The organism is Tsukamurella sp. 1534 (assembly GCF_000312385.1).
In the GTDB taxonomy this organism is placed as follows: Bacteria; Actinomycetota; Actinomycetes; order Mycobacteriales; family Mycobacteriaceae; genus Tsukamurella.
The window spans coordinates 1,129,571-1,186,048 of record NZ_HE997626.1 but is presented as its reverse complement, the minus strand read 5'-3'; the positions used below and the strand labels follow the sequence as shown (position 1 = coordinate 1,186,048).

The 56,478-nt window shown below is 72.1% G+C and carries 53 protein-coding genes and 1 pseudogene (1 of these 54 running past the window's edge); 30 read left to right on the top strand and 24 right to left on the bottom strand.

Going from position 1 to position 56,478, the window contains the following annotated elements; translation table 11 throughout:
* Nucleotides 1–1,113, top strand: partial view of a PucR family transcriptional regulator gene (locus BN39_RS05835; RefSeq protein WP_019201432.1) — the 3' portion only. It extends 402 nt beyond the left edge of the window; 1,113 of the gene's 1,515 nt are visible here — the last part of the coding sequence; the start codon falls outside the window, past its left edge; the stop codon is at nt 1,111–1,113.
* Here the strand turns inward: BN39_RS05835 and BN39_RS05830 are convergent.
* Entirely contained in the window at nt 1,110–1,670 is a 561-nt protein-coding gene (locus BN39_RS05830; RefSeq protein ID WP_040765927.1) for a YdcF family protein, read from the bottom strand. The genes BN39_RS05835 and BN39_RS05830 overlap by 4 nt on opposite strands.
* A gap of 181 nt (nt 1,671–1,851) precedes the next feature.
* Here BN39_RS05830 and BN39_RS05825 point away from each other — a divergent pair, with 181 nt between their 5' ends.
* The gene (locus BN39_RS05825) at nt 1,852–2,244 is read left to right on the top strand and encodes a hypothetical protein (RefSeq protein WP_019201430.1); all 393 of its coding nucleotides are present in this window, start codon (nt 1,852–1,854) and stop codon (nt 2,242–2,244) included.
* A 5-nt stretch (nt 2,245–2,249) separates the two neighbouring features.
* Here the strand turns inward: BN39_RS05825 and BN39_RS05820 are convergent, their stop codons facing one another.
* The 3 genes from BN39_RS05820 to BN39_RS05810 are packed head-to-tail and all read right to left on the bottom strand — an operon-like array spanning nt 2,250 to nt 5,493.
* Complete coding sequence (locus tag BN39_RS05820; RefSeq protein WP_019201429.1) at nt 2,250–3,710, bottom strand: NAD(P)/FAD-dependent oxidoreductase; 1,461 nt, start codon at nt 3,708–3,710, stop codon at nt 2,250–2,252.
* Nucleotides 3,707–4,624 (bottom strand): patatin-like phospholipase family protein, encoded by a 918-nt coding sequence (locus tag BN39_RS05815; protein WP_019201428.1) that lies wholly within the window; start codon nt 4,622–4,624, stop codon nt 3,707–3,709. Before BN39_RS05815 ends, BN39_RS05820 begins: the two co-directional genes overlap by 4 nt.
* Nucleotides 4,621–5,493, bottom strand: a complete 873-nt coding sequence (locus BN39_RS05810; protein WP_019201427.1) for an SDR family oxidoreductase — start codon at nt 5,491–5,493, stop codon at nt 4,621–4,623. Before BN39_RS05810 ends, BN39_RS05815 begins: the two co-directional genes overlap by 4 nt.
* Before the next feature lie 94 nt (nt 5,494–5,587).
* On the opposite strand from BN39_RS05810, the gene BN39_RS05805 reads away from it, so the two are divergent.
* Nucleotides 5,588–6,217 (top strand): TetR/AcrR family transcriptional regulator, encoded by a 630-nt coding sequence (locus tag BN39_RS05805; RefSeq protein ID WP_019201426.1) that lies wholly within the window; start codon nt 5,588–5,590, stop codon nt 6,215–6,217.
* Between the two features lie 33 nt (nt 6,218–6,250).
* On the opposite strand, the gene BN39_RS05800 is transcribed toward BN39_RS05805, so the two are convergent.
* Nucleotides 6,251–7,288 (bottom strand): aldo/keto reductase, encoded by a 1,038-nt coding sequence (locus BN39_RS05800; RefSeq protein ID WP_019201425.1) that lies wholly within the window; start codon nt 7,286–7,288, stop codon nt 6,251–6,253.
* A gap of 92 nt (nt 7,289–7,380) precedes the next feature.
* Between BN39_RS05800 and BN39_RS05795 the strand changes: the two genes are divergently transcribed.
* Both BN39_RS05795 and BN39_RS05790 read left to right on the top strand, forming a co-directional pair.
* Nucleotides 7,381–8,004: a TetR/AcrR family transcriptional regulator gene (locus BN39_RS05795; protein WP_019201424.1), complete on the top strand. Its 624-nt coding sequence runs from the start codon at nt 7,381–7,383 to the stop codon at nt 8,002–8,004.
* A gap of 61 nt (nt 8,005–8,065) precedes the next feature.
* Nucleotides 8,066–8,971, top strand: coding sequence for a 2-dehydropantoate 2-reductase (locus BN39_RS05790; protein ID WP_040765926.1), 906 nt, complete (start codon nt 8,066–8,068; stop codon nt 8,969–8,971).
* Nucleotides 8,972–8,985: 14 nt separating this feature from the next.
* Here the strand turns inward: BN39_RS05790 and BN39_RS23425 are convergent, their stop codons facing one another.
* A complete protein-coding gene (locus BN39_RS23425) occupies nt 8,986–9,129 on the bottom strand; it encodes a hypothetical protein (RefSeq protein WP_159103228.1) in 144 nt (47 codons plus the stop codon).
* Nucleotides 9,130–9,294: 165 nt separating this feature from the next.
* Between BN39_RS23425 and BN39_RS05785 the strand changes: the two genes are divergently transcribed.
* Nucleotides 9,295–10,596, top strand: coding sequence for a lipase family protein (locus BN39_RS05785; protein ID WP_019201421.1), 1,302 nt, complete (start codon nt 9,295–9,297; stop codon nt 10,594–10,596).
* Between the two features lie 19 nt (nt 10,597–10,615).
* On the opposite strand, the gene BN39_RS05780 is transcribed toward BN39_RS05785, so the two are convergent.
* Nucleotides 10,616–12,070 carry a hypothetical protein gene (locus BN39_RS05780; protein ID WP_019201420.1) on the bottom strand — a complete coding sequence of 485 codons (1,455 nt, stop codon included), beginning with the start codon at nt 12,068–12,070 and terminating at the stop codon, nt 10,616–10,618.
* Between the two features lie 172 nt (nt 12,071–12,242).
* Here BN39_RS05780 and BN39_RS05775 point away from each other — a divergent pair, with 172 nt between their 5' ends.
* Genes BN39_RS05775 through BN39_RS05765 form a run of 3 tightly spaced genes read left to right on the top strand, consistent with a single transcriptional unit; the run spans nt 12,243 to nt 15,338 of the window.
* A complete protein-coding gene (locus BN39_RS05775) occupies nt 12,243–12,719 on the top strand; it encodes a hypothetical protein (RefSeq protein WP_040765924.1) in 477 nt (158 codons plus the stop codon).
* 58 nt (nt 12,720–12,777) lie between these two features.
* Nucleotides 12,778–13,503: a hypothetical protein gene (locus BN39_RS05770; RefSeq protein ID WP_019201418.1), complete on the top strand. Its 726-nt coding sequence runs from the start codon at nt 12,778–12,780 to the stop codon at nt 13,501–13,503.
* A 2-nt stretch (nt 13,504–13,505) separates the two neighbouring features.
* Nucleotides 13,506–15,338 carry a cytochrome c oxidase assembly protein gene (locus BN39_RS05765; protein WP_019201417.1) on the top strand — a complete coding sequence of 611 codons (1,833 nt, stop codon included), beginning with the start codon at nt 13,506–13,508 and terminating at the stop codon, nt 15,336–15,338.
* Nucleotides 15,339–15,360: 22 nt separating this feature from the next.
* Here the strand turns inward: BN39_RS05765 and opgC are convergent, their stop codons facing one another.
* A complete protein-coding gene (gene opgC / locus BN39_RS05760) occupies nt 15,361–16,488 on the bottom strand; it encodes an OpgC domain-containing protein (protein WP_148281426.1) in 1,128 nt (375 codons plus the stop codon).
* Between the two features lie 57 nt (nt 16,489–16,545).
* Between opgC and BN39_RS05755 the strand changes: the two genes are divergently transcribed.
* Together BN39_RS05755 and BN39_RS23140 are read left to right on the top strand one after the other, a co-directional pair.
* Nucleotides 16,546–17,868, top strand: coding sequence for a hypothetical protein (locus BN39_RS05755; RefSeq protein ID WP_148281425.1), 1,323 nt, complete (start codon nt 16,546–16,548; stop codon nt 17,866–17,868).
* Nucleotides 17,869–17,923: 55 nt separating this feature from the next.
* Nucleotides 17,924–18,958, top strand: coding sequence for a TPM domain-containing protein (locus BN39_RS23140; protein WP_081585936.1), 1,035 nt, complete (start codon nt 17,924–17,926; stop codon nt 18,956–18,958).
* Here BN39_RS23140 and BN39_RS05745 read toward each other — a convergent pair.
* The 3 genes from BN39_RS05745 to BN39_RS05735 all read right to left on the bottom strand — a co-directional run bounded on the left by BN39_RS05745 (nt 18,955) and on the right by BN39_RS05735 (nt 22,964).
* Nucleotides 18,955–21,207, bottom strand: coding sequence for a cation-translocating P-type ATPase (locus BN39_RS05745; protein ID WP_019201413.1), 2,253 nt, complete (start codon nt 21,205–21,207; stop codon nt 18,955–18,957). The genes BN39_RS23140 and BN39_RS05745 overlap by 4 nt on opposite strands.
* Before the next feature lie 236 nt (nt 21,208–21,443).
* Nucleotides 21,444–22,532: an alpha/beta hydrolase fold domain-containing protein gene (locus BN39_RS05740; protein WP_019201412.1), complete on the bottom strand. Its 1,089-nt coding sequence runs from the start codon at nt 22,530–22,532 to the stop codon at nt 21,444–21,446.
* A gap of 9 nt (nt 22,533–22,541) precedes the next feature.
* The gene (locus BN39_RS05735; protein WP_019201411.1) at nt 22,542–22,964 is read right to left on the bottom strand and encodes a DUF5313 domain-containing protein; all 423 of its coding nucleotides are present in this window, start codon (nt 22,962–22,964) and stop codon (nt 22,542–22,544) included.
* Nucleotides 22,965–23,112: 148 nt separating this feature from the next.
* Between BN39_RS05735 and BN39_RS22665 the strand changes: the two genes are divergently transcribed.
* From BN39_RS22665 to BN39_RS05715, 4 genes are read left to right on the top strand one after another with little or no spacing between them, the layout of a single operon-like run.
* Nucleotides 23,113–23,724 carry a TetR/AcrR family transcriptional regulator gene (locus BN39_RS22665; RefSeq protein ID WP_159103227.1) on the top strand — a complete coding sequence of 204 codons (612 nt, stop codon included), beginning with the start codon at nt 23,113–23,115 and terminating at the stop codon, nt 23,722–23,724.
* Complete coding sequence (locus tag BN39_RS05725) at nt 23,721–24,209, top strand: GNAT family N-acetyltransferase (RefSeq protein ID WP_019201409.1); 489 nt, start codon at nt 23,721–23,723, stop codon at nt 24,207–24,209. Before BN39_RS22665 ends, BN39_RS05725 begins: the two co-directional genes overlap by 4 nt.
* Nucleotides 24,209–24,829, top strand: a complete 621-nt coding sequence (gene bluB, locus BN39_RS05720) for a 5,6-dimethylbenzimidazole synthase (RefSeq protein ID WP_019201408.1) — start codon at nt 24,209–24,211, stop codon at nt 24,827–24,829. Before BN39_RS05725 ends, bluB begins: the two co-directional genes overlap by 1 nt.
* 48 nt (nt 24,830–24,877) lie before the next feature.
* Complete coding sequence (locus BN39_RS05715) at nt 24,878–26,143, top strand: Ig-like domain-containing protein (RefSeq protein WP_019201407.1); 1,266 nt, start codon at nt 24,878–24,880, stop codon at nt 26,141–26,143.
* 21 nt (nt 26,144–26,164) lie between these two features.
* Here BN39_RS05715 and BN39_RS05710 read toward each other — a convergent pair whose 3' ends face one another.
* On the bottom strand, nt 26,165–27,376 hold the full coding sequence (locus tag BN39_RS05710; protein WP_019201406.1) for an MFS transporter: 1,212 nt from the start codon (nt 27,374–27,376) through the stop codon (nt 26,165–26,167).
* Nucleotides 27,377–27,477: 101 nt separating this feature from the next.
* On the opposite strand from BN39_RS05710, the gene BN39_RS22660 reads away from it, so the two are divergent.
* Nucleotides 27,478–27,810, top strand: coding sequence for a helix-turn-helix transcriptional regulator (locus BN39_RS22660; RefSeq protein ID WP_081585934.1), 333 nt, complete (start codon nt 27,478–27,480; stop codon nt 27,808–27,810).
* Here the strand turns inward: BN39_RS22660 and BN39_RS05705 are convergent.
* Nucleotides 27,743–28,417: a DUF998 domain-containing protein gene (locus tag BN39_RS05705; protein WP_019201405.1), complete on the bottom strand. Its 675-nt coding sequence runs from the start codon at nt 28,415–28,417 to the stop codon at nt 27,743–27,745. The two genes, BN39_RS22660 and BN39_RS05705, sit on opposite strands and share 68 nt — an antisense overlap.
* A 10-nt stretch (nt 28,418–28,427) precedes the next feature.
* Entirely contained in the window at nt 28,428–29,312 is an 885-nt protein-coding gene (locus tag BN39_RS05700; RefSeq protein ID WP_019201404.1) for a cytochrome c oxidase assembly protein, read from the bottom strand.
* A 68-nt stretch (nt 29,313–29,380) separates the two neighbouring features.
* Here BN39_RS05700 and BN39_RS05695 point away from each other — a divergent pair, with 68 nt between their 5' ends.
* The 5 genes from BN39_RS05695 to BN39_RS05675 all read left to right on the top strand — a co-directional run bounded on the left by BN39_RS05695 (nt 29,381) and on the right by BN39_RS05675 (nt 35,133).
* Nucleotides 29,381–30,070 carry a response regulator transcription factor gene (locus BN39_RS05695; protein ID WP_192814836.1) on the top strand — a complete coding sequence of 230 codons (690 nt, stop codon included), beginning with the start codon at nt 29,381–29,383 and terminating at the stop codon, nt 30,068–30,070.
* Nucleotides 30,067–31,128: a cell wall metabolism sensor histidine kinase WalK gene (locus BN39_RS05690; RefSeq protein ID WP_019201402.1), complete on the top strand. Its 1,062-nt coding sequence runs from the start codon at nt 30,067–30,069 to the stop codon at nt 31,126–31,128. The genes BN39_RS05695 and BN39_RS05690 overlap by 4 nt, the downstream gene beginning before the upstream one ends.
* Nucleotides 31,129–31,236: 108 nt before the next feature.
* A complete protein-coding gene (locus BN39_RS05685) occupies nt 31,237–33,354 on the top strand; it encodes a bifunctional SulP family inorganic anion transporter/carbonic anhydrase (protein ID WP_019201401.1) in 2,118 nt (705 codons plus the stop codon).
* Nucleotides 33,355–33,545: 191 nt separating this feature from the next.
* Nucleotides 33,546–34,232, top strand: a complete 687-nt coding sequence (locus tag BN39_RS05680) for a response regulator transcription factor (protein ID WP_019201400.1) — start codon at nt 33,546–33,548, stop codon at nt 34,230–34,232.
* Nucleotides 34,233–34,341: 109 nt separating this feature from the next.
* Complete coding sequence (locus tag BN39_RS05675; protein ID WP_237741627.1) at nt 34,342–35,133, top strand: glutamate racemase; 792 nt, start codon at nt 34,342–34,344, stop codon at nt 35,131–35,133.
* A gap of 342 nt (nt 35,134–35,475) precedes the next feature.
* On the opposite strand, the gene BN39_RS05670 is transcribed toward BN39_RS05675, so the two are convergent.
* Nucleotides 35,476–37,056 (bottom strand): ABC transporter permease, encoded by a 1,581-nt coding sequence (locus BN39_RS05670; RefSeq protein ID WP_019201397.1) that lies wholly within the window; start codon nt 37,054–37,056, stop codon nt 35,476–35,478.
* Nucleotides 37,053–37,988, bottom strand: a complete 936-nt coding sequence (locus tag BN39_RS05665; protein WP_019201396.1) for an ABC transporter ATP-binding protein — start codon at nt 37,986–37,988, stop codon at nt 37,053–37,055. Before BN39_RS05665 ends, BN39_RS05670 begins: the two co-directional genes overlap by 4 nt.
* A gap of 65 nt (nt 37,989–38,053) precedes the next feature.
* Between BN39_RS05665 and BN39_RS05660 the strand changes: the two genes are divergently transcribed.
* Entirely contained in the window at nt 38,054–38,515 is a 462-nt protein-coding gene (locus BN39_RS05660; protein WP_019201395.1) for a GbsR/MarR family transcriptional regulator, read from the top strand.
* A 1-nt stretch (nt 38,516) separates the two neighbouring features.
* Nucleotides 38,517–38,834 (top strand): cupin domain-containing protein, encoded by a 318-nt coding sequence (locus tag BN39_RS05655; protein ID WP_019201394.1) that lies wholly within the window; start codon nt 38,517–38,519, stop codon nt 38,832–38,834.
* A gap of 9 nt (nt 38,835–38,843) precedes the next feature.
* Here BN39_RS05655 and BN39_RS05650 read toward each other — a convergent pair whose 3' ends face one another.
* Entirely contained in the window at nt 38,844–40,808 is a 1,965-nt protein-coding gene (locus tag BN39_RS05650; RefSeq protein WP_019201393.1) for a DUF222 domain-containing protein, read from the bottom strand.
* Nucleotides 40,809–40,912: 104 nt separating this feature from the next.
* Nucleotides 40,913–41,692, bottom strand: a complete 780-nt coding sequence (locus tag BN39_RS05645) for an ABC transporter permease (protein ID WP_019201392.1) — start codon at nt 41,690–41,692, stop codon at nt 40,913–40,915.
* 217 nt (nt 41,693–41,909) lie between these two features.
* Here BN39_RS05645 and gltB point away from each other — a divergent pair, with 217 nt between their 5' ends.
* Nucleotides 41,910–46,517, top strand: coding sequence for a glutamate synthase large subunit (gltB, locus tag BN39_RS05640; protein ID WP_040765917.1), 4,608 nt, complete (start codon nt 41,910–41,912; stop codon nt 46,515–46,517).
* Nucleotides 46,510–47,976 (top strand): glutamate synthase subunit beta, encoded by a 1,467-nt coding sequence (locus BN39_RS05635; RefSeq protein ID WP_019201390.1) that lies wholly within the window; start codon nt 46,510–46,512, stop codon nt 47,974–47,976. The genes gltB and BN39_RS05635 overlap by 8 nt, the downstream gene beginning before the upstream one ends.
* A 73-nt stretch (nt 47,977–48,049) precedes the next feature.
* Here the strand turns inward: BN39_RS05635 and BN39_RS05630 are convergent, their stop codons facing one another.
* Nucleotides 48,050–48,577 (bottom strand): DUF937 domain-containing protein, encoded by a 528-nt coding sequence (locus BN39_RS05630; RefSeq protein ID WP_019201389.1) that lies wholly within the window; start codon nt 48,575–48,577, stop codon nt 48,050–48,052.
* Nucleotides 48,578–48,788: 211 nt separating this feature from the next.
* Here BN39_RS05630 and BN39_RS23420 point away from each other — a divergent pair, with 211 nt between their 5' ends.
* Complete coding sequence (locus BN39_RS23420; RefSeq protein ID WP_019201388.1) at nt 48,789–48,929, top strand: hypothetical protein; 141 nt, start codon at nt 48,789–48,791, stop codon at nt 48,927–48,929.
* On the opposite strand, the gene BN39_RS05625 is transcribed toward BN39_RS23420, so the two are convergent.
* Nucleotides 48,926–49,765, bottom strand: a complete 840-nt coding sequence (locus BN39_RS05625; RefSeq protein ID WP_202803285.1) for an alpha/beta fold hydrolase — start codon at nt 49,763–49,765, stop codon at nt 48,926–48,928. The two genes, BN39_RS23420 and BN39_RS05625, sit on opposite strands and share 4 nt — an antisense overlap.
* Before the next feature lie 22 nt (nt 49,766–49,787).
* Here BN39_RS05625 and BN39_RS05620 point away from each other — a divergent pair, with 22 nt between their 5' ends.
* Entirely contained in the window at nt 49,788–50,018 is a 231-nt protein-coding gene (locus tag BN39_RS05620) for an RNA-binding S4 domain-containing protein (protein WP_040765914.1), read from the top strand.
* A 2-nt stretch (nt 50,019–50,020) separates the two neighbouring features.
* Here the strand turns inward: BN39_RS05620 and rraA are convergent, their stop codons facing one another.
* On the bottom strand, nt 50,021–50,512 hold the full coding sequence (gene rraA / locus BN39_RS05615) for a ribonuclease E activity regulator RraA (RefSeq protein ID WP_019201385.1): 492 nt from the start codon (nt 50,510–50,512) through the stop codon (nt 50,021–50,023).
* A 146-nt stretch (nt 50,513–50,658) separates the two neighbouring features.
* Here rraA and BN39_RS05610 point away from each other — a divergent pair, with 146 nt between their 5' ends.
* The gene (locus tag BN39_RS05610) at nt 50,659–52,209 is read left to right on the top strand and encodes a succinic semialdehyde dehydrogenase (protein WP_019201384.1); all 1,551 of its coding nucleotides are present in this window, start codon (nt 50,659–50,661) and stop codon (nt 52,207–52,209) included.
* Nucleotides 52,210–52,325: 116 nt separating this feature from the next.
* Nucleotides 52,326–52,862, top strand: coding sequence for a hypothetical protein (locus BN39_RS05605; protein WP_019201383.1), 537 nt, complete (start codon nt 52,326–52,328; stop codon nt 52,860–52,862).
* Here BN39_RS05605 and BN39_RS05600 read toward each other — a convergent pair.
* Together BN39_RS05600 and BN39_RS05595 are read right to left on the bottom strand one after the other, a co-directional pair.
* Complete coding sequence (locus tag BN39_RS05600; RefSeq protein WP_019201382.1) at nt 52,825–53,757, bottom strand: SGNH/GDSL hydrolase family protein; 933 nt, start codon at nt 53,755–53,757, stop codon at nt 52,825–52,827. The two genes, BN39_RS05605 and BN39_RS05600, sit on opposite strands and share 38 nt — an antisense overlap.
* 68 nt (nt 53,758–53,825) lie before the next feature.
* Nucleotides 53,826–54,521 carry a DUF6474 family protein gene (locus tag BN39_RS05595; RefSeq protein WP_019201381.1) on the bottom strand — a complete coding sequence of 232 codons (696 nt, stop codon included), beginning with the start codon at nt 54,519–54,521 and terminating at the stop codon, nt 53,826–53,828.
* A 96-nt stretch (nt 54,522–54,617) separates the two neighbouring features.
* Here BN39_RS05595 and BN39_RS05590 point away from each other — a divergent pair, with 96 nt between their 5' ends.
* On the top strand, nt 54,618–56,165 hold the full coding sequence (locus BN39_RS05590) for a TM0106 family RecB-like putative nuclease (RefSeq protein ID WP_237741626.1): 1,548 nt from the start codon (nt 54,618–54,620) through the stop codon (nt 56,163–56,165).
* Here the strand turns inward: BN39_RS05590 and BN39_RS23415 are convergent.
* Nucleotides 56,162–56,478, bottom strand: a pseudogene (locus BN39_RS23415) (hypothetical protein); the annotation flags it as partial. The gene BN39_RS05590 and the pseudogene BN39_RS23415 overlap by 4 nt on opposite strands.

Genomic DNA, 56,478 nt, shown 5'->3' with positions numbered 1-56,478 from the left:
GCGGCCGCCCGGGCCCAGCAGCGGATGACGCGCGCGGCGGTGTCCGGCGGACCGTCGGCCACCCTGCGCGAACTCGCCGCGGGATGCGGGGGCGCGGCCCTCCTGCTGGATCGTGGCGGCCGGGTGGTGCTCGCCCACCCGGCGGGGGCCGCGGAGGAGTCCGGCCGCGCCGTGGGCGACCAGGCCCGGGCGCACCCGGCGTCGTCGGCGTCCGCACCCCGCGGCGCGGACACCGTGGTCACGCAGCCCGTCCGCGTCGGCGACCGCGGATACGGGCACCTCGCCGTTGTGCTCGCGCGCGAACCCGCGCCCGTGGACCACGTGCTCATCGGACACGCGAATTCGCTTCTCGCCCTGGACTTCGAGAAGCCCCGCCGGCTGCGCGCCGTGCAGTGGCGGATGAACGCGGAGGCCCTGCGGCTCGTGCTCTCGCCGGGCGGCGCCGCGGAGGGAGTGGCGCGGCTCGTGGCCGACGCCGCCGACGCCCACGGGGTGCGGGCGCTGGTGGCGATCGGCGGGACCGGCGCCGCGGACGACGTCGTCGCCGCCCTCCGCACCGCGCTCGACGATGCGGGGCGGCCGGCCTTCGTCGTGGACGCGGCGGGCGGGGTGGTCGCGCTACTCGGGGCCGACGACGATGCGGTGATCGCCGAGGCGCTCCTCGCGCGGGTACCGCGCGGCCTGCGTTCGCGGTTGCGCGTGGGGCTCGGTTCCTCGCATCCCGCGGGCGCCGTCGCCGAAGCCACGGCCGCGGGCACCCTGGCCGCGCGCTCCGCCCGCCCGGGCGGACCGCTCGTCGAATCCGCGGCGCTCGCCGGCCGCACCCTGCTGGCCGACGACGGGGCCCGGGACGTGCTGGCCGGCCTGGACCGCGCGCTGCTCGACCCGCTGCGTGCGCACGACGCCCGACACGGCGGAGCGCTGCTGCCCGCGCTGCGCGCGTTCCTCGAGAACAACGGCCAGTGGGAGGGCGCCGCCGCGGCCGCCGGCGCGCACCGGCACACCGTGCGCGCCCGCGTCGCGAAGGCCGAGGAGGTGCTGGGCGTGGACCTGCGCTCCGCCCGGGTGCGCGCCGAACTGCTGCTCGCCCTCCTGGCGCGCGAGGACGACTAGGAACAGGAGCCCTGGAGGGCGGCCTTCGCGGTGCCGAAGGACTGGTAGAGGTAGATGAGTTCCCAGTCGGCGGGGCCGTAGTCGTAGTAGCGGGGGACGGCGCGCATCACCGTCTGACCGGCGAAGCAGTTACTGAAGATGTACTCGGCGCGCGGCAGGTGGTACCCCCAACTGATCACGATGACGGACTTCCAGCCGTTCCGGTCCGCGAGCCGCTGGGTGAACATCGCCTCCCCGCGGGTGGTGCTCGGGACCGGCACCTCGCAGGTGATCGCCACCTCGCCGACGGTCCGGTCGCACAGCGAGCGCATGAGCGGGTCGTGCTCCCCGTAGGGGTCGGACAGCACGAGGTTCCGCGCGTACCCCGCCTCGGCGATCTGCAGGCCGTACTGCTCGCGACCGTCGTGCTCGCCGCCCAGCACGATCACCGCGTCGACCTTGCGCAGCGGATCGTCGTGCGCGGCGCCGAACACCAGGTACCCCACGCCGCCCACGGCGGCGAGCACGACGATCGTGACGAGCACCGTGCACCACAGCAGTTTTTGCAATCGCCGCACACCGGCAGCCTACCGGCGCGGATCTGTGACGCCGCTGTGACACCGTGCGAGACGGGTTGGGGCGCGCGCCGCGAACCATCGGACCGATGAGCAACCACCCGGCGACGGACGGATCCGCGTAGCGGTCACGGCGGCCCTCGGAGCGGCCCGGGCCCTCTCGGGGACGGCGCTGATCGCCGTCGTGGTGGCCGTCGCGGCGGGCGGGCTGACGTTCGCGGCGACCGCGCTCCCGGCCTCCGCGGAGCCCTCGGTCAGCGCCGACGAGTCCACCAAGGACGTGCGCCTGGCGCTCAAACCGCCCAGCTCGGGATCGCGCTCACGGCGATCGACGGTCAGCTGGCCCTCGTCCAGACCCGCCTGCAGTCGCAGATGCGGCGCGCCGAGCAGCCCCCGCCGCCGCCCCGGACTCCACCCGCTTCGCCTGGTCGCCGGCCCGCCGCTGCGGGGCAGTCCGCGCCGCTCGCTGATCTCGCGCGCGATCAGCGAGGTGCCGACGCCGGCGCACGGGTTCCGCAGCCCCGGCGCCGACGACACCGATCCGTGGCTACCCGTGGATTTCGCCCGCGAGCGCTGAACCGGTCAGCGGGCCGGTACCCGCACGTGGAAGTCCGCATCCTCGGGGCGGGAGAGCATGCGCACCATGGTCTTCCGGTCGAACGGCCACAGGTCGATGGTCCCGCCCTCGGTGAAGTACCAGGAATTGCAGCCCGTATTCCACACGGTGGGCACCATCGCCTCGGCCACCTGCCGGTTGAACGCGTCGGTGGCCTCCTCGGTCACCTCCACCGTCGCGAGCTCCCCGTCGCGGAACCGGGTGAGCCACTGCGCGATGTACTTCGCGCTGAGCTCCGCCGAGAACTGCAGCGAGATCGAGCCCGTCGGGGAGTTGGGCCCGAGCACGGTGAACAGGTTGGGGAAGCCCGGGACCGCCGTCATCCGGTACGCCCGCGGACCGTCGGCCCAGGCGTCGTCGAGCTTGATCCCCTCGCGCCCCGTCACCTCCATCGGCCGCATGTAGTCGTGCGCCCGGAACCCCGTGGCCAGCACCAGGACGTCGGCCTCGTGCAGCCGGCCGTCCGCGGTGCGGACGCCGCCCGGCTCGACGCCGGTGATCCGCTCGGTCACCAGCGACGCGTTCCGTGCCCGGATCGCCCGGTAGTAGGACCCCGAGACCACCTGCCGCTTACACAGGGGTTCGTAGTCCGGGGTGAGGTCCTCCCGCAGCCGCGCGGGGGCCTGCGCGCGCAGGGACAGCCGTGCATAGGCCTGCACGGCCCTCCGCCGCCACGACGGGGTGGTCACGATGTCCGCGAGGATCCCCGAGCCCCAGAGCAATCCACGGTGCACCCGGTCCAGCAACCCCGGCGCCCGGCGGAACAGCGCCGAGACCGCGCCGACCTGCGGCAGGCCCATCGGCGCCCACAGCACCCACTGCGGCGACCGCACGAAGTGCGTGATCCCCGCGGCGCCCGGCTGGAGCGCCGAGACCACCTGCACGCCGGTCGAACCCGTGCCGATCACCGCGATCTTCCTGCCGTCGGTGACCAGGGAGTCGTCCCACCGCGCGGTGTGCACGACGGGTCCGGCGAAATCGGCGAGGCCGTCGATGTCGGGGATCGCGGGGTTCTCCAGCACGCCCGTGGCGCACACCACGAAGTCCGCGACCATCGTCTCGCCGGTGCTCAGGGTGAGCGTCCAGGTGCCGTCGGCATCGTCGAACTCGGCGGCGAGGACCTCTGTGTCGCACCGGATCCGGTCCGCGAGCCCCAGCTCGTCCACCACGTCGCGGTGGTACCGCTGGATCTGCGGGCCGGTGGCCCACACGCGTTCCCAGTCCGGCTTCGGCGCGAACGCGAACTGGTAGATCTGCGACGGGACGTCGCAGGTGAGGCCGGGGTAGTGGTTCCAGTACCAGACGCCGCCCACGTCGGAGCCCTTCTCCAGCACGACCCAATCGGTGAATCCCTGCTGCTGCAACACGTACGCGGTCGAGATGCCGGCGACGCCGGCGCCGATGACCACCACCCGGGGTTCGGTCATCGCGCCGCCTCCAGGCCGCGGCGCACGGCGGCGGGCGCGGTGCGGCGCGCGGCCTCGAAGGCCCGCGCGCGGCGTCCCCGCGCCATGAAGTTCGCACCGAGGCCGGCCAGGTCGGCACCGTCGGGCGCGATCACCGTGACCTTCTGGCCCCGGGCCCTCGCCACGGCCACCTCCTGCCAGAACACGGACGACATGGGTCGGCGCAGCGCGGTGTGCTCCAGCAGGCCCCCGAGGCCCGGGCCGCGGACGCCGGGTGCGGAGGCCATGGAGACCACCGCGACGATCTCGTCCGCGTCGGCGGGGGAGACCAGGTCGACCGAGGCGGTCGACGCGGCGCCCCCGTCGACGAACGTGCGGCCCTCCACCTCGACGGGCGGCATCCACGCCGGGATGGCCCAGGACGCGCGGAGCGCGTCTCCGACCGTGGCCTTCGGCGCACCCGGCGCGCCGAACGCGACGCGCTCCCCCGAGGCGGGTTCGTACGCCACCATCCGCGCCCTCGGGGGCACAGGCCCGCCGGGCCCGGCGACCGCGTCGGCCAGTTCCTGCAGCCAGCCCGCGTCGCCGCGGCCGCGCGGCGCGATCCCGGTGAGCGGCGCGTGCCCGCCGCGGCGGCTCCACAGCGTGGACGGCGCCGACGGGAGCGAGAACGGAAGCCGCGGCAGCGACGGCGGGGTGGCGGCCAGATGTCGTTGCAGCACGGGATGTTCCGAGCGCCCCTCCTGCATCGCCACGAGGTCCGCCACCGAGTACCCGGCCAGCATCGTGATGATCTCCGAACCGGCGGAGGTGCCCTGCAACACGGCGGCGTCCCGCACGTCCCAACCCGACTGCTCCTCCAGCGCCGCGAGGGCGGCGATCGTCCACGCGCCGCCGATGGTGCCGCCGCAGCCGATGACGAGGGCCCGGGTCATCGGGCGGCCTCCTCGGCATGCGCGCCGGCGTGGCGCTCGATCCGGTCCGTGTACGCGCGGCGGGCGCCCGCGTCGAGCGCGAGCCCGCGGCGGTCGTCGGCCAGCCTGCGGGCGAGCCGCTCGACGGGTTCGGGGACGAAGGCCTCGACCAGGCTCCACCCGGGCGCCACCCACTTCGGCACCGAGGTCCGCGCCGCGCGGGTGCGCAGCGTGTCGACGACCGCCGCCGCGACGTCCTCGGGGTCGACGGTGGGCAGCGCGCCGCCCAATTGCGCGCCCGAGGACAGCTCGGTGCGCACCGCGGCCGGGAGGATCGCGCAGACGGAGACGCCGGTCCCGTCGTACTCGCGCCGGGCGCCGAGCGAGGCGCCCAGCGCCGCGTACTTACTGGCGTTGTAGGTGACCATGCCCGGGATCGGGATCATGCCGGCCATCGACGCGATGTTGACGATGTGCCCGCGGCCGCGGGCCACCATGCCGGGGAGCGCGGCGCGCATGCCGTTGAGCATGCCGCGCACGTTGACGTCGAGGATCAGGTCGGTGGTCGCCTCCGCCTCGGAGTCGAACGCGCCCAGTGGCATGACTCCCGCGTTGTTGACCAGCACGTCCACGGGGGAGTCGATCTCGGCGAGGAAGGCGTCCCACGAGGCGCGATCCGTCACGTCGAGCAGGGCGGCGCGCGCCCCCGGGATCCCCGCCGCGGTGGTCTCCGCGACCTCGCGATCCACGTCGCCGATCCAGACGCGCGCGCCGTGCCCCGCGAACAGCCGGGCCGTCGCCGCGCCGATGCCGCGTGCACCGCCGGTGATCACGACCGTCGCGCCGTCCAGTGCGTCCAGGTGCCGGCGCGAGGTGCCGAACAGTGCCATCGAGGGGTCCTTCCGTCGATCCGTCCTCAGAATGAAACCGACAGTATCCGAATACCGAAGGTTTTTGAAGACCGGATGGCGGTATTCTTCTCCCATGGCGAGGCTGACCCGGGCGGAACAGCGCGCGCAGACGCGCGCCGACCTGCTGACCGCGGCGCGGGCGCGGTTCCTGGAAGTCGGCTACACGGCGGCATCGCTCGAGGACATCGCCGACCGCGCCGGGTACTCCAAGGGCGCGGTCTACTCCAACTTCGTGGACAAGCCCAACCTGTGCCGCGAGGTGCTCGCCGCGCTCCATGACGACAAGATCGGCCAGCTCACCGAACTGGCCACCGCCCCCGGCGACCTGCAGGACCGCATCGACCGGATCGCCGAATGGGTCGAGCGCACCGTCGGCGACGTGGGCTGGACGATGCTCGAGCTGGAGTTCGTCACCGTCTCCCGCAACGACCCGCACCTGCGCGCGATGGTCGTGGACCTGCGCAACGCGGCGCAGCGCACCGTCGTGGACATGCTGCGCGCACTCCTGCGCGGCGACGCGCCGGACGACGCGATCGCCGACGCCGAGGCCGATCTGTACGAACTGGGCGACACGGCGGATCTGCTGCTCAGCGCCGGCATCGGCCTGGGGATCCAGCGCGCCGTGGACCCCACTCTCTCGGCCGAGCCCGTCATCGCGTCGATGCGCAGCACGCTCACGATGCTCGCGGCCGGCGTCCTGTAGCCGGCCGCGTCCGCACGCGCCGCGCCCGCACGCTCAGCCGGCCAGCGGCGGATTGACGCGCGCGAAGCCCTCCTGCCGCCGGTACGGGAAGTAGGGGTACGGGGCCTCGGTCGCGCTCGCCGCGTCCAGTCGGGCGATCTGCTCCGCGTCCAGGCGCCAGCCCACCGCGCCGAGGTTCTGCCGCAACTGCTCGACGGTGCGCGCGCCCACGATCACCGAGGACACCGTCGGCCGGCGCAGCAGCCAGTTGAGCGCCACCTGCGGCACGGTGTGCCCGGTCTCGGCGGCGATCTCGTCCAGCACGTCCACCACGGAGAACAGCAGCTCGTCGTCCACCGGCGGCCCGAACTCGGCGGTCCGGTGCAGCCGGCTGGCCTCGGGCAGCGGCGCGCCCCGGCGGATCCGGCCCGTGAGCCGGCCCCACCCGAGCGGGCTCCACACCATGGCCCCCACGCCCTCGGCCGCGCCGAGCGGCATCAGCTCGCGCGCGTAGTCGCGGCCGATCAGCGAGTAGTAGACCTGGTGCACCACGTACCGGTTCCAGCCGTGGCGATCGGCGGCGGCGAGCGACTTCATGAGCTCCCACCCGGCGAAGTTGGAGACGCCCACGTACCGGATCTTCCCGTCCGCCACCAGCCGGTCCAGCGTGGACAGCACCTCCTCGACGGGCGTGCCCGCGTCGTGGGCGTGCAACTGGAACACGTCGATCCGGTCGGTCCGCAACCGCCGCAGCGCCGCCTCCACGGCGTCGATGAGGCGGCCCCTGCCGGTGCCCGCGTCGCCGGGGCCGTCGCCGGTGGGCAGGCCCGCCTTCGTCGAGATCAGGACGCGATCGCGGCGGCCGGCCAGCGCCGCGCCGAGCACCTCCTCCGAGGCGCCGTCCGAGTAGACGTCCGCGGTGTCGAACATGGTCATGCCCGCGTCGAGTGCGACGTCCACGATCTCGCGGGCCTCGGCCACGTCGGTGCTGCCCCACGCGCCGAACAGCGGGCCGCGCCCGCCGAACGTGCCCGCACCGAAGCTCAGCTCGGGCACCAGTAGGCCGGAGCGGCCCAGTCGTCGGAACTCCATCTCTCATCCTCCTAAACGGAATAGTTATCCCGTTAGCGACGGTAGCACCGATCCGGTTCTAATGAAACAGCAGTACCGTTTACGATGGGTGAATGAGCGGACCGACGGAACGGCCGGGCGGGCGCACCGCCCGGGTGCGGCGCGACGTGCTGCGCGCGACGGGAGACATCCTGGCCGAGGGGGGATTCGAGGCGCTCGACCCCGCCGAGGTCGCCCGCCGGGCGGACGTGGGGAGGACCACCGTCTACCGCCGTTGGCGCGGGCCGACGGGCCTGGTCGCGGACCTGCTGACGCAGATGGCCGACGATTCGGTGCCGCGCACCGAGACCGGCGGCCTCCTCGGCGACCTCGAGGCCCAGGCGTCGCTGGTACGGCGCACGCTCTCCGATCCGCGGCAGGGCCGGCTGTTCAAGGCCGTCATCGCCGCCGCCACCTGCGACGACGGCACCGCCGCGGCGTTGCAGCGGTTCTACGATGCCCGCACCGCGGAGTGGGCGCCGTGCGTCGAGGCGGCCGTCGAGCGGGGCGAGGCGCCCGCGGGCACCGACCCCGCCGCCGTCATCCGGGCGGTGTCGGCGCCGCTGTACTACGGCCTGCTGACCCGCACCGAGCCCCTCACAGGGCACGACGCCCGCGCCGCGGCCCACGCCGCCGATGCCGCGGTCCGCGCGGGCGTGTTCGTGCGCGCCGAGCGGCCCGGAGGCGGGGAGCGGTGATCGGGCGCGGAATCCCGCGCGACCTGCGATCGTGAGGGCGGGGACCAGGAGCGGAGGCGGCGTGAGGATCTTGATCGTGGGCGCGGGCGCGACCGGCGGTGCGTTCGGCGCGCGGCTCGTGGACGCCGGACGCGACGTCGCGTTCCTCGTCCGGCCGGCCCGCGCGGAGGCGCTCCGGCGCGACGGGCTGCGGTTGCGCGCGCCCGACGGGGACGCGACCCGCCCCGCCCGGGCGATCACCGCCGCGGAACTGCACCGCGAACCCGCCGGATTCGACCTGGTGATCGTCACCGTCAAGGCCGCCGGCCTCGACGCCGCGATCGAGGACGTCCGCCCCGCGGTGGGCCCCGGCACCGTCGTCCTGCCCGTCCTCAACGGCATGGCCCACCTCGGCCCGCTGGAGGAGGCGTTCCCCGGGCGGGTCCTCGGGGGCCTGGCCCACATCGTCGCGTCGCTCGAGGACGACGGTGCCGTGACCCAGCTGACCGACCTGTCCGTCGTCACCGTGCCCGCCGGGCACCCCGCACTCGCGGAGGCCCTCGACGTGCCCGGGATCGACCTCGTGGTGAGCCCGGACATCACCGGCGCGATGTGGGAGAAGTGGGCGTTCATCGCCGCGATGGGCGTGGTGTGTTGCCTGTTCCGGGCGCCGATCGGGGCGGTTCTGGAGGCGGGCGGCGAGGCGCACGTGCGCGCGGTGATCGCCGAGACCGAGGCGGTGGCGGCCGCCGCGGGGCATCCGGTCTCCGCGGCGTCGCACGAGCGGACCGTCGCCGTGCTCACCGCGACCGGTTCCCCGGTGACCTCGTCGCTCTACCGCGACCTCGTCGCCGGGCGGCCCACCGAGGCCGAGCCCGTTCTGGGCGACCTGGCGGCGCGGGCCCGCGGGCTCGGGGTGGCCGTCCCGCTCCTGGACCTCACGCTCACCCAGGTGCGCGCGGACGCCCTGCAGCGCGCGACCCGCTGACGAGCGCCGCCGGCCTACAGCAGGACCAGCGCCTCGCGGTGCACGGCGACGGCGCGGCCGTCGTCGAGTTTCACGGACACGGCGTCGCCGTCGGCGCTGAGCACCGTGCCGTAGGTCAGGGCCTCCTCGCGGAGTTGCACACGATCGCCAGGGGTCATCGGAGGTCCACCTCTATCTGTACTTGGACCGGGCAACATTAATTCGCTGCACGTGCCGATGTGGGGTATTCACGGGAAGTTCACCGGACCCCGGTGGGACAGATTCTTCAGATCTGTCCCAACTGCGTGTACAGTTCCCTCGACCGCCCAATCAGGAGGACTGGAATGACGGCCGTGCAGATCCGCACCGAGCTCGCCGAGCAGTGGCCCGCCCCCGCGGAGCCCCAGCCGGTGGGCCTCGACCCGTTCTTCGACGCACCGTCGGGCTTCGAGGACGCGCCCGAGGGCACCGTGCTCCGCCACCGCGACGTGACGATCGGCTTCCTCGGCCGGATCAAGCAGAAGGTGCGCGCCACCCAGCTGCTGTACCGCACCGTCAACATGCACGGCGAGCCCGAGGTCACCGCGACCACCGTGATCGCCCCGGCCCGCGGCGCGAAGCCCGGCGCCCCGCTGGTCTCCTACCAGTGCGCCATCGACTCCCTGCACCCCAAGACCTTCCCCTCCTACGTGCTGCAGCACGGCGTGCGCACCGAGGACGCCTCGTTCCCGCAGATCGAGTACCTGTTCATCGCCGCGGCCGTCGCCAAGGGCTGGACCGTGTCCGTGCCCGACCACGGCGGCCAGACGGGGCGCTGGGGCATCCCCCGCGAGCCCGGCTACATGGTGCTCGACGGCCTGCGCGCCGCGCTCGCGCACGAGCCCCTCGGCCTCGCACCCGACACCCGCCTCGGCGTCTGGGGCTACTCCGGCGGCGGCCTCGCCACCTCCTGGGCGGCGGAGATCGCACCGTCGTACGCCCCCGAGCTGAACCTCATCGCCGGAGCCGTGGGCGCGCCCGTCTCCGACCCGGGCAACGTGTTCGTGTACCTGAACAACACCCTGTTCACCGGCCTGCCCACGCTGGTGATCGCCGCCCTGGCGCGCGAGTACCCGACGCTGCGCGAGGTGCTCGCCGAGCACGTGAACGACAAGGGCCGCAAGGTGTTCTACGAGGACGCCCTCGACTGGACCCCCGAGCGCGCCATCCGCAAGATGGCGCACAAGGACTTCGGCTACTACTGCGACGGCATCACCTTCGAGGAGATCGCGAAGCTGCCGAAGCTGCTGGAGATCTTCGACGACATCCGGCCCGGGCAGGCCTCGCCCACGGTGCCGATGCTCGTGGTGCAGTCCACCAGGGACCAGATCTCGCCGGCCGGCGACGCCGCGGCCCACGTCGAGCGCTACGCCTCCGGCGGCACCCACGTCGAGTACCGCACCGACGACTGGAGCGACCACTTCTCCATGCACTTCATGTCGGCCCCGCTCCTGCTGGGCTGGCTCGCCGACCGGCTCGACGGGAAGCCCGCGGTCGCCGCCGGGCACCGGCACACGCGCTCGATCATGGCCTCGCCGCGCCAGCTCGGCCGCACGGCGCGCCTCGCCGGCACCCTCACCCGGGTGGCCCTGGGCCGCCGGATCTGACGGCGCCCGCCCGCCCGGCCTAGCGGGCCGGGGTGGTCGTCGTTGTCGTCGTCGCCGCGCGCTTCGGCGTCGTGGTGGTCGTCCGCGCCTTGGTCGTCGTGGTCGTCTCGGCCGACGTCCGCGGGGCGGTCGTGGTGGTCGTCGCCCGCTTCGACGTAGTGGTCTCGGCCTTCGAGCTCGACGGTGCCCTGCTGGTGGTCTTCGTCGTCTCCTCCGACGTCGACTCCGCGGACTTCCGCCGGGTGGTCGTCGTCGTGCTGGTCTCGTCGGACGTGGTGGCGCGGGCCCTGGTGGTCGTCTCGTCCGTGGTCGTCTTCTTCGCCGACGTCGTGGTCGTGGTGGCGGACGACGTGGACTTCTTCGCCTTCGAGGTGCGGCGGGTGGTCGTCGAGCTCTCGCGGTCGCTCGCGACCCGCACGTCCACATCGTCGCCGTACAGGGTCATCAGATCGGCACGGGAACCGCTGTAGAGCGTCGCGCCCCGGATCGCCGCGGCGGTCGGCATGACGACCTTCGCGTCGGTGTACGGGTTGCCGAGCACCTGCTGGCCGGGTGCCGCGGTCACCACGTCGGCCCGGCCGGACGTGGGGATCGTGGCGAGCGTGAGGCCCGGGTACACGGGAGGCGCGGAGTAGGTCTCCCGGGTCACCGTCGTGGACGAGTAGATCGGCAGGTACGGCGCGACGACCCGCGCCTGGTCGCGGACCGCGACCGGCCGGCCCGGCGTGACGGCCCACACGGGGAAGAACAGGTCGTCCCGGAACCGCGGATTCGGCTTCGCGTGCGGGTTGCCCGGCAGGTTGATGCCGATCGACGCGGAGATCACGGGTTGCGGCCGGGGCTTCGTCCAGCTCTTGGGGTACACCCACATGACCGGGACGTCGGCGCGGAACTCCGGCTCGAACCACGGGGTGGGCCAGGTGTCGCGCTCCTCCCACGGGCGGGGCTCGCCCGGATGCCACGGCCGCACGCCCAGCTGCCGCCCGTACAGGGTCCAGCAGGTCTGCGCCTGCACGTCGGGGCCCGCGACCCAGTCGTTCCACGCGCCCGTCTCGCAGATCTCCTGGTACGCGGCCAGCTGCAGGTCCGTGTAGTTCCACGGCCGGGTGTTCGCGGGTCGCTCGAACGGCGGGGGCGGCGGGGCCACATCCGGCGGGGCGACCGGCAGCCCCGGCACGTCGGGCGCCTTGGGGTAGTAGACGGTGGCGTCGCCGCCCGTCGCGGTGATCGTGCCCTGCTGCAGGCCGGCGTTGGCCACGGCCTGCGCGGCGACGGGGTCGCCGAGCATCGTCACGTCCCGGGCGGGGGAGGGGACACCGTCGGTCTGCCAGGCACCCGGGTTCGCCGTGTACTGGTCGCCCGTGACGGACGACCAGGAGATGGGGCTGTCCGCCTTGTCGTCCGAGCCGCAGGAGACGAGGGCGGCGGCCGTGAGCAGTGCCGCCGCAGCGGCACCCAGCTTCTTCGCGTGCATGGCTGATCCGATCCGATCGGTCGTGCTTCGCGCTGGTTTCGTAACGCCTCAGCTCTCCACTGAAGCATGCGTGTTGTTGCAAGGTCAAGTCATTTCGGGCCCCCGACGCCGCGTCTTCACGCGGATTCCACACGGTTTCTGCCCTGGTGTCCGCGCAGGTAGGATGGCCCGCGTGAGTCATCAGCACGGGGACACGGTTCGTTCGTCGCGCACCCTCCGCATCTGGGGGTGGGTCGGCGCCGCGGTCGCGCTCGCCACGTCGCTGGTGCATCTGCCGATGCTGGGCGACAACAGTTGGGTGGTGTCGATCATCGTCGCCGCCATGCTCATCGGGTGCGCCCACTGCTCCGTGTGCCTGTTCCGCAACCCGACGGTGAGCGCCTGGGTGCGGACCGCCGCGATGGGCGCGATCATGATCGCCCTGCACCCGGTGCTCATGTCGGCGATGGGGCACGGCTCCGGCGGCTCGGCGATGGCCGGGATGGACCACTCGGGCATGGACATGGGCGGCGACATGGGCGCGATGCACTCGATGAGCTCGATGCAGCCGTGGATGACGTTGATGGTCGTCTTCGCGGCCGCGGAGATCGCCGTCGCGGTCGCCGCGCTGGGCGTGATCGCCCTGCGCAAGCGGGCGGGCGCCAGGTGACGGGAATCACCGCAGGTCGTCGGTAACGACCGGGACTGAAGAAGAGATAGGTGAAGCGATGAACGCGACGACTGACTTCAAGCGACGGGGCCTGCGCCGCGCCGTCACCCTGGCCGCTGCGACCACCCTGGTGGTGGGCGCTACCGGTGGGGTGGCCCTCGCCGACCCCGAGACCACGACCAAGCCGACGGCACCGGTGAACGAGCTGCTGCTCAACTCGAGCGACTTCCCGGACGGGTACATCATCGTCCCGGCGCCGCAGCAGCGGCTCGCGAACGAGCTGGGTGCCGACCCGATGAGCCTCGCCAAGTCCGCGAAGGTGACGCCGGCCGAGTGCAAGAACGTCCTGCAGGCGGCCGCGGGCGCCGACGGCGGCGACGTGAACTCCGTGGCCGGGGTCAACGACAAGGACAAGAAGACGCTGAGCGAGTCCCTCGCCGCGCGGGACAGCGACGTCGACACGATGAAGACCGGCCTGCTCAAGCTGTGCTCGGACGTCACGATCGAGACGAACGACCCCAAGGGCGGCGTGATCAAGGTCCGCGCGAAGACCAAGGAGGTCGCGTCGGACACGCAGAAGGCCACCTTCGAGATCGCGCTGGACGGCACCCGCACCAAGGGCGGCGACTCCTTCCCGATCAACCAGAAGGTCCTGTTCGGCGCCGCGTCGCTGCGCGGCTACACCGTCGTGGTGCAGGGCACCAAGCTCGGCGGCGACCCGGACCGCGGTGAGTTCGACTCGTTCTTCTCCAAGTCGGTGAAGAAGATCCAGGACGCGAAGTAGCGGTGGCGACGGCCGCCCCCGAGCGCCCGTCGACGGCGCAACGGCCCGTCGACGGCCCTCGCGGCGGCACCGTCGCCCTCGTCGCCGGCGGCGTCGCGGCCCTCGCCGTGGTGCTGTGGCTGATCGCGAGCGAGGGCGACCTCCGCTACCTGGTCAACGGCGACAGCTACCCCGGCGCGCTCACCGCGTACGGCGCCGGCCTCGGCCGGCTCGTGGGGACCGTGGCCGCGGCCCTGACGTTCGGGACCGTGGCGTACGCCGTGTTCCGGACCCGCGAGCAGGACACGGGGGAGCTGGGGCTGCGGGGGTACCTCGCGCAGTTGCAGGCCCGACGGTACGCGGCCGTCTGGGCCGTCGTCTCCGCGCCGATGATCCTTCTCTCCGCGTCCGAGGGCGCCGGCCAGAACCTCCTCGACACCATCGAGGTGGGCGGCCTGGGCCCGCTGATCTCCGCGTCCGGGACCGCGAAGGGCTGGATGGTCTCGCTGGTGTGCGCGGTGGTCGTGGTGATCGCGCTGCGGAACGCGATGCGCTGGACCGCGCACCTGTGGATGCTGCTCCCCGCGGTGACGGGCCTGCTCGCGACCGTCGTCACCGCGAACGAGACGCAGAACGTGAACCACGACTACACGACCGCCGCCGTGACCACGCTCGCGGTCGCCGGCGCACTGTGGTTGGGCGGCCTGTGGACCGCGGTGCGCCTGCCCCGGCGCCCGGAGCGGCGGTGGATCGGGCCGGTGTTCGGGCTGACGGTGCTCGCCAACGGCGCCGTGGTCGCCGCGGTGATGGCGCCCGGCTCGGACCTCTGGGTCACCTGGTACGGGCTGTTGCTGGTCGCGACCGGCGCCCTGATCGCGTTGGCCTGCGGCGCCCACTACCTGCGGGCGCTCCCCGCGGCGGCGGCCCTGTTGACCGCCGCCTTCGGCACGGCGATCGCCGCGTCGGAACTGACCCCGCCGCCGTTCCTGCGGAACCGGCCCACCGTGGGCGAGAACTTCCTGGGGTACGACCTCCCGGATCCGCCCAGCGCGATGGGCTTCCTCACGCTGTGGCGGCCGGATCTGAACCTCGCGCCGTTCGCGATCGCCCTCGGCGTCGGCTATCTGCTGCTGGTGCGGCGCACCACGAACTGGCCCCGGTACCGCACCGCGCTGTTCCTGCTGGGCTGCGTCGCCCTGCTCACCCTGTCCAGCTCGGGCCTGCGCACCTACTCCAACGCCATGTTCAGCGTGCACATGGTGGTGCACATGCTCATGACCTCGATCGTGCCGGTGTTCCTCCTGCTCGGCGCGCCCGTGACCCTGATGCGGGACACCCTCACCGGGGCTCCGGCGCGGTGGCTCGAGACGTTCCTCGGTTCCCGCTCGTTCGTCGTGCTGATGCGGCCCGTCGTGCAGCTGGGCCTGTTCGCCGCCGTGCTGTACGGGCTGTACTTCACCCCGTTGTTCGACAGCATCGGCCGGTACCACTGGGGCCACCTGGCGATCTACCTCGCGCTGCTGTTCACGGGATTCCTGTTCTACTGGCGCGTGTTCCAGATCGACCCCGTGCCGAGCGGGCTCCCCTTCATCGGCCGGATCGGCATGCTGCTGGCGATGATGCCCATCACGATGGTGTTCGCGCTCATCATCATGACGATGGACGGGCTCGTCGGGTCGCGGCTGTACCTGTACCTCGACTTCCCGTGGATGACGGACCTGCACCGCGACCAGTTCGTGGGCGGGGTCGTCGCCTGGGCCACCGACGAGGCCGCGATCGCCCTCGTGACTCTCGGCCTGGTTCTGCACTGGGCGTGGAGCAACCGCGACGAGGAGTCCGAGCCCGACCTGCTGTGAGCCTCGCCGGGGCTCGAGACGTCTACGGGCCGGTAACGACCGATGTCGCGCGCCGCTCCGGCCGACCGTGCCCGAACCGGGCCGGAACCCGGTGCAGCTTCGACCATCCCGCCCACGTACGGAACTCCGCCCACACCCAGCAGAGGGCGAACACCGCGAGCGTGATGGCGGTCGCGCGGGCGGAGCCCCACGGTTGTGCGAGGGCGATCGGGATCGTCATCAGGAGCAGCGCTTGCAGGACGTAGGAGTCGAGTGATCGGGTGCCGACCATGACGAAGGGGTGGGAGGCGGCGCGACCCCACGCGTACCGGAGCACCAGGGTCACGACGGCGAGCACCGCGGGCAGGACCACCCAGGCGGCGACGAACCGGGCGGGCCCGAAATCGATCTTGTCGCCGAGGAACCCGTCGGCGGAACCGGTGTTCGTGATGGCCCGGCCCGCGGCGTAGACGGCCGCGGTGCCGAGGAGGAGCACGATCAGCACCCGCGGTCGCGCGAGCCGAGCATCGATGCGCCAGTCGTGCCACTTCCAGCCGATCACCAGCGCCGGGACGAACAGTCCCTGCCAGGCGCCCCAGTTGGCGGTGGCGCCGGCAGGGCTCTCGTTGGGCAGCAGGAACCAGGCGGGCGGCGCCAGGACCGCCCACCCGTACAGCGCGAGGGACAACGCGACGATCGGCTTCCACCAGCCCCTGCGGAGCAGGGGGAGCAGGCCGAGCGCGCTGCACATCAGGACGAAGTAGAGGACCAGGATCTCGCCGCCCGAGGGTAGGTAACTCATCGTGACGACGTGCACCAGGGGGTGGGGGACCTCGCCGATCGGGGCGAGGCCCAGCTGCGGCGCGGGCGGGTCCGTGAGGGAGACGAGGGCGGCGACGGCGCACAACAGCACCTGGCAGAGGTAGATCGTGGCGATCCGGCGGATCAGGCGTTCCCGGGAGGTGGCGAAGCCGTCGTCGCGGTCGATCCACCGCCGGTGGACGACGCCGAGGATCAGCCCGGACAGCAGGACGAACGCGGAGGCACCGTCGAAGAAGGGGATCTTGTGGGTGGGCCAGGACAGCACCGAACCCTCGGCGAAATGGCCCGTGATCATGCTGAACACCGCGAGCCCGCGCGCCGCATCCACCGCGGTCAATCTCTTCCCCACCAGGAGAGTGTAGGCGGAGGCGATGCGATTGCAAGCTGAGCGTTAGGATCGCTGGTCGTGACCAGCCGAGTTCCGCCACCCCGCCCCGCGCCCTCCCGGGAACGGCGCGAAACCTCCCGGCGATGGCTTGAGCCGGCCGCTGCCGGCGCGATCGTCACCGCCGCGAGCGTGGTCGTCGCGTGGGGCGGGGTCGTCGTCACGTCGGCCGGCGACGATCAGGCGCGTTTCCACCTCCCGTCGGTGATGCTGCTGCGCGCGACCGCCCCGGACTTCGACCTGGTCGGCATGCCGACGGCGACGGGGCCGCTGTACCACGCGGTGGTCGCCGCCCTTGCGGGCCTGTTCGGCCTGGGGCCGGCCGGGACCCAGGCGGTCGGTTCGATCTTCGCCGTCCTCCTCGCCGTCGTCGCGGTCCATCACGTGCAGCCGCTCCCGACCTGGGTCGCGCGCGCCGTCGCGGTCGCGCCTCTCCTGCTCTCCGCGTACTACTGGCAGTCCGCGCTGTGGATGCTGACCGACGACGCGGCGATGCTGTTCGCCTTCGGCGCGCTGGCGCTCAGCACGAGGTCGGCCGGCGCCCGGGGGCAGCTCGCGGTGGGGGTGTTGATCGCCGCGGCGATCGCCACCCGGCAGAACTCCGTGTGGCTCCTCGTGCCGGCGTGCGCCGCGCACGTCGTGTGCGGGCCCGGCGGCCGGCCCGCGTGGCCGGGGGCGGCCGCCGTCGCGCGGTTGTGCCTGCCCGGGGTCGCCGTGCTCGGGGCCCTCGTGGCCGTGTGGGGCGGCGTCGCCCCGCCCGCCGGCCGGGCGATGAACGCGATGCACACGAGCCCGGCGGCGCCGTCGTACGTCGCCGCCGTGGCCGCCGTGTTCCTGACGCCCGTGCTGCTCGCTGCGGTGGATACCGCGTCGATCCGCAGGCATTTCGCAATCGCGTCCGCGATGGGCGTGCTGGTGGCGGTCCCCGCCCTCACGTTCCCGAGCGCGGCCACGGCCGCGCCCGACGACTCGCGGCGCGGCGGCCTCGTCTGGGCGCTCGTGGGCGCCTTCCCGGACCTCGGGGGGCGTTCGCCGGTGCTGGTGGTGCTCGCGTTCGCGGGTGGCTTCGTCGCCACGGTCCTCACGCTGACCCTGCCCGCGCGCTGCGCGGCGGTGCTCGCGGGCTCGCTGGTGGCGCTCGCCGTGGTGCTCGTATCGGGCGCGCAGCTGTATCAGAAGTACGTCGAACTCCCCGTCGCCGTGCTCGTGGTGCTGGTGCTGGTGCAGCTCTTCGCCGCGGACCGCGTCGCGCGGCGGTGGCCCCTGGTCGCGCTCGCCGCCCTGCAGGCCCTGTTCACCGCCGGCCTGGTGGTTCTCCCGATCCTCCGCACGCTGGTGGTCTGACCCCGAATACATCTCACTGTAGCCGCATGACGTGATCGCAAACTATGCTGCGATCATGAAACGGATGTTCATCATCGTCGCGGCGGTCATGACCGCGCTGCTGCTCGGTGCGGGACCGGTGGCGGCGGAGCCCGCCGGCGTCGCCGATCGTGCGAACCTCTTCGGCCCGAGGATCGACGAGGTCGGGGCCGCCCTCGACACGTTCGAGGCCCGCACCGCGATGACCGGCACCGTCGCCACCGCGGACGGCATCGGGAACCAGGACATCCGGTCCTTCGCCACCACCGCCGGCGCCGTGCTCGGCCGCGACCGGGGCGAGGCGGTCGTGATCGGGATCGACATGCAGACGCGCAAGGTCGGCGTCTACACGACCCCGGCGGCGATGGCCCGCATCCCCGACGCGCAGATCACCCGCATCATCGACACGGTCATCACGCCGGGGCTGCGCGCGGGGGACTACGTCCGCGGCGTGGTCGACGGGCTGCGCGCGCTCGCGGACGTCGCGACGGGGACCGCGTCCCCGACCGCCGCACCGCCGCCGACGGCCGCCGACACCATGCCGGCACAGGCGCCGCTCGGCGGCACGACCGTCACGATCATCCCCGGCGCCGGCGGCCCCGGCACGTACAGCCCGGGCTACCCCGGCCCGTACCCCGCCGTGACCTGGCCGGACACGCCGCAGCCGAGCAGTGCCGCCCCAGCCGGAGTGGGCGCCTTCATCGGCTTCGCGGCGCTGATCCTCGTCGGCGGCATCGTCACCGCGATCGTGTCGAACGCACGCGCCAGGGATGCCGACACACCGGAGCTGCGGGAGCGACTCGCCGACCTGGTGGCCGGCGATCCGGAGTTCGACACGTGGTCCAACCGGCGGCGCTACGTCTACGCCCGCCGGCACACCGGGGTCCCGCTGGGCACGTGGAACGCGATCTACCCGCAGTGGCACGTGCGCGAATCGGGTTCGGGTTCCGGTGGCTTCTCGGGCGGCGGCGGTTCCGGCTCGAGCTTCTCCTCGGACAGCGGGTCGAGCTCGTCGAACTCGTCGAGCTCCGGCGGCTTCTCCGGGGGTGGCGGCTCCTCGGGGAGCTTCTAGCGCCCCCCGAACCTCCTCAGCCGCAGGCTGTTCCACACCACGAAGAAGGAACTGAAGCTCATGGCGGCGGCGCTGATGAGCGGGTTCAGCAGGCCCGCGGCGGCCACGGGGATCGCGGCGACGTTGTAGCCGAACGCCCACACCAGGTTCGTCTTGATCGTGGTCAACGTCGCGCGCGCGAGGCCCAGTGCGTCGGGTACCGCGGAGAGCTCCTCGCGCATGAGCACCACGTCGGCGGCGCCCTGCGCCACGTCGGTTCCGGTGCCCATCGCCAGACCCAGATCCGCTGCGGCAAGGGCGGGTCCGTCGTTGACGCCGTCGCCGACCATGGCCACACGCCGCCCCTCGGCCTGCAGGGAGCGGATCGCGTCGACCTTCCCGTCGGGCAGTACGTCGGCGCGCACGTCCTCGATCCCCACCTCGGCGGCCACCTTCGCGGCCGCGGCGGCGTTGTCGCCGGTGAGCAGCACGGTCCGGACGCCCGCGTCGTGCAAGCGTGTCACGGCCTCGGCCGCGTCCGTCTTGACGGTGTCGGCCACCTCCAGGACGGCGGCGACGGCACCGTCGACCTCCACCACCGCGACGGTCCGCCCGGCCTCCCCCGCGGCGTCGACCGCGCCGGAGAGCACGCCGGGCGCCACGAAGCGCGGCGAGCCGACGCGCACGGGGGCGCCGTCGACGGTGCCGGTGGCGCCGAGCCCGGGCACGGCCCGGAAGTCCTCGACGGCGGGCAGGTCTCCGCCGGCCCGGGCGACGACGGCCCGCGCCACGGCGTGCTCCGAGGCGGACTCGACGGCCCCGGCGAGCCGCAGTACCGCGTCCTCGCTGAATCCCGGCGCGACGCTGACCGCGGCGACCGAGAGCAGCCCGGTGGTCACCGTGCCGGTCTTGTCGAACACGACGGTGTCGATGGTCTCGGTGGCCTCGAGCGCCTGATGCCCGCGCACGTACACGCCGAGCTGCGCCCCGCGTCCGGACGCCACCATGAACGCGACGGGGGTGGCGAGGCCCAGCGCGCACGGGCACGCGATCACGAGCACGGCGATCGCGGCTTTGACCGCGTGGTCGATCGAGCCGCTGCCCAACAGCCAGCCGGCGAAGGTCGCCGCGGCGATGGCGAAGACGCACGGCACGAACACGGCGGACACCCGGTCCGCGAGGCGCTGCATCCGCGCCTTGGTGGCCTGGGCGTCCTCCACGAGCCGGAGCATGGCGGCGAACGTGGTGTCGGCGCCGACCGCGGTGGCGCGCACCGTCAGGCGGCCGTCCTGGCAGACGGTGCCGCCCACGACCCTGTCGCCCACGTCCGCGGGGACAGGCCGGGATTCGCCGGTCATCGCCGAGTTGTCGACGTACGCGCCGCCGGATTCGACGACGCCGTCCGTCGCGATGGTCTCGCCGGGGCGGACCACGAACACCTGCTCCTCGCGCAACTCGCGCACCGGGATCCGCAGTTCGGAGCCGTCACGAACCAGGACGGAGACCTCGCGGGCGCCGCGCGTCGCGAGCTCGCGCAACGCCGACGCGGCCTTCGCCCGCGCGGACGCCTCGAAGTACCGCCCGGCGAGCACGAAGACGGTGACGCCCATCGCGACCTCGAGGTAGATCGGGTCCGCGGCGATGATCGCGTTCCAGAAGCCGTGCGGATCGGGCCGCTGCCGGCCGGGGGTGAGCACGGTGACCAGCGACCACGCGGTCGCGGCGATGATGCCGACCGAGACCAGAGTGTCCATGGTGGCCGAGCCGTGCCGGGCGCCCTGCCACGCCCGCTTGTGCAGGGGCCACGCGCCCCACGTGACGACGGGCAGGCTCAGCGCGAGCAGCACCCACTGCCAGCCGGGGAACCGGGTGGAGGGGATGGTGGCGAGCACGATCGACAGGTCCGCGGCGGGCACGAACAGCACGAGCGAGACCACGAGCCGGCGCAGCACGTCGCGCCGCTCGCGCTCCTCGGCGAGCATCGCGCGGCGCGGGTTCGGGGACTTCGGCGCCGCGGTGTACCCGGCGGCCTCGACGGTGCCGGTGAGGTCCTGCAGTGATACGCCGGGTGCGTGTTCGACGGTGGCCGTCCGCGTCGCGAGGTTGACGACGGCGCGCACACCGTCGAGCTTGTTGAGCTTGCGCTCGACCCTGCCGACGCACGCGGCGCACGTCATGCCACCGACGTCGAGGAAGGTGCGCTGCGGCGCGGCCCCGGCGTCCTCCGGGGCCTCGGGCGCGTGCGGCGCAGCCGATTGCAGGTCAGTCACCCCTCCAGTATCCACGCCGGGCGACGACCCCGAAAACGCGAAAGGCCTTGATACCGGCTCCCGGAATGGGGGGAGGAGGGGGAGCCGGTATCAAGGCTCAATCACGCAGCCACCGACGTGGGGGGAGACGTCATATGGCGGCCGCAGAAACAACGATACGTGCTATACGCGTACGCTCGCCAACTTTCGTGCGATGACGCGCCGGGCCGCCGAGAACCGCAGGTCAGAAGGCCGGTTCACGCCTTTTGTGCGATTTCATCGCGCAGAACGTCGAGTGCGGCGTCCATTTCCACGCGCGCGTCCGCGCTGACCCCCACGGAATTGATGAATCCGTGCAGGGCGCCCGGCGCCAGTTGGGTGGTGGCGTTCACCCCGGCCGCGCGGAGCCGTTCCGCGTACGCGGCGCCCTCGTCCCGCAGCGGGTCGAAGCCCGCCACCACGACGTGGGTGCGGCCGATCCCGCCGAGGCTGTCGGCGTGCAGCACGTGGAACTTCGGATCCGTGTCCTGGCCGGGCTCCGGGGTGTACACCTTCCGGAACCACTCGATGTCGTGCTTGGTGAGGAAGTAGCCGGAGGCGAAGGTGTCCCGGCTGCGGTTCGCCGGATCGGCGCCCGTCACCGGGTAGAAGAGCAGCGAGAACGCGGGCTGCGCCCCGCCTTCGAGGGACAGCTCCCGCGCCGCGACCGCCGCGAGGTTGCCGCCCGCGCTGTCGCCGCAGACCACCACGCGCTCCGCGTCGGCGCCGAGTCGGTCCGCGTGGGCGATGGCCCATTTCGTGGCCGCCACCGCGTCGTCGGCCGCCGCGGGGAAGATCGCCTCGGGCGCCAGCCGGTAGTCGACGGACAGCACCCGCACGTGGGCGCGGTCGGCGATGTAGCGGCACGGGGCGTCGTGCGAGTCCAGGTCACCCAGGACGAAGCCGCCGCCGTGGAAGAACACGACCAGCGGCGAGCCCGCGTCGAGTCCCTCCGGCGTGTACAGGCGCGCCGGGATCGGGCCGGCGGCACCGTCGACCATGAGGCCCCGGGTGATCACCGTCGGCCCCGCGCCGGCGCCGACCGCCTGGCAGAGCTTGAGCATGGAGGCCCGGGACAGCGGGATGTCCCGGACGTCGTGGGCGGCGAGCCCGTCCACGCCCTGCGCCTTGAGCAGCAGCAGGGTGATCCGCGAATCGGGGTCGAGGTCGTTGCCCTCGACGGTCTGCGGCGTGCCGAGCCGCTGCTTGATCTCCACGGGAAGGCCGAAGATCAGCCGCGCGCCGCCCGCGACGAGGGGGGTGGGGATCTGCAGGGACAGCTTTTTGACGAGGTCGATGAGCGCCATGGACCGATCCTAGGGCGCGCCGGTCCCGCCCTGGCCGGGAGAGCGGTCGCGGGGCCCGTGCTTGGCGATGTACTCGGCGTGCATGTCCGCCTCCCGCTCGCGGGCGATCACGTCCACCAGGTCGGGGTCGAGTCCGTGGTGCCGCAGCCGGGCGCGCCGGTAGATCTTGTTGAGGGCGATCGCGAAGTACACGAACGGGATGAAGATCGGCAGCGTCATGGACGCCTTGACCAGGAACGTCGTGGGAATGAACCAGAACGGCACCAGGATCAGGAAGCAGGGGATCGCGAACCGGACCACGGTGCGCCACGCGGCGCCGGGGCCGGCCAGGTCGTTCGCGACCCAGTCGTTCATCGACGGCGGCAGCACCTTCTTCCCGTACGAGTACAGGATGAACTGCACGGGGTTGGGCTTGCGTGCGCCGTCGGTCATGCACCGATCATCCCACCGTCCTGCGCGCGGCCGCGACCCCGGTCCCGTCCGCACGGGGCGTGGATGCGGCGTGGACGAACGGCAATTCCGGACGCCTCTTGCGGTCATGAAGCCTTACGGCGTGCGCGAACGCATAGAATCGGACCCTGTGAGTCCCGGCAGAAACGATCAGACCGCGCAGAGCATCCTCTCTGCCGCGGTGGCGAGCATCGGCAGCGTCGGTATCTCGCGCACCACCATGGAGCACGTGGCGAACCTGGCCGGCATCGGCGTCGCCACCGTGTACCGGCGTTTCAACCGCAAGGACAACCTGGTCCAGCAGGCCATCCGGTACGAGGCGGAGGAACTGCTCAAGGCCATCGAGCAGCAGATCACGGGCCTTCCCACGGTCGAGGAGGCGCTCACCGAGGGCTTCGTCGCGTTCCTGCGGGAGGCGCACCGGCGCCCCCTCATCCGGGGCATCGGCGACGGCAACGTGGTCGTCGGCCTGCCGATGATCGCCCAGGGCGGCGGCATGCTCATCGAGATCGGCCGCACCTTCGCGGCCAACGTCATCGAGGGCTTCCAGGAGAAGGGCGACCTGCCGGCCTTCGACGCGAAGCCGATCGCGGAGATCTTCGCCCGGATCGGCCACTCGGTGCTGCTGGCCCCCGACGGGCTGATCAGCTTCGACGATCCGTACACCGCGGGCCGGGTGGTCCGCGAGTGCCTGATGCCGGCGATCGCGGCGCAGACCGCCGCGGCCGAGGAAGCCTCGTGATCCGGCCCGCGCGGCCGGACGACGTGCACGAACTCCTGTCGATGGTCGGCGAGCTCGCCGCCTATCACGAGGAGCCGGATGCGGTGGTGGCCACCGCCGGCCAGCTGCACGACGCCCTGTTCGGCGAGAACCCGACGGTGTTCGCGCAGGTCGCGACCGAACCGGGCGCCGACGGCGCCGAGGAGATCGTGGGCATGGCGGTGTACGTGCGGAACTTCTCGACGTGGTCCGGCACGCACGGGATCTGGCTGGAGGACCTGTACGTGCGTCCCACGTCGCGCGGCGGCGGCCACGGCAAGCTGCTCCTGGCGGCGCTCGCGAAGACGTGCGTCGACGAAGGCTACAAGCGGCTCGAATGGGCTGTCGCCGACGCGAACACGCCCGCGATCGGCTTTTACCGGTCGATCGGCGCGAAGCCGATGGACGCGTGGACCACGCAGCGGCTCAGCGGCGACGCCCTGGGCGCGCTCGCGGGCGAGGCCTGATGGACGTCTTCGAGGCGATCCTGCGGCGCCGCGACGTGCGCAACGAGTTCAGCGGCGAGGTCCTCGACGACGAGCGCCTGACCCGGCTGCTGCGCGCGGCGCACAGCGCGCCCAGCGTGGGGAACACCCAGCCGTGGGACTTCGTGGTGGTCCAGGACCGCGACACCCTGGCCCGGTTCGCCGGGCACGTGGGCCGCTGCCGGGACGATTTCGCCGCCTCCCTGCCCGAGGACCGCAAGGACACCTTCAACCCGATCGTCATCGAGGGCATCGAGAGCTCGGGCACCGGCGTCGTTGTCACCTACGACCCGACGCGCGGCGGGAAGAACATCCTGGGCCGGCACACGGTCGACGAGACCGGCCACCTGTCGGTGGCGCTGGCCATCCAGAACCTGTGGCTCGCGGCCACCTCGGAGGGCGTCGGTGTGGGCTGGGTGTCCTTCTACCACGAGGACTTCCTCAAGGCGCTCGTCGGCGTGCCCGAACACGTGCACGTGGTCGCATGGTTGTGTGTGGGACCCGTGACGGAGTTCCAGACCGTCCCCGACCTGGAACGATTCGGTTGGCGCGACCGCCGGCCGCTGGAGGATGCGGTGCATCGCGAACGTTTCATGAACTGAGATGTCGCATTCGATCGTTACACTGCGGGCAACGGCGAGGGGATTCACGTGACGCAAGACAACCGTGCCCGGGGCTTCGACGCGCAGCGCGTGCGGAGGCGAACGGTACTCATCGGCGCGGCCGCGGCGGTGCCGCTCACCGCGGCGTGCACCATCGGCGACGTGGGCGGTGGCGGTGGGGACGGCGGCCCGTCGACGCCTCCGCCCGATCCGGCGGAGGTCACCGTCACGCCCGCCGACGCGGCGCAGAACGTCAACCCCACCGGCGAGGTCACCGTCACGATCGCGAAGGCCACGCTGGGCACGGTCACGGTGACGGACGCGCAGGGCGCGCCGCTCGAGGGCGCCCTCTCCACGGACCTGTTGAGCTGGAAGTCGACCAAGCCGCTGGTCTACGGCGCCACGTACACGGTGCTCGTGAAGTACGAGACGCTGGGCCTGCCGCGGGAGAAGAAGTACACCTTCTCCACGGTGAAGCCGCCGAACATGACGCTGCCGTACTTCGAGAACACCGGCGGGCAGGCACTCAACGACGGTGCGGTGTACGGGGTCGGGCAGATCGCGGTCGTCCACTTCGACGAGCCGATCACCGACCGCGCGACCGCGCAGAAGCTGCTCAAGGTCACCACCACCCCGCACGTGCCGGGCGCCTGGATGTGGACCACCGACAAGACGGTCGCCTGGCGGCCCCGGGAGTACTACGCCCCGGGTACGAAGGTCGACATCGAGTGCGCGGTGTTCGGCAAGGAGGTCAGCCCGGGCCTGTGGGGCGAGAAGGACGTGGCGATCTCGTTCAGCATCGGTGAGTCGCACGTGTCGATCGCCGACGACACCACCAAGCAGGTGCAGGTGTTCATCGGCGGCCAGATGGTGCGCTCGATGCCCACGTCGATGGGGCAGGGCGGCAACGAGGTGGTCAACGGCACCACGCTGCACTTCTGGACGCAGCGCGGCGTGTACACGGTGCTGGACAAGGCGAACCCCGTCACCATGGACTCGTCCACCTACGGCCTGCCGATCAACGCGCGCCTGGGCTACAAGCAGGTCATCGGGTGGGCCACCCGGATCAGCAACGACGGGATCTACCTGCACGCGCTGGACAACATCGGCGCGCAGGGCGTGCGTAACGAATCGCACGGCTGCCTGAACCTGAGCCCCGCGAACGCGCAGTGGTTCTTCGGCATCAGCCAGCAGGGCGACGTGGTGGAGGTCCGCAACACCGGCGGCCCGCCGCTGGAGCAGTGGCAGAACGGCGACTGGTCCGTGCCCTGGGAGACGTGGGTCGCGGGCAGCGCGTTGCCCGTCGAGAACTAGACCGACGGTGCCGTCCCGGGCCTAGGCGGTCCGGGAGCGCCTGCCGCGCATGCCGATCCACGCGGCCACGAGGCAGCCCGTCGCGACGGCGGCGACGAACCAGGGGAAGATCGTGGCGGTGCCGTAGCCGGTGGCGAGGTAGCCCGCGATCACGGTGGGCACGCCCATGGCGAGGTAGCCGAGCAGGTAGTAGGCGCTCATCACCTGCCCGCGTGCGTGCGCGGGGGCCACGGACGCGACGTGCCGCAGCGAGCCGCCGAACGCGAGGCCGAAGGTGGCGCCGAGCGCGATGGTGTCGAGCACGATGAGCGAGGTGGAGCCCGAGCGCACGGCAAGGACGGCGAGCCCGAGCGACGCGGCGAGGCCGAGGTCGCCCACCACCGCGGTGGGCCGCGCGGGGAATCGGCCGCCGATGTACTGCGAGACCGCGGACGCCGCGGCCATGACCGCGACCAGCATCCCGACGAACATCACCGAGCGGTGCCCGGTCACGTGCTGCACCAGCGCGGGGTAGAGGCTGAGGAACACCCCGAGCACCGACCACGCGGCGACGATGCCGATGCCGGAGAACCAGAAGTCGCTCGCGATCTCGCCGGGCACGCCGGGACGGCTGAGCCGCACGCGCCCGCCTGTGCGCGCGGCGTGCGGTTCGACCAGGGCGATGACGCCGATCAGGATGGCGGTGACCACGGCGCCCATGGCGACGAACGGGGTGCGCAGCGGCGCGGGCGCGTACTGCGCGACGGCGGCGGCGCCGAGCGCGGTGACGGCGATCCCGATGTTGAGGGCGACGCCGGACAGCATGCCGTTGCGCGCACCGTCGTGCGGGCGGACGTCGAGGAGGGCGGCACCGGCCACCACCGTGATCGAGCCGATGGCGGCGCCGTGCAGGAACCGCGCGAGGATCAGCTGCCATTCGGCGCCGGCGAACAGGAACAGCAGGAGGCCCACGAGGATGGTGCCCACGGCGGCGAGCAGCACGGGCTTGCGGCCGACCGCGTCGGACACGGGGCCGACGGTGAGCGCGGCACCGAGCGCGCCGATCGCGTAGACCGCGAACACGACGGTGGTCGAGAGCGCGGAGAGGTGCCATTCCTGCTGGTAGATGGGGTACAGCGGCGAGGGGAGCCCGGACACCCCGAGCGCCAGGGCGAGCAGCGTCAGCAGGAGCGCGAAGGCCCAGCGCTGCGGGTGCGCGGCGGGGGAGACCTGTGCCTGCTGGGTGATGCTCATCGATCGCCTCCGGTGTACGGTTGGGTTCGATGATCGTCGAACCGATACGGACACTACCGACCGGTTCGACGAAGATCAAACCGTTATCTCAGGGAACGAGAATGATGTCCGAACCAGACGTGGCACCGCTGCAGGCCGTGCTCGCGGCACTCGCCGACCCCGTCCGGCTCGAGGTGGTCCGCCGCCTCCATCGGGCCCAGGGTCCGATGGCCTGCGGGGACCTCTACGACGGGGTGACCAAGGCGACCGCGAGTCACCACTTCAAGGTGCTCCGCGAGGCGGGTATCACGCGGCGCGACGATGTGGGCGCCCACGCGCGCCAGCTGCTGCGCGGGGACGAGGTCGAGGCCGCGTATCCGGGGCTGCTCAGCTCGGTGCTGGACGCCGCGGAGGCGGAAGCCTCGTCACGGCCATCAGTACCAGCCACAGCGTGATCGACGCGATCTGCAGCCGCTGAGCGAGGCCCAGGTAGAGCTCGGGAGCCTCGAATCCGAGGGACGACGGTGCCATCGCCGCGACGGTCCACACCGTGGCGATCAGGAACACGAACCCTGTGACGACCGCGGGGAGCGCGGCACCGTCGGGCCTGCGCCGCCGGAGCCAGGCGAGCCAGCCGAGCACGGCGATCGCCCCGCCGGTACCGGCGAGGCCGGACGAGAACGCGTGCGCGACATGTGTGAACGGCACCTGTCCGGCGAGCTCGCGGGCCTGGCACGCCGGGTCGGCGGTCGGCGTGCAGGACAGGGGGAGCGCCGCGTCGCACATCGTGGCGGCGCCCATGAGCAGCACCCCGCACAGCGCGATCCGGCCCGGCAACGACGGTCTGCCCGCGGCGCGCCACCACAGCGCCGCCGCGACCACGAAGCAGGTCCCGGCCAGCAGGTCCGTGCACCGGAAGAACACGGCGTGCGGCTGGCCGGCGGCGCCGACCTCGCTGACGTACGAGCGCAGGGGGTCGAGCCGGGAACCCATGAGCGGGGCGATGATCCACGCGGAATAGAACACGGCCCCGGCGAGGATCACGAGGCGCGCACGCTGCATGCCGACCAGGCTACCGACGCCGCAGGTCTTCGAGGTACGCGTTGTAGGCCGCGCGCTCGTCCTCCTCGCGGCGGTCCGCCCCGTGGCGGGTGGAGGTGCGGTGTTCGGCCCGCCGCCAGCGCAACGCGAAGACGCAGACGGTGACCATCGCGATCGGTTCGCCGTAGGACCAGGCGAGGGCGCCGGCGACGGACTGGTCCCGGATCGGATCGATCCCCCACGACGGGGGCGGGTCGGCGAACATCGCGATCACCGGGGTCGTCGCCATCATGAGGATCACGCCGATGAACACGTGCAGCGGCATCTCGATGAAGATGTCGAAGAAGCGCATCAGCCAGGATTCGCGGCCGGGGAGCGGCCCGACCGAGAGGATCGGCAGCACGAACAGTACGCCCGAGGCCAGGAAGAACAGCTGCAGCGCCGTGTGCCCGGCCCAGGTGCCGCCGACCGCGTCCACGAGGCCGGTGAGGTACACGCCGTAGTAGCTCGCGAGGAACAGCGGGATGGTGAACCAGGAGCGCATCGCGATCCGGGTGAGCGGGCTGCGGAGCACGCCGAGCGCCGCGCCGAGCACGAACCGCCCCGGACCGCGGTGCGGTACGGAGCGGAGCAGCAGGACCCCGGGCGCCCCGCCCACCAGCAGCGGCGGTACCAGGATGGAGAGCGTCAGCTGCTGGAACATGAACGCGCTGAACAGGTGCCAGGAGTACGCCTCGATCTTCAAGCCGGTCACCGCCGCGAGCGCGAGGCACCCGAGAAGGAAGCTCGCCACCCGGGCGGCGGGCCACCGTCGTCCCCGCCGGCGCAGCGCGACGACCCCGGCCAGGTACGCGGTGGCCGCGGCGAGCGCGAGCACGGGGAGCAGCGGGAGCGCCGGCGGGGCCCAGCCCAGCATGCCCGTGATCGTGGGAGGTTCCACGGGAGGAGGCGGAATACGCACATGCGCATATTACTATGTATGTCATGACAGCTGAAACCATCCTGGTGATCGAGGACGAACCGGCGCTCGCGCGCCTGGTCCGGGACTATCTGACGCGTGAGGGATTCGACGTCCTCGTGGCCGGGGACGGGGAGGAGGGCCTGCGCCTGGTGCGCGAGACCGACCCCTCGGTGATCGTCCTGGACATCGGGCTGCCACGGATGGACGGCATCGAGGTGTGCCGCTCCGTCCGCTCGTTCAGCGACGCCTACGTCATCATGCTCACCGCCCGCGGCGACGAGGTGGACAAGGTGGTCGGCCTCTCCGTGGGCGCCGACGACTACCTGGTGAAGCCGTTCAGCCCGCGCGAGGTGGTGGCCCGGGTGCGGGCCATGCTGCGCCGCCCGCGCCGGATGCCCGACGGTGTCGGCTCCGCCCGCCGGTTCGGCGATCTCGCGGTGGACCTGCTGGCCCGCGAGGTGCGCGTCGGGGAGCGGGTGGTCGAGCTCACCGCCACCGAGTTCGACGTGCTCGCGGTGCTGGCCCGCAGCCCCAACATCGCGTTCTCCCGGGCGCAGCTCATCGACGCGGTGTGGGGCGGCGGCTGGGTGGGCGACGAGCGGCTGGTGGACGTGCACGTGGGCCGCGTGCGCCGCAAGCTGGGCGACGAGGCGGCCGATCCCAAGTACGTGCGCACGGTGCGCGGCGTGGGCTACCGGATGGGCGCGGGGTGAGGCGGATCCGGGCCCCGCGCGACGTCGGGATCGGCGGGCGCCTGGGCGTGGTGCTCATGGCCGTGTCGCTCAGCACGCTCGCGGTCACCGCGTTCGTCGACTTCGTGATCTGGCCGCTGATCCTGGGCCGCACCTCCTCCCGGGCCGTCGACGTCCTGGCCGTGACGCTCGGATTCGGCGGCGCCGTGGTGGTGTGCACCACGGCGAGCGTGGTCCTCGCCGCGCGGCTCAGCCGCTCGGTGGGGCGGTTGTCCGGAGCGGTGCGGCAGGTGGCCGACGGCCGCACCGGCGTGCGCGTGGCGCCGCTGTCGCTGGGGCCGGAGGCCGACGACCTGGTGCGGGCGTTCAACGAGATGGCCACCAAGCTGGAGTCGACCGACCTGTCGCAGCGCCGGCTGTTGGCCGATCTGGCGCACGAGATCCGGACGCCCGTCAGCGTTCTCGACGGGTACCTGGAGGCCATTCAGGACGGCGTCGTGCGGCCCGACGAGGAGACGCTGACGATGCTGCGGGGCCAGACCACGCGGTTGGCGCGTCTCACCGACGACGTGCTCTCGGTCTCGCACGCCGAGGACGGCCGGCTGAACCTGGAGCCGGCCGCGGTGGAGGTGTCCGACCTCGTGCAGTCCGCGGCGCGGGCCGCGTGGAAGTCCTACTCCGACAAGGGGGTCGAACTGCGTGTGCGGACCGCACCGGAGGACGTGCGGGTGCACGGCGACCGGCAGAGGCTCGACCAGGTGCTGGCCAACCTGCTCACCAACGCGCTGCGGCACAGCGTGTCCGGCGGATCCGTGGAGATCGGAGTGTCGGCCGCGGGGCAGCGGCGGGTGCGGATCGCGGTGACGGATCGCGGCGACGGCATCGATGCCGAGCACCTGCCGTGGATCTTCGAGCGGTTCTACCGCACCGACGTCGCGCGCGACCGGGACCACGGCGGCAGCGGGGTGGGCCTGACCATCAGCAGGGCGATCGTCACCGCGCACGGCGGGCACCTCTGGGTGGAGTCCGAAGGAGCCGGTCGCGGAGCCACTTTCGCGTTCACGCTGCCCACGATGTGACGGCGGACACGCTGCTCAGGGGGCTTCACCGAACCTTCACGGCGGTGCGGCGCCGCCGACACAGCGCGTCTCCACAGTGGAGGCGTGCAGGAGAAACTCAGAGAGATAATGCGTTTCGACGCCCCCGCGTCGATCGTCGTGTTCCTGGTGGCGCTGCCGCTGTCGCTGGGCATCGCGCTCGCATCGGGCGCGCCGCTCATGGCGGGACTCATCGCGGGCGTGATCGGCGGGATCGTCGCCGGGCTGGTCGGCGGGTCGCCGCTGCTGGTGAGCGGCCCCGCCGCGGGCCTCACCGTGGTGGTCGCGGAGCTCATCGCGAAGTTCGGCTGGAAGGTGACCGCAGCGATCACCCTGCTGGCCGGCCTCGTGCAGATCGCGCTCGGCATGAGCCGGATCGCCCGTGCGGCCCTGGCCATCTCGCCGGTCGTGGTGCACGCCATGCTCGCCGGTATCGGCGTGACCATCGTGATCCAGCAGACGCACGTGCTGCTGGGCGGTTCCTCCCGCAGCTCGGTCCTGCAGAACCTCGTGGACCTGCCCGGCCGGATCGGCGCGATGCACCTGCCCGATTTCGCGATCGGCGTCGTGGTGATCGCCGTGATGCTGCTGTGGCCGCGCCTGCCGGAGCGGTTCCGCCGAGTGCCCAGCGCGCTGGTCGCGATCGTCGCCGCCACGGTGCTCTCGCTGGTGGTGCCGATGAACGTGGAACGGATCCGGTTGAACGGCTCCATCATCGACGCGATCGGCCTGCCGGAGCTGCCGTCCGGGCAGTGGGCGGCGTTCGCGCTGGGCGTGTTCACCATCGCGCTCATCGCCAGCGTCGAGAGCCTGCTGTCCGCGGTCGCGACCGACAAGATGCACGACGGTCCCAAGTCCAACCTCGATCGCGAGCTCATCGGCCAGGGCGCCGCCAATTCCCTCTCCGGCCTCCTCGGCGGCCTCCCGGTGACCGGCGTCATCGTGCGCAGCGCCACCAACGTGGCCTCCGGCGCCCGCACCCGGTGGTCGGCGGTGATGCACGGCGTGTGGCTGCTGCTGTTCTCGGTGGCCCTCTCCGGACTGGTCGAGAAGATCCCGACCTCCGCCCTCGCCGGCCTGCTCATCGTGATCGGCGTGCAGCTGGTGAAGACCGCGCACATCCGCGCGGCCCGGCGCACCGGCGACATCCTGGTGTACGCGGTCACCATCCTGGGCGTGCTGTTCCTGAACCTGCTCGAGGGCGTCCTCGCGGGGCTGGTCGTGGCGATCCTGCTGGTGCTGTGGCGGATCGCGCGCGCCTCGATCGACGCGGCGCCGGACGCCGCCGGGCGCTGGCACGTGTCCGTCGACGGCTCGCTGAGCTTCTTCGCGCTGCCGCGGCTGTCCCGGGTGCTGGCCTCGGTGCCCCCGGGGGCCGACGTGGCCGTGGAGCTCACCGTCGACTTCCTCGACCACGCGTCGGCCGAGGAGATCACCGAATGGGCGCGCCGCTACCGGGCCGAGGGCGGCACGGTGACGATCGACGATCTGGGCGCCGCCGCCATCGACGCCGCCGGCACGCGGACGCCGCGCCGCACCACCGAGCGGCCCGCCGAGCGCGGCCTGCTGCCGTGGCGGGCGCACGCGCGGGGCGGGCTCGCCGACGGCATCGCCCGCTACCACCGGCGGCACGCTCCGCTGCTCAGCGACGATTTCGACGAGCTCAGCGGCGGCCAGCGGCCCGAGGCGCTGTTCCTCACCTGCGCGGATTCGCGGGTCGTGCCCAACGTCATCACGGGCAGCGGCCCGGGCGACCTGTTCACGGTGCGCAACGTGGGGAACCTGGTGCCGGAGGCCGGGTCCGACGGTTCGCTGGAGGCCGCCGTCTCGTTCGCGGTGGACGAGCTCCGGGTGTCGCAGATCATCGTGTGCGGGCACTCGTCGTGCGGCGCGATGGGCGTCGCCCTGCACCGGCCGGCGGTGCCCGCCACCATCGAGCAGTGGATCGACCACGCGTCGTCGGCGGTGGCGGCGTACGAGGGCGGCCATCCCGTGCGCGGCGCGGCCGCCGATGCGGGATTCGGTGCGGCGGACCAACTCTCCCTGGTCAACATCGCGGTCCAGGTGGAGGCGATGCGCGCGCACCCGCTGCTGGCCGGACGGCCCGGCATCGAGGTGATCGGCCTGTTCTTCGACATCGCGTCGGGACGGGTCCTGCGCGTGACGGACTCGGCGGTCGTGGAGGCGGACACCCTCACCCCCGCCTGACGACGCGCCGGCGCGGCGCCGCGGAGCTCACCCCCGCGGCGCCGCGCAGCCGTCCGTGCCACGTCTGTGACACGGCCGGGGCACGGCGGGAGGACGCGCGCGACGTGGAGGCGGAAGTCTTTGCGAACGTGTAGAACGGAAGTGTTTGCGAAGACACAACGGTGCCCGGCGCGGGAGAGGACGGTTCACGGGTGGTCAAACTGCTGCTGATCGAGGACGATCCGGCCGTCGTCGGAGCGCTCGCGCTCTCACTGGGCCGCCTCGACCACGCGGTCGAGCACGTCCCCGCCGCCACGGAGGATCTGGAGGAGCGGGTCGGCGAGGCCGACGCGGTGATCCTCGACATCGGTCTCCCGGGCGAGGACGGCTTCGCCGTCTGCCGGCGGATCCGGCGCTCCAGCCCGGTGCCGATCCTCATGCTCACCGCACGGTCGGACGACGTCGACACCGTCGCGGGGCTGGAGGCCGGCGCCGACGACTACGTGGTCAGGCCCGTGAGCCCGCGGGTGCTGGACGCCCGGATCAAGGCGTCCCTGCGGCGGGCCGCGGCGCCGGCGGAGGGACCGCCGGACCGCGCGCCGCAGGCACCGTCGAGCCTCACGGTCGACAAGGCGGGTGCCGAGGTGCTCCGCCACGGCGAGCCGCTGCCCCTGACTCCCACCGAGAAGCGGCTGCTGTCCGTGTTCGTCGACCATCCGGGTCGGGTGCTCAGCCGCGAGCAGTTGTTCGCCCTCGCCTGGAACCAGGACTTCCTCGGCGATTCCCGGTTGGTGGATAACGCGATCCTGCGGCTGCGGCCCAAGATCGACCCCGCCGGCCGACCGAGCCACATCGAGACGGTGCGAGGGTTCGGATACCGGTTCCAGCCGGACCCGTGAACGCGTGGGACACTGCGCGACTGCTGGGCGGCGACGTCGGCCACCGCCGCGAGGACCCGACCACCGTCTTCCGGGCGTGGTTCACCGGCTAGGCTCTGTAGGCGTGCGCGTGGCGGTGATCGACTCCGGTTTCGGGATGGTGAACTACGCCGACGCGCTGTCCCGGGTGCGGCCCGATACCGAGCTGGTGCTGGCGCGCGATCCCGACAACATGCCCTACGGGCTGCTCGAGCCCGCGCGGATCTCCGAATGCGTGGTGTCCATGGCGGCGTCGGCCGTGCGGTACGACGTGGACGCGATCATCGTGGCCTGCAACACGGGTTCGATGTACGCGCTGGAGGCGGCGCGCGCCCGGTTCGAGCCGGCGATCCCCGTGGTCGGGGTGGTGCCCGCGATCCGGCCCGCCGGTGCGACGGGGCGCCCCTTCGCGGTCTGGGCCACCGCGGCGGCGACGGTGAGCGAGTACCAGACGTCGCTGATCGACGCCTTCGCCGATCCGGCCCTCGCGCACCGGATCCCGTGCTACGGGCTGGCCGAGGCGATCGATTCGGGCGACCCCGGACTGGTCACCGTCGCGATCGCCGAGGCCGCGGCCCTGACCCCGCCGGAGATCGAGTCGGTGGTGCTGGGCTGCACCCATTACGGGCTGGTCGAGGACGAGATCGTGGCCGCGCTGCGCGAACGGACGGGCCGCGATGTGGCGGTCTTCGATTCGCCGGAGCCCGTCGCGCGTCAGGTGCTGCGCCGGATCGGCGAGGAGCCCGGTGGGCCGCCTGAGTTGGGTGCCGTCATCGCGGTGCTGGAGTCCGGCCGGCCGGGCCTGTTGCCGGAGGAACTGGCGGTGTACCCGGCGGGCAGGCTGCTCCTGGATCGCTGCGTTCGGGATGCGAAAAACGGGTGAGAAAAAACTCGCGATGAGATATATGCATAATCGCAACCGTGCTGTTATCCTGAGAATGCACTGACCGCAGCTGACTCGCTCGCTGCGGTCAGTAGTCATTTCCAGGCCCTTTGAAGCAACAAGTTTGCCTGACTTCTCTCAGTTGAACTCTCAAGGTTCTCATTCGATGAGATGCGCCAGGCATGCGAAGAAGCCGCCGCCGATGAGCAGGCCCAGCGCGCATCCGCTGTGACGAAGGCGGCCCGTGGGGCCGCCTTCCGAGCCTGGGTGGACTGCTGCGGTCGCCGCCGGCGTGTCGTCGCCGAAACCCACCGAGGTTCCGGCGGTCGCCGCGGCGGCGGGTCAGGCGGCGAGGTCGCGGCGCGTCTCCGAAGCCGCGGCGGCGCACAGGCCCGCGGCCGCGATCACCAGGAGCGCCATGGTGGCGCCGGTGAACACCGCCGCCCCGGGCTGAGTGGCGACGTGGTTGAACGGCGACAGTTTCGACACCCAGTCGGGCAGCTTGAGCACGTCGGCCACCATCATCGTCACGCACAGGGCCAACACGATCCATCCCGCCGACGAGTACCGGGCCGAGATCGCACCGGCGAGCGCGGCGATCGCCGTGATCACCCACACGGCGGGCAGGGCCGCGAGCGCGGGGACGATCAGCTGGCGGTTCGCGGTGAGTGAGACGCCCACCCCGAGGGCCAGGGTGGCGACGAACGTCGCGAGCACCGCGACCGTGAGGTGGGAGGCGTACCAGCGCAGCCGCTGCACCGGCCCCGACAGCAGGTACTCGGCGCGGCCGGACACCTCCTCGGAGCAGGCGGTGTTGACGATCGAGATGCCGAGTGCCGCAGTGGCCATCGCCATCACGGAGAACTCGGCTCCGAAGAACACGTCGAGCAGGCTCGACCCCGACCCTCCCAGGCGTTCCAGCATCTCGCGGGTGCCCGCGTTGCCCGCCAGATCGTCGATCGCGCTGCCCATCCCGCCGAATGCGGCGCCGACGGCGAGGAAGCCCACGCTCCAGCCGATCAGCTGGCCGCGGTGCAGGCGCCACGTGAGCGCCCCCACCGAGCCCAGCAGCGGGCTCGCCGTCGCGCGACCGCGCCCGACGCGGATGATGCCGGCGCCCAGATCGCGGTTCGCCGCGATCCGTAGCGCCACGGCCACGAACACGATCGTGAGGGCCAGAAGCGGGAGCAGGGGCCACGCGCGGTCGTCGGCGAACGGACGGGTCTGCTGCGCCCATCCCAGCGGCGACAGCCAGGACTCCCAGCCGGGTTCGGCGGGCAGCGTACCGTCGGTCCGCAGCACCGAGACGTCGCCGAGCGCCCGGAGCAGGTACGCGCCGCCGAGGCCCAAGGCGAACAGCCCGCGCGCGGCGCGGGCGCCCTCGGTGAGCTGCGCGCAGAGCAGCGCGAACGCCGCGAACACGATGCCCGTGGCCGCCCACACGGCGCCGAACGAGATGCTGCCGGTCGTATCCGCGCCCATGCCGATCAGCGTCAACGCGGTGAGCACGCCGATCGCGAGGCTCAGGACCACGGACTCGATGAGCGCCGCGAGCGGGGGAGCGGTGCGGTCGATCGCGGAGGCGCCCAACATCTCCCGGCGTCCGGACTCCTCGTCGGCGCGGGTGTGCCGGATCACCAGGAGGCCGGTGAGCAGGCCGAGCGCGGCGGCCATCATGACCACCATCTTGATCATGCCGACCGCGCCGGTCGTCGCGGAGTACACCGGGCCGAACATCGCGACCAGGGAGGGGTTCTCGCTCGCGGCGCGGGCCGCGGATTCGAGCGAGGCCTGGTCGGCGTAGGTGGTCTCGGCCGTGGAATAGGCCGACGCGGCCATGGCCACGTAGAGCAGGAGCCAGACGGTCAGCTGGATCCGGTCGCGCCGGAGCACCAGCCGCAGCGTGGCGGCGAGGCCGGTCATCGCGCGGCCCCCTCGCGGCTGGTCGCGGTGCCGGCCGGGTTCGCGCCGCCGGCGGTGTCGTAGTGGCGGAGGAACAGTTCCTCGAGCGTCGGCGGACGGCTGGTCAGCGACGTGGGGCCGCCGGCGGCGACGGTGCCGAGCACCGTGCCGAGGTCGGAGGCCTCCACGCTGAAGCCGAGCCGGTCACCGTCGACCTGGAGGTCGTGCACGCCCGGCGTGGCCGACAGGTCGACGGGCCGCGTGACGGTGGCCTCGACGCGCGTGCGCGACAGGTGCCGCAGCGAGTCGAGCGAACCGGTCTCGACGGTGGCGCCGTCCTTGATGATGGTGACCGCATCGGCGACGCGGTCCACCTCGGAGAGGATGTGGCTGGAGAGCAGGATCGACGTGCCCTCGGCCTTGGCGTCCTCGAGGCAGCGCGTGAACACCTCCTCCATCAGCGGGTCGAGGCCCGAGGTGGGCTCGTCGAGGATGAGGAGCTCGGCGCGGGCGGCGAACGCGGCCACGAGCGCCACCTTCTGCCGGTTGCCCTTGCTGTAGGTGCGGGCCTTCTTGGCCGGGTCGAGCGAGAAGCGTTCCAGGAGTTCGTTCTTGCGCCCCTCGTCGAGGCCGCCGCGGAGGCGCCCCATGAGGTCGATGATCTCTCCGCCGGAGAGGTTCGGCCACAGGGTCACGTCGCCGGGGACGTAGGCGAGCCGGCGGTGCAGCTCGCTGGCCTGGCGCCAGGGGTCCCCGCCGAGCAGCTCGACCGTGCCCGACGTCTTCTTGAGCAGCCCCAGGAGGATGCGGATGGTGGTCGACTTGCCTGCGCCGTTGGGGCCGAGGAAGGCGTGAACCTCGCCGGGGGGCACGTGCAGGTCGAGTCCGTTGAGTGCGTGTGCGCTACCGAAGGCCTTGGTGAGGCCCTCGGCGCGGATGACATCGTTGGTCATGTCGGTGACGCTATACCTGTTTCAGAAATTTGTGAAGTGTCGGAAGTTTAGATACTGTGACCAGCATGGATGCGCCGAACTTCGTGGAGAACATGGCGTCGTCGCTCGTGGATGCGGGCATGCAGCGGATGGCGGCAAGGGTCTTCTCGGCCGTGCTCGCCTCCCCCGAGGGGGCGCTCACCCCGTCCGAGATCGCGGCTCAGCTCTCGGTGTCCGCCGGTGCGGTCTCCGGTGCGGTCGGGTACCTGGAGCAGGCGGGAATGATCCGGCGCTCCCATGTGCCCGGGTCCCGCCACACCCTGATCGGCCTGGGCGACGACGTCTGGTACGAGGCGCTCACCTCACGCAACGCGATCCTGGAACGGTGGCTGAGCATCGCCGACGACGGCCTGGAGGAGCTTCCGGACGGCGGCGGGGCGGCCGAGCGGGTCACGGTGATGCGGGACTTCTTCGAGTTCATGATCGGCGAGCTGCCCACGATGTTGGAGCGCTGGCGCGAAGAGCGTATGCGCAAGCACGGGCACTGATATGAGCGGAACCTGGTCCCTGGTCGAGGGTCTCGCTACGGGGGAGGAGGCCGACGGTGCGCGGCCACACGTCGTGCGGCTGGCTTCGGTCGCCGGAGCGACGATCATTCAACTCACCTTCCGCCCCGGGCAGGAACTCGCGGATCACAACGCGCCCAAACCGATTCTGCTGTCCGTCTTGCGCGGCGTGGTGACGGTGGCCGTCGCGGGGGAGCGGATGGAGCTGACGCCGGGTGCGGTCCTGCACATCGACGCCCGCGAGGTGCACGCCGTCTCCGCGGATGTCCCGGCTGACCTCACGCTGCTGCTCCTCGGCTGACTGCGGCCGTCAGAAGGGCGGTGGGGGTTCGGGTTCCGTGTTCGGGACGAACTCGACGCCCTGTTCCTCGGCCTGCTTACGTTGGCGCTCCAGCTCCTTCCGGAGTCGTTCCTCGGCGCGCTTCTTGACCTTCTCGAGGCGGATGCGGCGGTTCTTGGTGCGTTCGTCGCGGCGTTGTTGGGCGCGGTGTTCGGCGTGGGTGTCGAAGGTCTGCGGTTCGGTCTGCTCTTCTGATTCGGTGCGGGCAGGGGTGTCCCAGACGAGTTTCCCGAGCCCGGGCAGGATTTCCTGCGCGGCGCCGGGTGGGGTGAGCCAGATGCCGCCGGCCGGGTGGTGCCATTCGACGGTGCCGTCGTCGAGGATGTCGGAGAGCCATCCGGTTTCGGTTTTGATGCGGTGGTGGAATCCGCACAGCGGTACCAGGTTCCCGGGGCCGTGTTTCCCGGCGACTGTTGTTTTGCCGCCGCGTGCGGGGTCGCGGTGGTCGTATTCGGCGACGTGATCGGCCTGGCAACGGGTCGAGGGCACGCTGCAGCCGGGGAAGACGCACGTCGGGTAGGTCAGCCGCATGATCAGAAGCTGATACTGCGTCGGCGTGTAACCCGAGGCCCCCGCGATGTGGATCTCCCCGGTGACCGAGTCCCGTTTGCCGAGGACGCGGATGGTGGTGTCGCAGTCGGCGATCAGGTCGTTCGCCTGCTCCGCGGTGACCGGCCCGGAGATGCCGAGTTCGTCGCACACCACGTACGCCCCTCCTGATGCGTCCGATGGTGCCGGCTCAGGGGGCAGCCCGGGGCCGGTCGATTCGCGAGATTCGTGCGCCGCGGGCGAGTCCGGGGGAGATGCCGCGGGCGCTGCACCCGAGTCGCCGGAGACGATGTCCCCGGTTGTTCCGGATACGCCGCCCGCACCATCTGCGTTGTCCGCGTCGTTCGTGACGTCCGTGCCGTCTGCGTCGTCTGCGTCGGGCGTGGTGTCTTCGGCGGCGGGTGGTTCGTCGAACAGGGTGATCGCGTCGTCGACCGCAGCAGCAGTGGTGGCGGGCTGGGGTTCGGCCGCGGCGGGTTCCGGTGTGCGGAGGTCGGATTCGTTGAGGAGGATCAGCGCCAGGGCTTTTACTTCCGATGCCACGGCAGCGGTGCGGGGTTTGCGTTCCTTGAACCGGCAGGCCTCGTCGGAGCATTGGCAGCCGAGGGTCTCGTAGCCTTCGATCAACGCCGCGTGGGCGGCGACCTGCCGCTCACCCAGCGTGCGCGGATCCTTCCGGCAGGTGGTCTTCAGCATGTCCGCAAGCAAACCGGCGAACCGGATCCCGTCCGCCTTCGGGATGATCGCTTCGACATCGACCGTGCCGTCCGCCCGCGCATGCATGTCGATCCCGAAGCGGGGCTTCTTCTCCGGCACCTGCGGCACGGCGTCGATGTCGATCCGCACCAGGATCTGCTTCGCGGCCTCCTCCACCGCCGACGCGGTCACCGCGACATCGGGGTCGGCGAGAGTGCCGGAGAGCCAGGCGGCCATGCGGACGTCGAATTCATGCAGCACGCGGTCGTCGATGATCGCCGACGCATAGCGCAGGACGGCGTAGAGCTGTTGGGTGGTCACGATGCCGGTGGTGCAGACCGCGAAAACGTGCGGGAGGCGTTCGCGGAGGTCCAGGCCGCGGTGCACGGCCGCCGAGGCACCGCCCCGCCCCACCTGCAGCACCGCACCCGCCTCGGCGACCAACTCGTCCCAGTCCCCGACGAACCGGCGATCGGACTCGGCCCGGCACCGTCGGGCATCGTCACGGACCGCGAACAGTTGGGAGAGCACCGCGTTCTTCCTTGCCTCCAACCGGTTCGCTTCGACGAGCACCGAGCGCAGGTCGGCCAGCAGGGCGGCCGCATCCAGGCCGGCGACGTCCCCGAACTCGGGAGGCAGCGGCCGGCGGACCGCCCTCCCGTGTTCGAATCCATCGTCTGCTGTGCTCATACATTCGAGTCTACTCCGCACGCACGGCTATTGCTACCTCAAATACGGGCGGAATCCTTCTCGCCCGCAGAGCGTTCCGCCTCCCGCGAAATGTCGGATCATCCTCAGAAGGGGTGGGGGCCGGCCTCGTACCACCCGCGTGCCGCCACGAGGGTCACCGCGACCACGGCGATAGGTGCGACCGCGAGGATCGCCCCGAGCACGTACAGCTGCATGATCGCCGCCGCCAGCGGCGACGCGCCGCCGAGCACCATGCCCACGAACGCGCCGGGGATCGTCACCAGCCCCACGGTCCGCGTCTGGTCCAGCGCGGGGACGAGCGCCGTCGCCGCGGCGGGCCGGCACACCTCCAGCCGGACCGTCACCGGCTCCATGCCCAGGGCCAGCCCGGCCTCCACCTCTCCGCGCCGCGCGGACAGCTCCTCGAGTGCCCGCTTCCCGGCCAGGCCCGCCGCCGTCATCGCGGCGCCGAATCCGCTGCCCACCACCGGGATCACCGCGATCCCCGCCGCCGGCAGCACCCCGGCGGCGATGAGCACCGCCGCCAGCGCCGCCGACGGCACGGCGACCGCGGCCGTGGTCAGCGCGATCTCGGGCCACCGCGGCAGCCTCCCGACGATCCGCCGCGTCGCGGTCCACCCGGCCGTCGCGCCCATCAGCGCCACGAACACGGCCGTGAACCACAGGCTCCGCACGATGAGGCTCAGCGCCATCCCGAGCGCCCCGAGCTGGATGGTCGCGCGCACCGTCGAACCGAGGATCGCGGCGCCGTATCCGGTCCGGCCCAGCCACGCGACGGCTGCGCCCGCGAGGGCGAGCGCCACGAGCGCCACCGCGAGCGCGGGGCCCGCGGTGAGCAACTCGCGGGAATCGCTTCCGGTCACGTCCGGGAAACCTAGCGGAAACCCAGTCGAAGCACCCCGGATACTCGGCGTCCCTCCAGGTCAAGGCGGGTTAGGTCAGCCTTTTATTTGGTGAATCAGGTCGAGGAAACTAGAATTTGCGGCACAGCCAACGATGCCTGAGGTGAGTCCTGTCCAGGGCCACCGCCCTTGTAAGAACCCGTTCCGCCGTGAGGCGCCGCGTTAAGGCAGGTTTTCGATGAGCCGTTTCGTCCCCCCAGGTCCGCAGGGTCTGTACCACCCCGCGAACGAGCACGACGCCTGTGGCGTCGCCTTCGTGGTGGACATGCACGGCCGCCCCTCCCGCGACATCGTGGACAAGGCCATCACCGCGCTGGTCAACCTCGAGCACCGCGGCGCCGCGGGTGCCGAGCCCAACACCGGTGACGGTGCGGGCATCCTGATCCAGGTCCCCGACCGGTTCTTCCGCGCCGTCGTCGACTTCGAGCTGCCGCATCAGGGCGCGTACGCCACCGGCATCGCCTTCCTCCCGCAGGCCGCCGCCGAGGCGACCAAGGCCGCCGAGGGCGTGGAGCGGATCGTCGCCGAGGAGGGCCTGACGGTGCTCGGCTGGCGCGATCAGCCCACCGACGACGGCTCGCTGGGCGCGCTCGCCCGCGACGCCATGCCCACCATGCGCCAGGTGTTCATCGCTGGCGACGCGGCCGACGGGACGCCCCTGTCCGGCATGGAGCTCGAGCGCCGCTGCTTCGTGATCCGCAAGCGCGTCGAGCGGGAGCTCGGGACCGACGGTGCCGGCGCCGGCTCGCAGGGCGAGGAGTCGGTGTACTTCCCGTCGCTGAGCAGCCAGACCTTCGTCTACAAGGGCATGCTGACCACGCCGCAGCTCCGCGGGTTCTTCATGGACCTGCAGGACGAGCGCGTGGAATCGGCTCTGGGTCTGGTGCACTCGCGCTTCTCCACGAACACGTTCCCCAGCTGGCCGCTGGCGCACCCGTACCGCCGCGTCGCCCACAACGGCGAGATCAACACCGTCGGCGGCAACGAGAACTGGATGCGCGCTCGCGAGTCCCTGCTCGACCCGGCGGTCTTCGGTGACGACGCCAAGGACAAGATCTTCCCGATCTGCACCGAGGGCGGCAGCGACACAGCACGTTTCGACGAGGTGCTGGAGCTGCTGCACCTCGGCGGCCGCAGCCTGCCGCACGCCGTGCTCATGATGATCCCCGAGGCGTGGGAGCGGAACCTCGACATGGACCCCGCGCGCCGGGCGTTCTACGAGTACCACTCCTCGCTGATGGAGCCGTGGGACGGCCCCGCGTCGGTGTGCTTCACCGACGGCACCGTGATCGGCGCCGTGCTGGACCGCAACGGCCTTCGCCCGTCGCGCATCTGGGTCACCAAGGACGGCCTCGTCGTCCTCGGTTCCGAGGTGGGCGTCCTCGACATCCCGCACAGCGACGTGGTCTACAAGACCCGCCTGCAGCCGGGCCGCATGTTCCTGGTGGACACCGCGCAGGGCCGCATCGTCTCCGACGAGGAGATCAAGAGCGATCTGGCCGCCGCCGAGCCGTACCAGGAGTGGCTGGCCGAGGGCCTGCTCCGCCTCGAGGAGCTGCCCGACCGCCCGCACACCGTGATGGCGCACGATCGGGTCACCCAGCGGCAGCAGATGTTCGGGTACACCACCGAGGAGCTGAACCTGCTCCTCACGCCGATGGCCAAGACCGGCGCCGAGGCGATCGGCTCCATGGGCACCGACACCCCCGTCGCGGTCCTCTCGCTGCGCCCGCGCCTGCTGTTCGACTACTTCCAGCAGCTCTTCGCGCAGGTGACCAACCCGCCCCTGGACGCCATCCGCGAGGAGATCGTCACCAGCATCGGCGGCACCATCGGCAGCGAGTCCGATCTGCTCAACCCGTCGGCCATCAGCTGCCGCCAGATCCTGCTGCCGCAGCCGATCCTCAACAACGACGAGCTGGTGAAGCTCGTCAAGGTGAACGACGACGGCAACCTGCCGGAGTTCCGCTCCGTGGTCATCCCGGGCCTGTACCCGGTGGCCGAGGGGGGCAAGGGCCTGCGCGAGGCGATCGACACCGTGCGCACCCAGGTCTCCGAGGCCATCGCCGGCGGCGCCCGCCTGATCGTGCTGTCGGACCGCAACTCCGATCGCCTGCTGGCGCCGATCCCGTCGCTCCTGCTGACCGCCGCCGTGCACCACCACCTGGTGCGCGAGCGCAGCCGCACCAAGGTCGGCCTCATCGTGGAGGCCGGCGACGCCCGCGAGGTGCACCACATGGCCGCGCTCATCGGATGCGGTGCGGCGGCGGTGAACCCGTACATGGCGTTCGCCACCATCGAGGACATGCAGCTGCGGGGCGAGCTCAACGGGATCCCCCTGGCGAAGCTCAACGCCAACTACGTCAAGGCCGCGGGCAAGGGCGTGCTCAAGGTGATGTCCAAGATGGGCATCTCCACCCTGGCCTCGTACACCGGCGCGCAGCTGTTCCAGGTGATCGGCCTCTCGCAGGAGGTTGTCGACGAGTTCTTCACGGGCCTGCAGAGCCAGCTCGGCGGCATCGGCCTGGACGAGATCGCCGCCGACGTGGCCGCGCGGCACAAGCGCGCCATGAACGACCGCCCCGAGGAGCTGGCGCACCGCGAGCTCGAGGTGGGCGGCGAGTACCAGTGGCGCCGCGAGGGCGAGTACCACCTGTTCAACCCGGACACGGTGTTCAAGCTCCAGCACGCCACGCGCACCGGCCAGTACAAGGTGTTCAAGGAGTACACCAAGCTGGTCGACGACCAGAGCGCGCGGCTCGCGTCGCTGCGCGGCCTGTTCCGTTTCCAGCCGGACCGGCAGCCGGTCCCGCTGGACGAGGTGGAGCCCGCCAGCGAGATCGTCAAGCGGTTCTCGACGGGCGCCATGAGCTTCGGCTCGATCTCCGCGGAGGCGCACGAGACGCTGGCCATCGCCATGAACCGCCTCGGCGGCCGCTCGAACTCCGGTGAGGGCGGCGAGGATCCGAACCGCTTCACGCCGGACGAGAACGGCGACCTGCGCCGCTCGGCGATCAAGCAGGTCGCTTCCGGCAGGTTCGGCGTGACCTCGCACTACCTGAGCAACTGCACCGACATCCAGATCAAGATGGCGCAGGGCGCGAAGCCCGGCGAGGGCGGCCAGCTGCCCCCGCACAAGGTGTACCCGTGGGTCGCCGAGGTCCGCGGCTCGACGCCCGGCGTCGGCCTGATCTCGCCCCCGCCGCACCACGACATCTACTCGATCGAGGACCTCGCGCAGCTGATCCACGACCTGAAGAACGCGAACCCGCAGGCGCGGATTCACGTGAAACTGGTCTCCGAGATCGGCGTGGGCACCGTCGCCGCCGGCGTCTCCAAGGCGCACGCCGACGTGGTGCTCATCTCGGGCCACGACGGCGGCACCGGCGCCACCCCGCTCACCTCGGTGAAGCACGCGGGCGCGCCCTGGGAGATCGGCCTCGCCGAGACCCAGCAGACGCTGCTGCTCAACGGTCTTCGCGACCGGATCGTGGTGCAGGTGGACGGCCAGCTCAAGACCGGCCGCGATGTGATCGTCGCCGCGCTGCTCGGCGGCGAGGAGTTCGGTTTCGCCACCGCGCCGCTGGTGGTCTCGGGCTGCATCATGATGCGCGTGTGCCACCTCGACACCTGCCCCGTGGGTGTCGCCACCCAGAACCCCGTGCTGCGCCGCCGCTTCAACGGCAAGCCGGAGTTCGTGGAGAACTTCTTCCTCTACATCGCGGAGGAGGTGCGCGAGCTGCTCGCCGAGCTCGGTTTCCGCACCCTGAAGGAGGCCGTCGGCCAGTCGCAGGTGCTCAACACCGAAGCGGCGCAGAAGCACTGGGGCGACGCCAAGGCCGGCAAGCTGGACCTGACGCCGATCCTCGCGCAGGTGGACTCGCCGTTCATGCGGCAGGACCCCTACTGCAGCCAGCCGCAGGACCACGGCCTCGAGAAGGCCCTGGATCAGCAGCTGATCGCGCAGGCGCGGATCGCGATCGACACCGGGAGCCCGGTGCAGATCGAGACGCCGATCTCCAACGTCAACCGCACCGTCGGCACCATGCTGGGCCACGAGATCACCAAGGCGCACGGCGCCGAGGGGCTCCCCGAGGACACCGTCGACATCACCTTCCGCGGCAGCGCCGGCAACAGCTTCGGCGCGTTCGTGCCGAAGGGCATCACGATGCGGCTCTACGGCGACGCCAACGACTTCGTGGGCAAGGGCCTCTCGGGCGGCAAGATCATCGTGCGCCCCGCCGCGGACGCCCCCGAGGGGTTCGTGGCCGAGGACAACATCATCGCGGGCAACGTGATCCTGTTCGGCGCCACCGACGGTGAGGTGTACCTGCGCGGCAAGGCCGGCGAGCGCTTCGCCGTGCGCAACTCGGGCGCCGTCGCGGTGGTCGAGGGCGTGGGCGACCACGGCTGCGAGTACATGACCGGCGGCCGGGTGATCGTGCTGGGCGACACCGGGCGCAACTTCGGCGCCGGCATGTCCGGCGGCATCGCCTACGTGTACAACGCCGACGGCCGCTTCGACCGCGACCTCAACACCGAACTGGTGGAGCTGGAGTCGCTGGACGAGGCCGACACCGAGTTCGTGCGCGAGACCATCGTCAAGCACCACGCGTACACGGATTCCGCCGTGGCGGAGAAGATCCTCGCCAACTGGGGCCGGGAGCGCCGGCTCTTCGCCAAGGTGATGCCGCGCGACTACAAGCGCGTGCTCACCGCCATCAAGCGTGCCGAAATCGACGGCCGCAACATCGACGACGCAGTGATGGAGGCCGCTCGTGGCTGATCCCCAGGGCTTTCTGAAGAACACCTCGCGTGAGCTGCCGGTCCGCCGGCCGGTCCCGCTCCGACTGCTGGACTGGAACGAGGTCTACAAGCCGTTCGACGGGGGCACCCTGCGCAAGCAGGCCTCCCGGTGCATGGACTGCGGCATCCCGTTCTGCCACAACGGTTGCCCGCTCGGGAACCTGATCCCCGAGTGGAACGACCTGGTCTACAAGGACCGGTGGCGCGACGGCATCGAGCGCCTGCACGCGACGAACAACTTCCCGGAGTTCACCGGCCGGCTGTGCCCCGCGCCGTGCGAGGCCTCCTGCGTCCTGGGCATCAACCAGGACCCGGTGACCATCAAGCAGGTCGAGGTCGAGCTCATCGACAAGGCCTTCGACGAGGGCTGGGTCTCGCCCGAGCACCCGACCACCCTCACGGGCAAGAAGGTCGCCGTGATCGGCTCCGGCCCCGCGGGACTCGCCGCGGCGCAGCAGCTCACGCGCGGCGGCCACACCGTGACCGTGTTCGAGCGGGCCGACCGCATCGGCGGCCTGCTGCGCTACGGCATCCCCGAGTTCAAGATGGAGAAGCGGCACATCGACCGCCGCCTCGCCCAGATGAACGCCGAGGGCACGATCTTCAAGGCCGGCGTCAACGTGGGCGTCGACGTCACCGTCGAGCAGCTCCGCGAGGACTTCGACGCCGTGGTCCTGGCCAACGGCTCCACCGTGGGCCGCGACCTGCCGATCCCCGGCCGCGAGCTGGACGGCATCCACCAGGCCATGGAGTTCCTGCCGTGGGCCAACCGCGCCGCGGTGGGCGACGACGTGACCGACGGGGACGGCCTGCCGCCGATCCACGCCAAGGACAAGAAGGTCGTCATCATCGGCGGCGGCGACACCGGCGCGGACTGCCTGGGCACCTCGCTGCGCCAGGGCGCCGAGAGCGTGCACCAGTTCGAGATCATGCCGGTCCCGCCGCGTGAGCGCGCCGAATCCACCCCGTGGCCGACCTACCCGCTGATGTACCGCATCAGCTCGGCCCACGAGGAGGGCGGCGAGCGCGTGTTCTCCGTCAGCACCGAGCAGTTCGTCGGCGAGGACGGAAAGGTCACCGGGCTCAAGGCCTACGAGGTGACGATGGAGGCCGGGAAGTTCGAGAAGGTCGAGGGTTCCGACTTCACCCTCGAGGCCGATCTCGTGTTGCTCGCGATGGGCTTCGTCGGCCCGCAGCGCGACGACCTCCTCGACAAGCTGGGCGTCGAGTACTCCGACCGCGGCAACGTGGCGCGCGGCGACGACTTCCAGTCGACGGTGCCCGGCGTGTTCGTCGCCGGCGACGCCGGCCGCGGCCAGTCGCTCATCGTGTGGGCCATCGCCGAGGGCCGCAGCGCCGCCGCCGCCGTCGACCGGTTCCTCATGGGCGAGTCGGCGCTGCCCGCGCCGATCGTGCCCACCACCGCACCGCAGCGGTAGGCGCACCGTCGGACACCGATGACGAACGCCGAAGGCCGGCCCCGCGCGGGGCCGGCCTTCGGTGATCTCGGGGCTACTTCCGGTTGAGGAGTCCGCCCAGGATGCTGCCGAGCACGTCGCCCGTGGGGTTGCCGCTGCCGGCCTTCCCACCGCCCAGCATGCCGCCGAGGATGCCGCCCAGCAGGTCCCCTCCGCCCTGCGGCTCGGGCGCCTGCTGCTGCGGAGCCTGCTCCTGCTGCGGGGCGCCCTGGCCGCCGGTGAGCTTCTTCATGACGAACGCGATGACGATCGGCGCGAGGATCGGCAGCAGCTGCTTCACCAGGTCGTTCGTGACGTTCGAGGAGAGCGGGGCCGCGGCGGCCGCCGCCACGTCGTCGGTCTTGTCGCCGAACAGGCTGGAGACGATCTGCTCGCCATCGCCGTCATCGGCGGCCGCCGCGAGCTCCGTGGGAGCCTGCGTGGTGTCCTGCGCCTGCAGGCCCGCCAGGAGCGTGGGCACGGTCTGGTTCACGGCCTCGGACGCGACCTCGGGCGCGACGCCGAGCTGGGCCGCGATGTCGGCGATCGGGATGGATTGGATGAGGTCGTCGAGGTCGGACACGGTTCTCCTCAGGGAGTGTGAGAAAGCAAAGTCGAGCGGGACAAGGCATACAGTAGCGGCCCCTCGTCGTGCGGTCGCGGGATGCGCCGCGGAGGCCGCGTGTGACTCGGGACACGCGCGGCCGCCGGCACTGGACCCCGGGCGATCCAAGCAATACAGTATCTGTAACCAATCGTTCCGCATCGAGATCGCATCCTCGGAGAGAATCGCCGTGAAGCTGCACCGCCGCCCCACCGTCCTGGGCTCCCTCGCAATCCACCGGCTGCGGAACCGCCGACGTGCGCGCACGCTGACCGAGGACGGCGAACGCCTCGTGACCCCCGCCGACCTGCGCGTACTCCGGGCCGGCTAGCCGCCCGCCCGGTCGACGTCGAGGATCAGCGCGGCCGTCTGCGCCGGCTGGTCCACCATCGCGTGGTGCCCGCTGGGGCTGATCACCGCGAACCGCGCTCCCAGCCGGTCCGCCAGTTCCCGCTGCCGCCGCAGCCACGACGCCGCCCACGGCGTGGGCCGTCCGGTGTAGGCGGCCGCCACCGTCGCGGGGAGCCCCACGCGCAGCGGCTTCCGCCCCCGCAGGTCCGACAGCCCCCGCGCGAGAACCGGGTACTGCCCGTTCTCCAGCAGCGCCGCCCGCAGGTAGGCCTCGGAGGAGAGGATCGGCGTGAACCGCTCCGGCGCGGGCGAACCCGCGAGCAGCCGGTGCGCGAGCGGCCCCGCCCGGTTGATGTGCGCGGCCGCCGCCGCATCGGCCGTGCGCAACAGCAGACCGTCGCGCACCCGGGCGGGGAGCGTCCACGGCGGCCGCACCTCGACGCTGCCGTCCAGTAGGAGCATGCCGGCCGTCCGCTCCGGATACAGCCGCGCGAACGCCTCCACGTAGAAGCCGGCCATCGAGTGCCCGCACACCACCGCGGTGGGCAGCTCCAGAGCGTCCAGCAGCTCCCGCAGGCGCGTGACCTCCGACTCCAGGGTGGGGAGGGCACCGTCGGGCCACGGGTCGGAGAGGCCGTACCCCGGCCGGTCCGGGCGCACGACGGTGCGCGACGCGGACAACAGCGCGGTGCACGCGTCCCAGTCGAACCAATTGCCGGCGAGGCCGGAGCAGAGCACCACCGGGGGGCCCGAGACCGGGCCCGTGGGCGGGTCGACCGCCACGTGGGTGCGCACACCTGCGAGCTCGAGCAGCACGGGTCGAGGATAGTCGGGCATGATGAGCGGCGTGAGCGACGCGATCGACGTGGAGATCTCCGACGATGTGATCCGGCTGGGGCAGTTCCTCAAGCTGGCCGGGCTGATCGACTCCGGGGCCGAGGCGAAGTCGGTGATCGCCGACGGTGAGGTGACCGTGAACGGCGAGGTCGACGAGCGCCGCGGGCGGCAGCTCGCCGTGGGCGACGTGGTGGAGGTGTTCGGGCGGTCCGCCCGCGTCGCGCGGGGGTAGCGCTACACCAGGACGATGCCGTCGTCGTCGCTGTGCAGAATATCGCCGGGCGTGAACGTGACGCCGCCGAAGGTGAGGGGCACGTTCTTCTCGCCGGCGCCGGTCTTGGTGGACTTGCGCGGGTTGGTGCCGAGGGCCTTGACGCCGATGTTCAGCGTGCCGACCACCGCGGAGTCGCGGATGGCGCCGTAGGCCACGATGCCGGCCCAGCCGTTGGAGCGGCCCAGCTCGGCGATCAGGTCGCCGACCAGCGCGGTGTGCAGCGACGGCTCGCCGTTCTCATCGGAGCCGTCGATCACCAGCACGCGGCCGTCGCCGGGCTCGCCCAGCACCGACTTGAGCAGCGCGTTGTCCTGGAAGCACTTGACGGTGACGACTTCGCCGGCGAAGGCGCGGCGGCCGCCGAACTGGCGGAACTGGGTGTCGCAGCTGCGCACGTCGGGGCCGATCTCGTCGACCAGGTCCGCGGTGGGGGTGAACTGCACGTCGCTCATGAGGCGATCCTATCGACCCCGATCCGTGGCGAAAATGCGCGTCTCGGGCGGGACGCGACCACTATGGCCGCGACGGGCCTCTGCAGCGAAGATTCGCGACGGGGCGCGCTATTGAGGCACCGTCAACAAGCGGGTAGCCTGGCCCCATGCCAGCACCCACCCAGGCCACGTTCGACCGTCTCCGCGCGCTCTCCGCGATCGACCACCCCGACCAGCGGGAGTCCCGCGATGTACTCGAGGCGTTCAGCGGCGAGAAGGTGACCACGATCCCCGTCGGCACCGCCGAGGACGTCGAGCTCGCCTTCACCCGCGCCCGCCTGGCTCAGCGCCAGTGGGCCGCCCGCAGCCCCAAGGACCGCGCCAAGGTGCTGCTGCGCTTCGCCGACCTGGTCAACGAGCACCGCACCGAGCTGATGGACATGGCGCAGCTCGAGACCGGCAAGGCCCGCCAGTACGCCCAGGAGGAGACCCTGGACGTCGCCATGACCGCCCGCTGGTACGGCAAGAACGCGCCGAAGCTGCTGGCGCAGAAGAACACCGCCGGCATGCTCCCGGTGTTCACCAACACCCGCGTGCGCTACCAGCCCAAGGGCGTGGTCGGCGTGATCGCGCCGTGGAACTACCCGCTGACCCTGGCCGTCTCCGACGGCGTGGCCGCGCTCGCCGCCGGCAACGCGGTGGTGCTCAAGCCGGATTCGCAGACCCCGTACTGCGCCCTCGCCGCCGTCGAGCTGCTCTACCGCGCCGGCCTCCCGCGCGACCTGTTCGCCGTGGTCCCGGGCCCCGGCGGCGTGGTGGGTACGGCGATCGTCGAGCGCGCCGACTACCTCATGTTCACCGGCTCCTCCGCGACCGGTGCCACCCTCGCCGAGCAGTGCGGCAAGCGGCTCATCGGCTTCTCCGCCGAGCTGGGCGGCAAGAACCCCATGGTGGTCACCAAGGACGCCGACATCGCGAACACGGCCGACGGTGCCGCGCGCGCCGCGTTCTCCAACTCGGGCCAGCTGTGCATCTCGATCGAGCGGATCTACGTGGAGCGGGAGATCGCCGACGAGTTCGCCCGGGCCTTCGCCGAGCGCACCGCGAACCTCGCCCTGGGCGCCGGCTACGACTTCGCCAACGAGATGGGCTCCCTCGCGTCGAAGTCGCAGATCGACACCGTGGTCTCGCACGTGGACGACGCCGTCGCCAAGGGCGCGACGGTGCTCGCCGGCGGCAGGGCCCGCCCCGACCTGGGCCCGTTCTTCTACGAGCCGACCGTCCTCAAGGACGTCCCCGAGGGCGCCGTGTGCTTCCGCTCGGAGACCTTCGGCCCCGTCGTCTCCATCTACCCGGTGGACTCGGTCGACGAGGCGATCGAGCGCGCCAACGACACCGAATACGGCCTCAACGCCAGCGTTTTCGCCGGCTCCACCAAGCAGGCGCAGGAGATCGCGGACCGGATCAACGCCGGCACCGTGAACATCAACGAGGGCTACGCCGCCGCGTGGGGCTCCACGGCCGCGCCGATGGGCGGCATGGGCATCTCCGGCGTCGGCCGCCGGCACGGCGCCGAGGGCCTGCTCAAGTACTGCGAGTCGAAGACCATCGCGCAGCAGCGGATCATCGGCATCGGCGGCATCAAGGGCGTCCCGCGCACCGTGTTCCTCAACGTGGTGCCGCCCGTCGTGCGGGCGCTCAAGTTCATCGGCCGCTAGGCCCGCCCCACCCGTACCCCTCAACCACCCCGCCCGGGTCGATCGACCACCGTGACGGCGCGAAAAACCGCTGGTCGCCATCCGCGGGACGGTGTTCAATCGGGGTAGGAGGGTGTATGGACGTCACGTTCGTCAAGCGCGGGACCGGCTACGAGGTGCTGGTGCGCCGCGAGAAGGGACCCGAGCTCGCGCCGCGGGGCGGGCCGGGCGCGAGCCCGACGGTGCCGCACGACGCCGCGCACATGATCGGCGAGATCGAGGACGGGCTGCGCGGCGGCGTGTTCGGGCGCCTCGCGGCCGCCGACGGCCTCGACGGGCTGTTCTGGCCGGCCGATCCCGTCGCGCGGAAGAAGGCGTCCCGGAACACCAAGCGGCCCACCGCGGAGCAGTCCGAGGACATGCGGCGCTCCGAGTACCTCGCGTCGCTCACCGTGGCGCTGTGGGAGGTGGAGCGCGGCCTGCGCGCGCCCGACCGGGCGTGGCCGGGCACCGTCGACGACGCGGACCTGACGCCGGAACTGGTGCGGCGCCTGTACGCCCGCTACGACGCGTTCGCCGCGGCGTGGAAGGACCTGCCCGACGGTGGCGAGCTCACCCTGGCCTGGCCGGGCGAGGTCAGGGGCGGGAGCCGGAAGTCCGGACGGCGCGGGTGATCTCGGCCGCCACGGCGACGCCCTCCTCGGGGAACGGGTGCATCGCCGCGGCCCGCGGCGTCTCGGTCAGGCCGTTGATCCACGGCCGCGCGCCGCACACCTCGTGGCCGCGCGACGCCGGCTCCATGTCCACGAACTCGGCGCCCGCCCGCTGCGCGGCCCGGTGCACCGCACGGTTGAGCCGCTCGGTGAGCACGCTCCGCATCCAGTCGACGCTCGCCGGGGCGTAGGCCGAGATCGCCCCGCACGACCGGCCGGGTTCGAACAGCACGGGATAGCCCACCAGCATGATCCGCGCCCGCGGGGCACGGGCCCGCACCGCGCGCACGATCCGGGCGTCCGCGGCGGTGATCCGCTGCAGCACAGCGGAGACCGCGCCGTCGGACAGGTGCGCGGGGCGGGAGGCGCCGTCGGACGTGCACGGCGCCGCCCGCGTCCCGGGCCGCTTCGCGCAGGCCTCCAGGATGTTCGAGTACAGGTCGCCGTCGTTGCCGCCCAGCGAGATCGTGACCAGTCGCGTCTCCGCGCCGATCCCCGAGAGCTGCGGCGGCGCGTCGAAGTGTCCGAGCTTCGCGGAGCCCGCGCGCTGCACCGCGAACGCGTCGCCGCTGTCGGCGCCGCCGCAGGTGTTGTCCCGCAGGGAGGTTCGCGGCAGGCCCAGGGCATCGGCCACGAGCTTCGGGTAGTTGCGCGTCGACCGGCCGCAGGAGCGCTCCTCCTGCGACGGGCCGGCGGTCGCGTCCGCGGGCAGCGAGGAGTAGGAGTCGCCCAGCGCCACGTACGCCGGGGCGGCGGGCCGCGCGTGCGCAGGGGAGGCGACGCCCAGCGCCAGGGCGGCGGCGGACACCGCCGCGCCGCAGCGGAGGAGGAGCGGGGGACGGGTCCTGTTCAGCACCCGACGAACGGTAACGCCCCGGCGGCCGTCCCGCAGGACGGCGGCCGGGGCGACCGGGAGGAGTGCTGCTAGGAGCTGACGCCCAGCCGGTTGAGCAGGTCGGCGTCGATGCCGTCCAGCTCGCGCGCGATGGCCTGGTGCGCCGGGCGGCGGCGCGCCGGGGGCATGGACTCCGACGCGGTGATCGCCGCGGACAGGTCGTCGAGACGCTGCGCGACCGCCGCGGTGAAGGACTTGGTCTCCGCGTCCGGGTGCGTCGTCGCCAGTTGGTCCAGCGAACGGCGCGACGCCGCGACCCGGGCCGAGAGCCCGCCGCCGTAGCCCGCGAAGTTCGCGACCTCGTCCACCGGCACGCCCAGGCGGGACGCGCGGGCCGTGTCGAGCTGGTTGCGGCCGGCCTGCGCCGCCCGGTACACCAGCGGCACCACGACCGGCGCGAGCAGGCGCGCGGTGGACACGTAGCGCTTGAGGCGGGCCTCCGACAGCAGCTTGCCGTCCACGGCCTGGCGGGCGTTGGTCTCGGCGATCTTCAGGTTGGCCTTATCCGACTTGCCCTGCATCTGCGCCACGATCTTGGCGCGCTGCAGCTCGGACTTCATGGCCTTGCGCTCGCTCTTCGACGCGGTCTTCACCACGCGCTTCGCTTCGCGGTCCGCGTTCTTCGCGGCCAACTTGGCTTCGAGGCGCGCCTTCGACTTGAGCGCCTTCGCCTGTGCCCGACGCTCTGCGCGGGAGGACTTCTGCTTCTTGCCGAACAAACCCATCTGTGCACGTCCTTGAGGTCAGCTACTGCCGTCCGGTACAGCATTGCACAGCGTGGCTGCCGGGACTGTCAGTGCCGCCCGCGATAATGCTCGGTAGTGGACACACAACAGGGCATCCAGGCACCCCCGGTGAGCGCGCGGGCACTCACCGGCTGCCGCCATCGCCTGGCGCTCGACACCGCGGCCTCCGGCGCGGACCCGGACCCCGGCATGGCGCTGCGGGTGGAGGCCGCCTCGGTGTTCCGGGCCTCGGTCCGGGACCGCATGGCGGGCCTCACCGTCATCGAGCCCGGCGAGGGCGCCGTGACCCGCACGCTGGACGCCCTGGCCCGCGGCGCCGACCGCGTCTGGGGCGGGGTCCTGCCCACCGCGCACGGCCGCCGCGGCCACAGCGAACTCCTGATCCGCGTCGCGGACGGCTACGTCCCCGTCATCGTCGTCAATCACAAGGTGTCCGACCCCGGCGCGGGGGCGACCACGTCGCCGCTGGACCGCTGGGCGCCCGCGCCGGATGAGACGGTGCGCGTGCGCCAGCACCGGGGCGACCAGATGCGCCTCGCGCACCTCACCCGGATGCTGCAGGACGCGGGGCACGCCTCGTCGTCGCTGCTCGGCGGGAGCGTCGGGGTCGACGGTGCGCGCATCGTCGTGCACGAGATCGGGCCGCTCCTGCCCCAGTACGACGAGCGGTTCGCGGACCGTCGGGCGGTGCTCGCCGGGACGTCCGGGACCGAGCCCGTGCGGGTCGCCGAATGTCGGCGGTGCCCCTGGTGGCCGCAGTGCGAGTCCGTGCTCGCCGCGCAGCGCGACGTGAGCCTGGTGGCGGACGGCCGCTCCGCGCCCGGGCTCCGCGCCGCGGGCGTGACCACGGTGGATCAGCTGGCGGAGTACGCCGGGCCGCAGCCCGAGGACGTGCCGGTGCCGATCGCCGACCTGCGTGCCATGGCGCGCGCCTGGCGCGACGGACAGGTGCTGGTGCGCCGCACGCCCGAGGTCCGCGTCCGGCGGGCCGACGTGGAGGTGGACGTGGACATGGAGAGCTACCAGGAGTACGGCGCGTACCTCTGGGGCACCTGGCTGCGCCGCGACGGCGTCGACGAGGGCTACCGGCCCTTCGCCACCTGGGAGCCCGTGCCCACCCGCGACGAGGCGCGCTCCTTCGCGGCGTTCTGGGCCTTCCTCATGGACCGTCGCGCCGAGGCGCACGCCGCGGGGAAGACCTTCGCCGCGTACTGCTATTCGCAGAACGCCGAGAACAAGTGGCTGCTGGCGTCGGCGGACAGGTTCGCGGGCGAGCCGGGCATCCCGACCCGCCGCGCGGTGGAGGAGTTCATCGCGTCGCCGGAGTGGGTGGACATGTTCGACGCCGTGGGCGACGCGTTCCTCTCGCTCGAGGGACGCGGCCTGAAGAAGGTGGCCCCCGTGGCCGGATTCCATTGGCGGGACGCGGAAGCCGGCGGCGAGGCGTCCATGCTGTGGTACCGCGTGGGCGTCGGGATCGACCCCGGCTTCGGCGACGAGGACCGCGCCGCGCAGCGCGAGCGGATCCTGGCCTACAACGAGGACGACGTGAAAGCCACAGCGGCCCTACGGGAATTCATGTCCAGCGAGCGCGTGAACGCGCTGCCGGTGGTGGGCGACTAGGCCTGCGCCTGGCGCAGGTGCGCGCGGCGCAGCGAATCGACGAACGTGCCGCTGCCCAGCAGCGCGATGCCGCCGAGGATCGCGATCATCGCGGGCGACAGCTGCCGCGCAGTCTCCGCCGCCACCGGGGCCACGCGCTGCGCGGACGAGAGCGCGCTGGTGAACAGCGTGGTCTGCTCGGGCGCCGACTGCGTGGCGGGGGCGGCGGGCTTCGCGGGGGCGCCGCCGCCGTTGCCCGACGGTGCCGGGGCCGGCTTGGGGCCGGGCGTGGGCGCCGAGACGGGGGCCAGCGCCGGGCCGGCCGGAACGGCTG

Excerpts from the sequence above, each read along its gene's own strand:
- BN39_RS05780 (WP_019201420.1), bottom strand. The coding sequence starts at position 12,070 with ATGCACGCGAAGAAGCTGGGTGCCGCTGCGGCGGCACTGCTCACGGCC.
- BN39_RS22660 (WP_081585934.1), top strand. The coding sequence starts at position 27,478 with ATGATGTCCGAACCAGACGTGGCACCGCTGCAGGCCGTGCTCGCGGCA.
- BN39_RS05740 (WP_019201412.1), bottom strand. The coding sequence starts at position 22,532 with ATGGCGCTCATCGACCTCGTCAAAAAGCTGTCCCTGCAGATCCCCACC.
- BN39_RS05595 (WP_019201381.1), bottom strand. The coding sequence starts at position 54,521 with ATGGGTTTGTTCGGCAAGAAGCAGAAGTCCTCCCGCGCAGAGCGTCGG.
- BN39_RS05700 (WP_019201404.1), bottom strand. The coding sequence starts at position 29,312 with ATGCTGGGCTGGGCCCCGCCGGCGCTCCCGCTGCTCCCCGTGCTCGCG.
- rraA (WP_019201385.1), bottom strand. The coding sequence starts at position 50,512 with ATGAGCGACGTGCAGTTCACCCCCACCGCGGACCTGGTCGACGAGATC.
- BN39_RS05705 (WP_019201405.1), bottom strand. The coding sequence starts at position 28,417 with ATGCAGCGTGCGCGCCTCGTGATCCTCGCCGGGGCCGTGTTCTATTCC.
- BN39_RS05670 (WP_019201397.1), bottom strand. The coding sequence starts at position 37,056 with ATGACCGGCCTCGCCGCCACGCTGCGGCTGGTGCTCCGGCGCGACCGG.
- BN39_RS05605 (WP_019201383.1), top strand. The coding sequence starts at position 52,326 with ATGGACGTCACGTTCGTCAAGCGCGGGACCGGCTACGAGGTGCTGGTG.
- BN39_RS05655 (WP_019201394.1), top strand. The coding sequence starts at position 38,517 with ATGAGCGGAACCTGGTCCCTGGTCGAGGGTCTCGCTACGGGGGAGGAG.
- BN39_RS05785 (WP_019201421.1), top strand. The coding sequence starts at position 9,295 with ATGACGGCCGTGCAGATCCGCACCGAGCTCGCCGAGCAGTGGCCCGCC.
- BN39_RS05695 (WP_192814836.1), top strand. The coding sequence starts at position 29,381 with ATGACAGCTGAAACCATCCTGGTGATCGAGGACGAACCGGCGCTCGCG.
- BN39_RS05610 (WP_019201384.1), top strand. The coding sequence starts at position 50,659 with ATGCCAGCACCCACCCAGGCCACGTTCGACCGTCTCCGCGCGCTCTCC.
- BN39_RS05820 (WP_019201429.1), bottom strand. The coding sequence starts at position 3,710 with ATGACCGAACCCCGGGTGGTGGTCATCGGCGCCGGCGTCGCCGGCATC.
- BN39_RS05735 (WP_019201411.1), bottom strand. The coding sequence starts at position 22,964 with ATGACCGACGGCGCACGCAAGCCCAACCCCGTGCAGTTCATCCTGTAC.
- BN39_RS05800 (WP_019201425.1), bottom strand. The coding sequence starts at position 7,288 with ATGGAGTTCCGACGACTGGGCCGCTCCGGCCTACTGGTGCCCGAGCTG.
- BN39_RS23425 (WP_159103228.1), bottom strand. The coding sequence starts at position 9,129 with ATGACCCCTGGCGATCGTGTGCAACTCCGCGAGGAGGCCCTGACCTAC.
- BN39_RS05710 (WP_019201406.1), bottom strand. The coding sequence starts at position 27,376 with ATGAGCATCACCCAGCAGGCACAGGTCTCCCCCGCCGCGCACCCGCAG.
- BN39_RS05810 (WP_019201427.1), bottom strand. The coding sequence starts at position 5,493 with ATGGCACTGTTCGGCACCTCGCGCCGGCACCTGGACGCACTGGACGGC.
- BN39_RS05620 (WP_040765914.1), top strand. The coding sequence starts at position 49,788 with ATGAGCGGCGTGAGCGACGCGATCGACGTGGAGATCTCCGACGATGTG.
- BN39_RS05770 (WP_019201418.1), top strand. The coding sequence starts at position 12,778 with ATGAACGCGACGACTGACTTCAAGCGACGGGGCCTGCGCCGCGCCGTC.
- BN39_RS05665 (WP_019201396.1), bottom strand. The coding sequence starts at position 37,988 with ATGACCAACGATGTCATCCGCGCCGAGGGCCTCACCAAGGCCTTCGGT.
- BN39_RS05805 (WP_019201426.1), top strand. The coding sequence starts at position 5,588 with ATGGCGAGGCTGACCCGGGCGGAACAGCGCGCGCAGACGCGCGCCGAC.
- BN39_RS05815 (WP_019201428.1), bottom strand. The coding sequence starts at position 4,624 with ATGACCCGGGCCCTCGTCATCGGCTGCGGCGGCACCATCGGCGGCGCG.
- BN39_RS05795 (WP_019201424.1), top strand. The coding sequence starts at position 7,381 with ATGAGCGGACCGACGGAACGGCCGGGCGGGCGCACCGCCCGGGTGCGG.
- gltB (WP_040765917.1), top strand. The coding sequence starts at position 41,910 with ATGAGCCGTTTCGTCCCCCCAGGTCCGCAGGGTCTGTACCACCCCGCG.
- BN39_RS05650 (WP_019201393.1), bottom strand. The coding sequence starts at position 40,808 with ATGAGCACAGCAGACGATGGATTCGAACACGGGAGGGCGGTCCGCCGG.
- BN39_RS05660 (WP_019201395.1), top strand. The coding sequence starts at position 38,054 with ATGGATGCGCCGAACTTCGTGGAGAACATGGCGTCGTCGCTCGTGGAT.
- bluB (WP_019201408.1), top strand. The coding sequence starts at position 24,209 with ATGGACGTCTTCGAGGCGATCCTGCGGCGCCGCGACGTGCGCAACGAG.
- BN39_RS05685 (WP_019201401.1), top strand. The coding sequence starts at position 31,237 with ATGCGTTTCGACGCCCCCGCGTCGATCGTCGTGTTCCTGGTGGCGCTG.
- BN39_RS23140 (WP_081585936.1), top strand. The coding sequence starts at position 17,924 with ATGAAACGGATGTTCATCATCGTCGCGGCGGTCATGACCGCGCTGCTG.